The sequence below is a fragment of the Desulfitibacter alkalitolerans DSM 16504 genome (assembly GCF_000620305.1).
GTDB classification, from domain to species: Bacteria; Bacillota; DSM-16504; order Desulfitibacterales; family Desulfitibacteraceae; genus Desulfitibacter; species Desulfitibacter alkalitolerans.
Map to the genome: position 1 here is coordinate 142,175 of NZ_KK211102.1, position 57,671 is coordinate 199,845.

General features: G+C 38.7%; 54 protein-coding genes (2 of these 54 running past the window's edge). 9 read left to right on the forward strand and 45 right to left on the reverse strand.

Going from position 1 to position 57,671, the window contains the following annotated elements:
• The 17 genes from K364_RS0114930 to panC form a co-directional block, all read right to left on the reverse strand.
• A protein-coding gene (locus tag K364_RS0114930; protein ID WP_028308683.1) for a formate dehydrogenase subunit gamma crosses the window boundary here: on the reverse strand, positions 1-1,742 show its 5' portion. Its footprint begins 688 nt before the window's first position; only the first 1,742 of its 2,430 coding nucleotides appear in the window; the start codon lies at positions 1,740-1,742; its stop codon lies off the left edge, out of view.
• A gap of 524 nt (positions 1,743-2,266) precedes the next feature.
• The gene (locus K364_RS0114940; protein WP_028308685.1) at positions 2,267-3,013 is read right to left on the reverse strand and encodes a TRM11 family SAM-dependent methyltransferase; all 747 of its coding nucleotides are present in this window, start codon (positions 3,011-3,013) and stop codon (positions 2,267-2,269) included.
• Between the two features lie 86 nt (positions 3,014-3,099).
• A complete protein-coding gene (locus K364_RS0114945) occupies positions 3,100-4,392 on the reverse strand; it encodes a type II restriction enzyme (RefSeq protein WP_242841718.1) in 1,293 nt (430 codons plus the stop codon).
• Positions 4,385-5,221, reverse strand: a complete 837-nt coding sequence (locus K364_RS0114950; RefSeq protein ID WP_028308687.1) for a DNA adenine methylase — start codon at positions 5,219-5,221, stop codon at positions 4,385-4,387. The genes K364_RS0114945 and K364_RS0114950 overlap by 8 nt, the downstream gene beginning before the upstream one ends.
• Positions 5,222-5,398: 177 nt before the next feature.
• A complete protein-coding gene (locus K364_RS0114955; protein ID WP_028308688.1) occupies positions 5,399-6,085 on the reverse strand; it encodes a Crp/Fnr family transcriptional regulator in 687 nt (228 codons plus the stop codon).
• Positions 6,086-6,316: 231 nt separating this feature from the next.
• Positions 6,317-7,648 carry a hydroxylamine reductase gene (hcp, locus tag K364_RS0114960; RefSeq protein WP_028308689.1) on the reverse strand — a complete coding sequence of 444 codons (1,332 nt, stop codon included), beginning with the start codon at positions 7,646-7,648 and terminating at the stop codon, positions 6,317-6,319.
• A gap of 145 nt (positions 7,649-7,793) precedes the next feature.
• On the reverse strand, positions 7,794-8,285 hold the full coding sequence (locus K364_RS0114965) for a YajQ family cyclic di-GMP-binding protein (RefSeq protein WP_028308690.1): 492 nt from the start codon (positions 8,283-8,285) through the stop codon (positions 7,794-7,796).
• A 205-nt stretch (positions 8,286-8,490) separates the two neighbouring features.
• The gene (locus K364_RS0114970) at positions 8,491-8,868 is read right to left on the reverse strand and encodes a methylglyoxal synthase (protein WP_028308691.1); all 378 of its coding nucleotides are present in this window, start codon (positions 8,866-8,868) and stop codon (positions 8,491-8,493) included.
• 142 nt (positions 8,869-9,010) lie between these two features.
• Entirely contained in the window at positions 9,011-9,667 is a 657-nt protein-coding gene (gene phoU / locus K364_RS0114975) for a phosphate signaling complex protein PhoU (RefSeq protein ID WP_028308692.1), read from the reverse strand.
• 78 nt (positions 9,668-9,745) lie between these two features.
• Positions 9,746-10,492, reverse strand: coding sequence for a phosphate ABC transporter ATP-binding protein PstB (gene pstB, locus K364_RS0114980; protein WP_277995604.1), 747 nt, complete (start codon positions 10,490-10,492; stop codon positions 9,746-9,748).
• A gap of 36 nt (positions 10,493-10,528) precedes the next feature.
• Positions 10,529-11,284, reverse strand: coding sequence for a phosphate ABC transporter ATP-binding protein PstB (pstB, locus tag K364_RS0114985; protein WP_028308694.1), 756 nt, complete (start codon positions 11,282-11,284; stop codon positions 10,529-10,531).
• Between the two features lie 13 nt (positions 11,285-11,297).
• Positions 11,298-12,140 carry a phosphate ABC transporter permease PstA gene (pstA, locus tag K364_RS0114990; RefSeq protein ID WP_028308695.1) on the reverse strand — a complete coding sequence of 281 codons (843 nt, stop codon included), beginning with the start codon at positions 12,138-12,140 and terminating at the stop codon, positions 11,298-11,300.
• Positions 12,137-13,051: a phosphate ABC transporter permease subunit PstC gene (gene pstC / locus K364_RS0114995; RefSeq protein WP_028308696.1), complete on the reverse strand. Its 915-nt coding sequence runs from the start codon at positions 13,049-13,051 to the stop codon at positions 12,137-12,139. Before pstC ends, pstA begins: the two co-directional genes overlap by 4 nt.
• A 188-nt stretch (positions 13,052-13,239) precedes the next feature.
• A complete protein-coding gene (locus tag K364_RS0115000) occupies positions 13,240-14,118 on the reverse strand; it encodes a phosphate ABC transporter substrate-binding protein (protein ID WP_028308697.1) in 879 nt (292 codons plus the stop codon).
• Positions 14,119-14,248: 130 nt separating this feature from the next.
• Entirely contained in the window at positions 14,249-15,940 is a 1,692-nt protein-coding gene (locus tag K364_RS0115005) for a methyl-accepting chemotaxis protein (RefSeq protein WP_028308698.1), read from the reverse strand.
• A 212-nt stretch (positions 15,941-16,152) separates the two neighbouring features.
• Complete coding sequence (gene mnmL / locus K364_RS0115010) at positions 16,153-17,121, reverse strand: tRNA modification radical SAM protein MnmL/YtqA (protein WP_277995598.1); 969 nt, start codon at positions 17,119-17,121, stop codon at positions 16,153-16,155.
• Between the two features lie 18 nt (positions 17,122-17,139).
• On the reverse strand, positions 17,140-17,985 hold the full coding sequence (panC, locus tag K364_RS0115015; RefSeq protein WP_028308700.1) for a pantoate--beta-alanine ligase: 846 nt from the start codon (positions 17,983-17,985) through the stop codon (positions 17,140-17,142).
• Positions 17,986-18,414: 429 nt separating this feature from the next.
• On the opposite strand from panC, the gene K364_RS25775 reads away from it, so the two are divergent.
• The gene (locus K364_RS25775; protein ID WP_051534113.1) at positions 18,415-19,119 is read left to right on the forward strand and encodes a metal-dependent hydrolase; all 705 of its coding nucleotides are present in this window, start codon (positions 18,415-18,417) and stop codon (positions 19,117-19,119) included.
• Positions 19,120-19,182: 63 nt separating this feature from the next.
• Here the strand turns inward: K364_RS25775 and K364_RS0115030 are convergent, their stop codons facing one another.
• The 3 genes from K364_RS0115030 to K364_RS0115040 form a co-directional block, all read right to left on the reverse strand.
• A complete protein-coding gene (locus K364_RS0115030) occupies positions 19,183-20,286 on the reverse strand; it encodes a ParM/StbA family protein (protein WP_028308702.1) in 1,104 nt (367 codons plus the stop codon).
• A gap of 161 nt (positions 20,287-20,447) precedes the next feature.
• Positions 20,448-21,140, reverse strand: coding sequence for a CDP-diacylglycerol--serine O-phosphatidyltransferase (gene pssA, locus K364_RS0115035; protein ID WP_028308703.1), 693 nt, complete (start codon positions 21,138-21,140; stop codon positions 20,448-20,450).
• Complete coding sequence (locus tag K364_RS0115040; protein WP_028308704.1) at positions 21,137-21,772, reverse strand: phosphatidylserine decarboxylase family protein; 636 nt, start codon at positions 21,770-21,772, stop codon at positions 21,137-21,139. Before K364_RS0115040 ends, pssA begins: the two co-directional genes overlap by 4 nt.
• Before the next feature lie 177 nt (positions 21,773-21,949).
• Here K364_RS0115040 and K364_RS0115045 point away from each other — a divergent pair, with 177 nt between their 5' ends.
• Positions 21,950-23,314, forward strand: coding sequence for a M1 family aminopeptidase (locus K364_RS0115045; protein ID WP_028308705.1), 1,365 nt, complete (start codon positions 21,950-21,952; stop codon positions 23,312-23,314).
• 17 nt (positions 23,315-23,331) lie between these two features.
• On the opposite strand, the gene K364_RS0115050 is transcribed toward K364_RS0115045, so the two are convergent.
• Complete coding sequence (locus K364_RS0115050) at positions 23,332-24,696, reverse strand: MATE family efflux transporter (RefSeq protein ID WP_028308706.1); 1,365 nt, start codon at positions 24,694-24,696, stop codon at positions 23,332-23,334.
• A 278-nt stretch (positions 24,697-24,974) separates the two neighbouring features.
• Here K364_RS0115050 and K364_RS0115055 point away from each other — a divergent pair, with 278 nt between their 5' ends.
• The gene (locus K364_RS0115055; protein WP_028308707.1) at positions 24,975-26,162 is read left to right on the forward strand and encodes a pyridoxal phosphate-dependent aminotransferase; all 1,188 of its coding nucleotides are present in this window, start codon (positions 24,975-24,977) and stop codon (positions 26,160-26,162) included.
• 30 nt (positions 26,163-26,192) lie between these two features.
• On the opposite strand, the gene K364_RS24345 is transcribed toward K364_RS0115055, so the two are convergent.
• Positions 26,193-27,353, reverse strand: a complete 1,161-nt coding sequence (locus K364_RS24345; protein WP_207640871.1) for a YkvI family membrane protein — start codon at positions 27,351-27,353, stop codon at positions 26,193-26,195.
• A gap of 123 nt (positions 27,354-27,476) precedes the next feature.
• Positions 27,477-27,803 carry a YlbF/YmcA family competence regulator gene (locus K364_RS0115065; RefSeq protein ID WP_028308708.1) on the reverse strand — a complete coding sequence of 109 codons (327 nt, stop codon included), beginning with the start codon at positions 27,801-27,803 and terminating at the stop codon, positions 27,477-27,479.
• Positions 27,804-28,030: 227 nt separating this feature from the next.
• Here K364_RS0115065 and K364_RS0115070 point away from each other — a divergent pair, with 227 nt between their 5' ends.
• Positions 28,031-30,286 (forward strand): xanthine dehydrogenase family protein molybdopterin-binding subunit, encoded by a 2,256-nt coding sequence (locus tag K364_RS0115070; protein ID WP_028308709.1) that lies wholly within the window; start codon positions 28,031-28,033, stop codon positions 30,284-30,286.
• Between the two features lie 5 nt (positions 30,287-30,291).
• Here the strand turns inward: K364_RS0115070 and K364_RS0115075 are convergent, their stop codons facing one another.
• The 7 genes from K364_RS0115075 to K364_RS24355 form a co-directional block, all read right to left on the reverse strand.
• Positions 30,292-30,684, reverse strand: a complete 393-nt coding sequence (locus K364_RS0115075; protein WP_028308710.1) for a response regulator — start codon at positions 30,682-30,684, stop codon at positions 30,292-30,294.
• An 86-nt stretch (positions 30,685-30,770) separates the two neighbouring features.
• Positions 30,771-31,331, reverse strand: a complete 561-nt coding sequence (locus K364_RS0115080; protein ID WP_028308711.1) for a 2-oxoacid:ferredoxin oxidoreductase subunit gamma family protein — start codon at positions 31,329-31,331, stop codon at positions 30,771-30,773.
• A gap of 2 nt (positions 31,332-31,333) precedes the next feature.
• Positions 31,334-32,080 carry a thiamine pyrophosphate-dependent enzyme gene (locus K364_RS0115085; protein WP_028308712.1) on the reverse strand — a complete coding sequence of 249 codons (747 nt, stop codon included), beginning with the start codon at positions 32,078-32,080 and terminating at the stop codon, positions 31,334-31,336.
• Positions 32,073-33,203 (reverse strand): 3-methyl-2-oxobutanoate dehydrogenase subunit VorB, encoded by a 1,131-nt coding sequence (locus K364_RS24350; RefSeq protein WP_084295919.1) that lies wholly within the window; start codon positions 33,201-33,203, stop codon positions 32,073-32,075. The genes K364_RS0115085 and K364_RS24350 overlap by 8 nt, the downstream gene beginning before the upstream one ends.
• A complete protein-coding gene (locus K364_RS0115095) occupies positions 33,196-33,432 on the reverse strand; it encodes a 4Fe-4S binding protein (RefSeq protein WP_028308713.1) in 237 nt (78 codons plus the stop codon). Before K364_RS0115095 ends, K364_RS24350 begins: the two co-directional genes overlap by 8 nt.
• A gap of 72 nt (positions 33,433-33,504) precedes the next feature.
• Positions 33,505-34,575: a butyrate kinase gene (gene buk, locus K364_RS0115100; RefSeq protein ID WP_028308714.1), complete on the reverse strand. Its 1,071-nt coding sequence runs from the start codon at positions 34,573-34,575 to the stop codon at positions 33,505-33,507.
• A 219-nt stretch (positions 34,576-34,794) separates the two neighbouring features.
• Positions 34,795-36,525, reverse strand: coding sequence for a sigma-54 interaction domain-containing protein (locus K364_RS24355; RefSeq protein WP_051534114.1), 1,731 nt, complete (start codon positions 36,523-36,525; stop codon positions 34,795-34,797).
• Between the two features lie 305 nt (positions 36,526-36,830).
• Here K364_RS24355 and K364_RS0115115 point away from each other — a divergent pair, with 305 nt between their 5' ends.
• Positions 36,831-37,031, forward strand: a complete 201-nt coding sequence (locus tag K364_RS0115115) for a hypothetical protein (protein ID WP_028308715.1) — start codon at positions 36,831-36,833, stop codon at positions 37,029-37,031.
• A 109-nt stretch (positions 37,032-37,140) separates the two neighbouring features.
• Here the strand turns inward: K364_RS0115115 and K364_RS27350 are convergent, their stop codons facing one another.
• Positions 37,141-38,058 carry a stalk domain-containing protein gene (locus tag K364_RS27350; RefSeq protein ID WP_051534115.1) on the reverse strand — a complete coding sequence of 306 codons (918 nt, stop codon included), beginning with the start codon at positions 38,056-38,058 and terminating at the stop codon, positions 37,141-37,143.
• A 214-nt stretch (positions 38,059-38,272) separates the two neighbouring features.
• Here K364_RS27350 and K364_RS24370 point away from each other — a divergent pair, with 214 nt between their 5' ends.
• Positions 38,273-38,980 carry an MBL fold metallo-hydrolase gene (locus tag K364_RS24370; protein WP_051534116.1) on the forward strand — a complete coding sequence of 236 codons (708 nt, stop codon included), beginning with the start codon at positions 38,273-38,275 and terminating at the stop codon, positions 38,978-38,980.
• A gap of 60 nt (positions 38,981-39,040) precedes the next feature.
• On the opposite strand, the gene K364_RS0115130 is transcribed toward K364_RS24370, so the two are convergent.
• The 5 genes from K364_RS0115130 to K364_RS0115150 all read right to left on the reverse strand — a co-directional run bounded on the left by K364_RS0115130 (position 39,041) and on the right by K364_RS0115150 (position 43,248).
• On the reverse strand, positions 39,041-39,688 hold the full coding sequence (locus K364_RS0115130) for a formate dehydrogenase subunit gamma (protein ID WP_028308716.1): 648 nt from the start codon (positions 39,686-39,688) through the stop codon (positions 39,041-39,043).
• Complete coding sequence (locus K364_RS25785; protein ID WP_051534117.1) at positions 39,681-40,517, reverse strand: 4Fe-4S dicluster domain-containing protein; 837 nt, start codon at positions 40,515-40,517, stop codon at positions 39,681-39,683. The genes K364_RS0115130 and K364_RS25785 overlap by 8 nt, the downstream gene beginning before the upstream one ends.
• A gap of 276 nt (positions 40,518-40,793) precedes the next feature.
• The gene (locus K364_RS0115140; RefSeq protein WP_028308717.1) at positions 40,794-41,774 is read right to left on the reverse strand and encodes a rhodanese-like domain-containing protein; all 981 of its coding nucleotides are present in this window, start codon (positions 41,772-41,774) and stop codon (positions 40,794-40,796) included.
• A 154-nt stretch (positions 41,775-41,928) separates the two neighbouring features.
• Positions 41,929-42,900, reverse strand: a complete 972-nt coding sequence (locus tag K364_RS0115145; protein WP_028308718.1) for a hypothetical protein — start codon at positions 42,898-42,900, stop codon at positions 41,929-41,931.
• Positions 42,901-43,011: 111 nt separating this feature from the next.
• On the reverse strand, positions 43,012-43,248 hold the full coding sequence (locus K364_RS0115150) for a hypothetical protein (RefSeq protein WP_028308719.1): 237 nt from the start codon (positions 43,246-43,248) through the stop codon (positions 43,012-43,014).
• Positions 43,249-43,754: 506 nt separating this feature from the next.
• Between K364_RS0115150 and K364_RS0115155 the strand changes: the two genes are divergently transcribed.
• The 3 genes from K364_RS0115155 to K364_RS0115165 all read left to right on the forward strand — a co-directional run bounded on the left by K364_RS0115155 (position 43,755) and on the right by K364_RS0115165 (position 46,898).
• Entirely contained in the window at positions 43,755-44,531 is a 777-nt protein-coding gene (locus tag K364_RS0115155) for a helix-turn-helix transcriptional regulator (RefSeq protein ID WP_028308720.1), read from the forward strand.
• Positions 44,532-44,670: 139 nt separating this feature from the next.
• Positions 44,671-45,690 (forward strand): (Fe-S)-binding protein, encoded by a 1,020-nt coding sequence (locus K364_RS0115160; RefSeq protein WP_051534118.1) that lies wholly within the window; start codon positions 44,671-44,673, stop codon positions 45,688-45,690.
• Positions 45,690-46,898 carry an LUD domain-containing protein gene (locus K364_RS0115165; protein ID WP_028308722.1) on the forward strand — a complete coding sequence of 403 codons (1,209 nt, stop codon included), beginning with the start codon at positions 45,690-45,692 and terminating at the stop codon, positions 46,896-46,898. Before K364_RS0115160 ends, K364_RS0115165 begins: the two co-directional genes overlap by 1 nt.
• Positions 46,899-47,006: 108 nt before the next feature.
• Here K364_RS0115165 and K364_RS24380 read toward each other — a convergent pair whose 3' ends face one another.
• The 9 genes from K364_RS24380 to K364_RS0115210 all read right to left on the reverse strand — a co-directional run.
• Positions 47,007-48,686: a bifunctional diguanylate cyclase/phosphohydrolase gene (locus K364_RS24380; RefSeq protein ID WP_051534119.1), complete on the reverse strand. Its 1,680-nt coding sequence runs from the start codon at positions 48,684-48,686 to the stop codon at positions 47,007-47,009.
• A 60-nt stretch (positions 48,687-48,746) separates the two neighbouring features.
• Positions 48,747-48,881 (reverse strand): AgrD family cyclic lactone autoinducer peptide, encoded by a 135-nt coding sequence (locus K364_RS26320; RefSeq protein ID WP_084295924.1) that lies wholly within the window; start codon positions 48,879-48,881, stop codon positions 48,747-48,749.
• A 15-nt stretch (positions 48,882-48,896) separates the two neighbouring features.
• A complete protein-coding gene (locus K364_RS0115180; RefSeq protein WP_028308723.1) occupies positions 48,897-49,508 on the reverse strand; it encodes an accessory gene regulator ArgB-like protein in 612 nt (203 codons plus the stop codon).
• Positions 49,508-49,960 carry a hypothetical protein gene (locus tag K364_RS0115185; RefSeq protein WP_028308724.1) on the reverse strand — a complete coding sequence of 151 codons (453 nt, stop codon included), beginning with the start codon at positions 49,958-49,960 and terminating at the stop codon, positions 49,508-49,510. The genes K364_RS0115180 and K364_RS0115185 overlap by 1 nt, the downstream gene beginning before the upstream one ends.
• Before the next feature lie 236 nt (positions 49,961-50,196).
• Entirely contained in the window at positions 50,197-52,161 is a 1,965-nt protein-coding gene (locus K364_RS24385; protein WP_051534120.1) for a TRAP transporter permease, read from the reverse strand.
• 82 nt (positions 52,162-52,243) lie between these two features.
• Positions 52,244-53,251 carry a TAXI family TRAP transporter solute-binding subunit gene (locus K364_RS0115195; protein WP_028308725.1) on the reverse strand — a complete coding sequence of 336 codons (1,008 nt, stop codon included), beginning with the start codon at positions 53,249-53,251 and terminating at the stop codon, positions 52,244-52,246.
• A 29-nt stretch (positions 53,252-53,280) separates the two neighbouring features.
• The gene (locus tag K364_RS24390) at positions 53,281-54,402 is read right to left on the reverse strand and encodes a mandelate racemase/muconate lactonizing enzyme family protein (protein ID WP_051534121.1); all 1,122 of its coding nucleotides are present in this window, start codon (positions 54,400-54,402) and stop codon (positions 53,281-53,283) included.
• Between the two features lie 189 nt (positions 54,403-54,591).
• A complete protein-coding gene (locus K364_RS0115205) occupies positions 54,592-56,505 on the reverse strand; it encodes a sigma-54-dependent Fis family transcriptional regulator (protein ID WP_028308726.1) in 1,914 nt (637 codons plus the stop codon).
• A 95-nt stretch (positions 56,506-56,600) separates the two neighbouring features.
• On the reverse strand, positions 56,601-57,671 hold the 3' portion of the coding sequence (locus tag K364_RS0115210) for a hypothetical protein (RefSeq protein ID WP_028308727.1). It continues 354 nt past the right edge of the window; 1,071 of the gene's 1,425 nt are visible here — the last part of the coding sequence; the start codon falls outside the window, past its right edge; its stop codon occupies positions 56,601-56,603.

Here is a 57,671-nt window from a genome sequence, read left to right on the forward strand (position 1 = left end):
AAAAGTATGGTCCTGAAAAAGTTTTGATAGACGTAATAAAATGACATGATGGTTTTGTTTAAGCCTAATACACTAGCCTGGGTTGTATAAATAGCTTCCCCTGCCTCAGGTCCCCATGGATCCTGAAGAACCTGTCCGGCTATCCAATGGGAGTTAGGGCTATGACAGTCTGAACAGCCTCCCGCCCCATAAGCTTCATGAGCCAAAACAACATTGTGGGCAATTAAAAAAGTCTCATTACCCATATTGTTGTCAGAAACAGACAAATTGCCTCCAGTATCCAGCTCATAAACCTTTCCGCCCTTTATATATACTGGTTGAACCCTTTCAAACCTTTCATTATTGGCCAATACCTCCTGCAAAGAGTTTAACATTGAGACAATTTCTTCCTGGGTATTTACCTCTTTGTATCCGTTACCAGTACCATCATTAATGGTGTTTCTCGTGGTTCTAAAGGCTTTTTCAATCTCATCAAGGAATAAGGGGACTATGCTTCCATCCGGATTTTTATTACCCCACCATACTCCCTTGATAGTATTAACTGGGTATATTTTTCCATCCACCCACTGCAATTGTGGACGAATTCGCCCCGTACCCTCTAATGCAGCTAATGCAGCCTCTTCTATTTCTCTTGTAAAATCAACTACTGCTCCTGTAGTTACATCAACAACACTAGTTGCTTCAGCAGTTTGATAGGGAACATGACAGCCCTGGCAGGATATATATTCAAGATGGGAAAGCTTTATTGTGTTATGTACTGGCCTGGGTGCACCAAACTCCCCTCTTTCGTGGCATTCACCACAGCCTAGCATGGTTCCGGCAAATTCGGCAGCTGCTCCTTTACCTTTGCCTGTGGCTATCTGGTGGTTAATTCCTGGTATTTCTTCAGTATTTATTAAAGCATGACAATCAATACAATTCATACCTCCCTGGTTGTGTATATCAGAAAAGTCCTTATTATCCCAAACAAACCCCGCCTGTCTCAATCCCAGAGAACCATGACAGGACTGGCAGTTCTCATCTGTGGGAGATGTAATTTCTGCCCTCAGGGCTCCCCTAGCTGTAAAGGCCTCCGGATTGTAGGTAAGCTGAGGTTCCTCACCATCTAAAACACTTCCCTGTACAGAAGCCAGTCTGGCCCCAACTGTTGCTGCCCAACGCAGGTTCCCCTTTTCCATCTGTTCAATTCTTCCTTGATAATCATACCCAGGCATATGGCATAAGAGACAGTCAATTTCTACAACTCCACTTTTATCCCATTGGCTTTTATAGTAGTCACCGTCAAGAGCCCCAGCCAAATCCGGATTGTCACGCAGCGCATCATCATACCTTCTTAATCCCCTGTCAAATTCTAAAATTCCTCCCCCTGGGTGAAAGGCTCCAAAGGCCAGCTTGCCTTCCTTAAGCCTGACCTGGGTGGCAAACTGGTAAGCAGTCATGTCTATCTCATCTGGACTATGATTTTCTTTTTCTGCAAACTGCCTGTATTCTAAAACAGACCACCTGTCCCAGCTTTGTTGAAAATGATAGCCTTTGAGAATGGCATTATAGTCATGGCAGGTGCCGCAGCTTTGTTTTGGACTATAAGGCTGGTCAATGTTTTCTCCCCGCCTCAAGTTAATTGCCTCTCCATCTTCAGTATATAAGGTTACAGGCATATGGGCTAGAGCCGCATTAAACATGTTAGGTATTAAAAATAAAAATGCCCCTATTAATAAGGCTTTAAAGATTCGCATAAACATAGCAGCATCCTCCTTTTTTACATCCAGACAACAAATACAAATACCGGCACATATTTCCCCACGCTTGTATTTATTCTGATTTAACTCAGCTATTTTTATTCTTGATTTATAGTAAAAAGCAAGGAAAATAAGTCTCTTTTTCTGGAATTTCTCGTGGAAACACATATTGAGGAACTAAGAGATAGGTTAATAAGGGGGGATGCAACAGAGGACAAGCCTTAACGGTACTCCTTATGAATATGATGCCTTTGGCAGCACATCAAACTTCACGGCACAAAATTCATTGATTTGCTTTAAAAGCTCTAAGACCCAAACAATATGGCACGATATACAGGGGCGGCTTCAAAAACAGGACGGAGTTTTGATCTTATTTCACTGATTTGATATATTGTTTGTTCCATATTCTCACCACTTTGCGTTATTATATATTTATTATAGCCGCAATAAATAACTTTTACAAATTATACCAGCAAGTAAGTCTATCAGCCATATTTTGCAAAGTGAGATGTCTATTTTTAACCTCCCTATTTTTTAAACACAAATAAATATTCATGTGCTAATAATAAGAAATTGTATTTGGTACTTTTATTTCTCCAATAACATGTTGAAGTACAATTGTGTTGTTCCTTAATGATTATTTCTTTGATTTTTAATCCTATAGCTTCAAATACCTTCATAACTTCAAACCCTATTGGAACAATATGTCCCTTTTTACGAGTATCACCTATTAAAATGGCACAATATTTATCTTCTTTCAATATCCGATAACATTCAGCAGCTACCTTCTTCATTTCTTTTAAAAAATCTCCTACTTCGTAACATGAAAGATCCCCAATAATATCGTTGCTGTATTTGATTATATTTGCATAGGGTGGATGGGTACAAATGAAATCAATACTTTTATCGTTGATAAAGCTTAAATCCCTTGCATCACCTCGTTTGATAGTAACATGTCCGCAATTTTCACGTTCAAAGTCAGTATTTTCACGACATAATTCTATAGAAACAGCATTAATATCAACGCCTATGCAGTTACGATTAAGTAGTTTTGCTTCGATGAGGGTGGTACCGCTACCAGCAAATTGATCTAAGATTGTGTCACCTTCCTTAGAGTATCGCAAAATCAGATTTCTTGGTATATATGGTGACCAATTTCCACGGTATTTACTGTTATGTGTAGCCCAATTACCTCTATCGGGAAAACTCCAAACTGTATTTGTCTGCAACTCAAACTTATCAGGTTCCCATTTTAGCTTTTTATTACTTGTCATACTCTATAATCCTTTTCTTTTAATAAAGATATTATCAAATATGCCTTTTCCAATAATTGTAGTGTGAAAACTCATTTGCAACAGATTTAACGTTGCAAGTCTAAAATCCAATTTATCCAACTAGCAACAGTGGAAGCCCTTCTATAAAATGTACTTTCTGCCTCAACCTGAAAAAGATTACATTCCCTCATAATATTTACTATTTCGCTTCTTGCAGGCATCTCACTGTGTTGCAAGTAAAGTCTCAATGTTTCCGCAAATACTCTATGTTTTAAAATTGCTTCTACAAATTTTAGCTGCCTTATCTTGTATTTGGAACGGACGATTCTTTGTCCTTCATCAGTTAATGAAAATATAATTTCGGCTTTATCTCTATACTTATTTATTAAACCTAAGTAGCGACCTGCATCAGTATAGTAATTGGTTTGACGAGGGTCAAAGGCATAATTTAGAGTAATATCGTCCCTTTTCATGTCACCTTGGGATAGCAATTCACAAAGGTTTATTATTCTTTTAAAGCTATCAGCCTGCGGGAATGCTACCTCTGGCTCTTCAACATAATGCACTCGGTTCAAGACCATCACTATCTCATCTAATGTAAGATCTACTGCTTCGATGCTGTAATTCTTCTGTTTTACTAACACTAATGAGTTATAATTGTCGGGATCTTGAAATTCATACTCATAGAGATTAAAAATACCATTTGTATATACTAAAAACACTGGTGTTATTTTCTTTGAAACCTTATTGCGCCAAAGTCTATAAGGGTAATATAACTGTCTTATTATAAAATCGTCTGATATAAAATTCTTAGCTTCTATAAGAGCAAGCTGTTTTATACCTTCAAAACCGCCATCAATTTCCAACTGCGAATTGACTACATTGACCGTCATTTTAGAATTGGAAGTAATATTTCTTATGTTAAAGGAAAAACTGTCTGAGCTCATTCTTCCACTTACAGTTGGTAGGAGTTCTTCATCCTCCAAAAAGTCTGCTATTATGTTGGAAACAAAAGCGCAGTTTATGGCCATAGCCTCGCTAGTTATGTTTTCATAATCAATGCTTTCAATATATTCGGGAAATGTCGCTCTTATAACCTCATCATTCAGCTGATCAAATTCCTCGTATGCTTCAAACTTTGAAATAATATAGCTGCCACGTGTAACTGGTAAAATGGATAGATTATTGTCAGAAAACAACTTAGGAAGGTTTATGCGGTGGTCAAATTTAGTCATTAACCTTGCCTCTCTAAATTCATTGATTTGGTTGGCTGAGATTTCAAAATATCCGCTATGGTCTATTTGCTCTAATATATTATGTTTGCTAAACAGTTGAAGCCATGCTCTATCGTTTTTTGTTATCTCACTACTATTACTCAAAATTCATCACCAACACTTCATCAATTTCGCCCCGCTTGTCAGCCTTAGAATTAATAACCCTTTTGGCTTGTATTATCTCGATTTTATAGTCCTTATACAGGTCTTTAATAAAATCTGTAGCTGAATTTGAAAGCAAAAATTTTATGCCTTTTTCGTTTAATTTATCACATGCATTTTTAAGTCGTATTTGTTCACTTTGGTCAAACCCGCCCTTGTCATATCCAGTGAAACTAGCACTATCTGAAACCGGATCATACGGTGGGTCAAGATAGACAAATGCTCCTTTTCTCGCCCCTTTTAGGGCTTCATTAAAATCTTTACATGTGAAAGTAATCTGAGCTTTATTGAAATAGCTACTGACAGCCTTTAAGGTATATTCATTTACAATGTTGGGATTCTTGTAGTTACCAAAAGGTGTATTGAACTGTCCTGCCTTATTAACCCTAAACAGCCCATTATAGCATGTCTTATTCAGGTATATTAACCTAGAGGCTCTTTGAATTGGCGTAAGATGATTATAATATTCTTTATTCCGATCTAGTTCTCTTAATTCATAAAAGTAAGTCTCATCGTTTCTATGCTGCTTTAGATCATCTATTAATTCATTTACATTGTTTTTTATTACTTCATAAAGATTAATTAACTCAGCATTTATATCATTTACAACGGCTGTTTTTGGCTGCAGTTCAAATAAAACAGCACCACCGCCCAAAAATGGTTCATAGTAGGTTGAAAAGCTTTTAGGAATATATTTTACTATTTGATTTATAATCTGTCGTTTTCCACCTACCCATTTTACCACAGGTGTAACTAATTTATTAATTGCCATTTTAAATAATCCCTCTACTTTCAAGTAACAAATACTATTTTATAAAAAAGCAACTATAAAACGATTCAATGGCATTATATACCAAATCATTAATAAAATCAATAATAAATGCGAATATATGTTCGCATGCATTTGGTATAATTTTAAGTTTTGTAAACATGCTGATTTCACTATTTTCTAAATATAATACTCCTCCAGGGCATCAGCATTCTTTATAACAATTGTTCTGCCTTTTATTTCTACAAGACCTTCCTTGCTGAACTTTGATAAAATCCTGCTCATGGTTTCTCTTGTAGTACCTACTAAATTAGCCATATCCTGACGAGTAATGTTTTTACAGAGAACTATGCCATCCTTTGTTTTGCTGCCGTGGTTTTTTGCAAGGGCAGATAACACTCTAATGGTTCTTTCAATAGCATCATTGCTTCCGAGTTCCCTAACCCTTTGCTGTACTTCCTTAAGCTTTTTAGCCATGGCACGCAAAAGTTCCACAGCTAGCTGGGGATTTTCTGAAATAAGCCTCTCTAAATCTCTATTTCGAATAGAACCAATTTCACCTTCTTCTATTACCTCTACCGAGGCAGGATAGGGTATATTCTTTTGGAACAAAATAACCTCAGCAAATATATCTCCAGGATTAAGTATGTTTATTATAATTTCTTTGCCGCCCTCAGAGGTTTTAAAGATCTTTACCTTGCCAGATTTCACAAAATGGATTGCTTCCCCTGGGTCCCCTTCAAAGAAAATAATATCATTCTTGGCATATTTTTTGATAATTGTAAGCTCAGCAATTTTTTCAATTAAGTGCCCTTCTAATTCTGAGAAAACAGGAATTTTTCTTATAATATTGCTGTCAGGTTTCATATATCCTCCACCTTGTAATGGTAATTAAAGGTTCTATCGCTTATTGTATCATATAAATCTGCCATGTTAAAAACTTCTTCATTATTATTTTTTTCAGTGCATAAAACAAAATTGTAATAAAAATCCCCTTACAGCGGACAGATTTTATTATTTAACCTGTCTACCTTAAGGGGACATATCAGCTTATTACAAGGGAATTAACTCTTAAATTATTATCTAAGATTTTCAGGATTATCCAAGCATGGCTGCCAGGTCTTCCTGTGGGTTTCCTGTTAATTTAATGTTAAAATTATCCTGAAGGACTTTTACAACATTTGGAGTTAAGAATTCAGGTGGATTTGGTCCCAGGTAAATATTTTTCACCCCAAGACTTAGCAAACCTAACAGGATTGCAACTGCTTTTTGCTCGAACCATGACAATACTATACTTAGGGGCAGGTCATTTACAGAGCAGTCAAAGGCTTCAGCTAAGGCCACGGCAATTTTTACTGCCGAGCCAGAGTTGTTGCACTGGCCCAGGTCGATATATCTTGGAATTCCATCAATTGTTCCAAAGTCATGATCATTGAAGCGGTACTTTCCACAGGAAGTTGTGATGATTACACAATCATCTGGTACAGAAAGGGCAAGCTCTCTATAGTAGTCTCCGCCCTTGCCAGGCTTGTCGCAACCAGCAATTACAAAGAAGCGTTTTATTTTCCCTGCCTTTACAGCATCAATAATCTGTGGTGCAATTGAAAGTACTGTTTCGTGGTGGAAGCCGGTTGACAGGGTCTTATCTGATTGCATATTTGCTTCCGGCAGTGAAAGTGCCTTTTCAATTACTGGAGTAAAATCCTCACCTTTAATCTTTTGAACCCCTTCAAGTCCTGTAACTCCATAGGTGAAGAAACGGTCTGCATAGCTGCCCTTAATTGGCATTACACAGTTTGTTGTTGCAAGAATTGCACCAGGAAATTCTTCAAAAAGCCTTCTCTGGTCAAACCAGGCTTTACCAATATTGCCCTTTAGGTGCTTGTATTTCTTTAACTGGGGATAGCCGTGGGCAGGCAGCATTTCTGAGTGAGTATATACATTTACACCTTTTCCTTCAGACTGCTTAAGAAGATTTTCTAGAGCAGCCAGATTATGACCGGTTACAATAATGGCCTTGCCCTCTACCTTGTCATTTGTCACTGTTACAGGTTCTGGCACCCCAAGCCTTTCCACATGGGCCCTGTCAAGCAGGTCCATTACTTTTACTGTTGCTGATCCTACCTTTAAAACCATTTCCACATGTTCCCCAAGATTGAAGTTTGAGTTTGTAAGTGTAGCGTAAAGGGCCTCCTGGGTAATTGCATCAACCTCTGGATCAGTGTAGCCCATTTCTCTGGCGTGGGTTGCATAGGCTGCAATACCTTTTAATCCAAAGATTATTGTATCCTGCAGACTTGAAATATCTTCATTCTTGCCGCATACACCAATTTTTGTACAACCTCCCTTGGGGGTTTGTGAGCATTGATAGCAGAACATTTTCAGGTCCTCTTTTTGAACTTCCTTTTCATTCTTAAACAAACCAAACATTTAATGTACCTCCTTGATAATTGTTTTTAACTTTAGGTACATTGTAACTGTACTGCATGATTGTTTCTGTGATATATATCACCTATGTACAAAATCCTTGAAATAAAAAATAAACACCTTCTCCCCAGGTGTTTAAATCCTGCTCTTATCTGTAGTTGGTAAACTGCAGCTCTAATTTATAATCCTGTTCTTTTAAAAAACTTATCACTGCCTGCAGATCATCCCTGCTCTTGCCTGAAACACGAACCTGGTCATCCATTATTTGGCCCTGAACCTTGAGTTTAAGATTCTTAATGTCCTTAACTATCTGCTTGGCAGTTTCTGTTTCAATACCCTGCTTGAGTTTGATAAGCTGGCGGACTGTTCCGCCACTTGCTTCCTCAACCTTGCCGTATTCTAAATTCTTAATTGGGACCTGCCTGCGTATAAGCTTTGATTGGAGGATATCAATAACACTTCTAAGCTTAAAGTCATCATCTGCAATGACTTTAAGATTTCCATCCTCCAGACTCACCTGGGACTTGCTGTTTTTAAAGTCATACCTCTGGGAAATTTCTTTATTTGTTTGGTTAATAGCGTTGTCAACCTCCTGCATATTTATCCTTGAAACAACGTCGAAGGATTCGGCTTTAGCCATAATCACCACTCCTCATCATTAAAATGTACAATTTACAAAGGTTTAATGTAATAACATCCATATCTTATCTGAAGTCATCCTTATTGTAAAGCCTGGTGAGTCTATTTTATGTTTTGCAGTCTAATTAGGCCGGTTTCAAAAAGAAAAAAGACTTAGATCCATTAATCTAAGCTAATTTGCTGGCAGCTCAAGAATAAACATATTGTTAATTGTGTATATTAGCAGCCATGTAATAAATAAACATCTGGGCCGTCTTCAGATTAGTGGCTACAGGAAGGTTATGCACATCACAGACTCTCAAAAGGGCTGTAATGTCAGGTTCATGGGGCTGGGCCGTCAATGGATCTCTTAAGAAGATAATCATGTCAATTTTACCCTCAGCTACCATGGCTCCTATCTGCTGATCTCCCCCTAGTGGACCAGATAAGCATCTCTTAACCTTTAATCCAGTGGACCATTCTATCATTTGACCAGTAGTTCCGGTGGCTATTAGTTCACACTTTTCTAGTAGGCTCTTGTTGTCTCTTACAAATTGTATAAGTTCATCCTTTTTCTTATCATGGGCAATTAATCCAACTCTCATGTACATCACCCCACTTATATATTAATTCAACTGTTTTGATTTGTAAAATATTTAAAATATAGCAACCAATTTTAAAAGGGGACGTTTCTGTCCCCTTTGTTTACATTATCAGGAGTATAAGTTACGCAAGGCAAATTTCATTTTACGGATTTAAATCCTTTCTTTCCCCTGTCACTAAAAAGATGACACTTTCACAAATGTTTGTAGCATAATCACCTATTCTTTCCAGGGAACTGCTGATAAACAACAAATAGGTAGCCTGGGTAATAGTTTTTGGGTTTTCCATCATTATAACTAATAACTCTCTAAAAATCTGATTGTGCAGCTTATCAACCTGATCATCGTCCTGAGATATTTCTTCAGCCAGCTCTACATCCTGGGCTACATAACTATCCAGTGATTTTTTTACCATCCTTTTTGCAAACTCGGCCATCCTGGGAATATCTATAAGGGGCTTAATAAGGGGCTCTGTGCCAATCCTTTTCACCGTCTTGGCTATGTCGCAGGCATGATCAGCCATGCGCTCTAAGTCTTTAATGACATTAAAGGTAATGCCAATCAACCTTAAATCCTTGCCCATTGGCTGTTGAGTTGCTATAAGCTTCATACATCTGTCTTCAATTTCCAGATCTAGTTTATTAACTATTTTATCCTTTTGCAAAACAGCATCTGCAAGGTCTAAATCCTGTTTTACCAGTGACTTGATGGCTTCTGTAATCATTTCCTCAACCAAGCTGCCCATTTTACAAATTTCTTTTTGCAACTCCTCTAAGGACTGTTGAAAATTTGCTCTTATCACTCTTCTCACTCTCCCTAATGGATTCATAAAATAAACATATTCACACTCAAGCTTCAAAATTAGCTTTAGTAATAACCTCTAACTAAATCTACCGGTAATATAATCATTAGTTTTCTGTTCTTTAGGCCTTGTAAAAATGACTTCAGTCTCACCTTCTTCAATTACTTCACCACTTAAAAAAAATGCTGTTCTATCAGAAACACGGGCTGCTTGCTGCATATTATGAGTTACAATTATTATATTATAGTTTTCTTTTAATTTATGAATCAATTCTTCGATTTTAAGTGTTGATATTGGATCTAGAGCCGAGGTTGGTTCATCCATTAGTAAAACTTCTGGTTCCATGGCCAGTGCTCTCGCTATACATAATCTCTGCTGCTGCCCCCCAGATAAACTCAGCCCCGGAGCATGCAGCCTGTCTTTTACTTCATCCCACAAGGCAGCCTGCTTCAAACTTCTTTCTACCAGATGGTAAAGCTTGTCTTTTAACTTAAGCCCCTGCATCTTAGGCCCAAAGGCTACATTTTCAAAAATTGATTTGGGAAAAGGGTTGGGCTTTTGAAATACCATGCCTACTTTAGAACGCAAATCAATTAAACTTGTTTCACTGGAAAAAATATTCTTACCATCAATATATACGCTTCCACAAATTTTTACATCAGGAACTAGATCTATCATTCTGTTGAGAACCTTAATAAAAGTAGATTTTCCACAGCCTGATGGGCCAATTATTGCAGTTACATTTTTCCTTCGAATATTCATATTAATGTTCTTCAAAGCATGATTATTTCCATACCATAAATTTAATTCTTCTATAACATAAATGGGGCTGTTATTCTCCACTTTATTCACCTCGTCTTGTTAACCAAATCTTCCAGTAATATAATCTTCAGTTTTCTTTTGTTTTGGATTAGTAAAAATTAATTCAGTAGGCCCCGTTTCTATTACTTCACCATTTAAAAAGAAGGAGGTAGTGTCTGACACACGGGCTGCTTGCTCCATATTATGAGTTACTATAACTATTGTATAATCTTCTTTTAAATTAGTAACTAATTCTTCAATTTTAAGTGTAGCTATTGGATCAAGGGCTGATGTTGGTTCATCCATAAGGACTATGTCAGGCTCTACAGCCAGTACACGTGCAATACAAAGTCTTTGCTGCTGTCCCCCTGAAAGGCTCAGGGCCGAATCCTTCAAGCGGTCCTTTACTTCATCCCATAAAACAGCTTTTTTTAAGCTCTTCTCCATGATTTCATTTAATTTTTTTTTATCTTTAACACCATGGCATCTTGGTCCATAGATTACATTTTCATAAATACTCATGGGAAAAGGATTAGGCTTTTGGAATACCATTCCGATTCTTTTGCGAAGTTCAACAACATCAATTTCCTTGTCATATATATTAATATTATCAATTAAAACCTTGCCTTGTATAGTAACTCCCGAAATCAGGTCATTCATTCGGTTTAAAGTTCTTATAAAGGTTGATTTGCCACATCCCGATGGTCCAATTAAAGCAGACACCTGATTGCTGGGTAATTGGAGGGATACATTGCTTAATGCCTTTAGACTTCCATAGTATAAATTTAGTCCTTCTACTTCAATTTTGGTTTGCATCACTTATGCCCTCCTAAGAGATTTTTTTCATGAACCTCTTTAACAAAAATGTTGATGTGGCATTAATTATAATAACCACAAATATTAGCACAGCTCCCGTACCAAAAGCCATATCCATTGCACCAGTCTCCATGGCCACCATATATAAATGCAGCGATAATGTTCTGCTGCCATCAAATATGGAGTGGGGAAGAAGTAAGGTTCCGCCTAGAGTTAAAAGAAAAGCTGCAGTTTCGCCTATAACCCTTCCAATTGAAAGAATTAATCCTGTTAAAATACCGGGAAAGGCCGTTGGCAGAACAACCCTTTGTATGGTCTGCCATCTAGTTGTACCTAGTGCCAGACTTCCTTCCCTTAGAATAGCTGGTACAGCCTTCAAGGCTTCCTCTGAAGAGCGAACTATTGTGGGCAGTATCATGGTTACACCTGTTAGAGCCCCTGATATTATTGACCAGCCTCCCGTAATGGGTTTTAAAAGAATTACAAAAAAAGCAAAACCAAACAGCCCAAAAACTATTGATGGTATACCTGCAAGTGCTTCAGTGGCAAATCTAATACTGTTAGTTATTGGACCTTCCCTGGTATACTCGTTCAGGTAAATAGCAGCACCCACACCAATGGGAGTAGCAACAATCATTGTTGTAAAAACCAAATAAACGGTACCTATGATGGCAGGAAAAATACCCCCTTCAGAACCCATTTTTCTAGGATGAGCTGTTAGAAACTCTATGCTTATCATACTTAGTCCCCTGCTTAGTACATAAAAAATTATTAGACCAAGTATCAAAACAGTCATAAAAGCTGCAACACTTAAAATACCATAGGCAATGGCCTGCTGTTTTTCAACTTTCCTCATGCTCTATTAAACCCCCTTTTGGCAATAAGAGTAGTTATCACATTTAAAAACATAATAAAAACAAATAAGACAATGCCTGTTGCAAAAAGGGCTTGTTGATGCTCAGGGCCAGCATATCCCATTTCTAATGCTATATTGCCAGTTAGTGTCCTAACGGGAGCAAATAGTCCCTTCCAGCTTAATTCAGGTATTAGTGTAGTGTTGCCGGCAATCATAATAACCGCCATTGTTTCACCAAGAGCTCTGCCGGTACCCAATATTACTGATGTAACAATTCCAGATTTAGCCGCTGGCAGAATAACATTATAGATAGTCTGCCACTTGGATGCCCCTAAAGCTAAAGCCCCTTCTTTATACTCTTTGGGGACAGATCTAATAGCATCCTCTGAAATATTTATTACAGTAGGCAAAATCATAATTGCAAGGATAATTCCTGCACCCAGTACTGAGTAACCCGTTTGATAAGTTGCCGGCAAATACTCACCAAGAGGCCCCCTGGAAATATCAGCAATAATACTTCTTATGGCCACCATCCCAAAAAGACCATAGACCACAGATGGAATTCCAGCCAACAGCTCAACAGCAGGTCTTACTATTTTAGATATCTGCTGGGGTGATATTTCCGCTAAAAAAATAGCCACAGAAATACCCAATGGTGCACCAATAAATATAGCAAAAAAAGTCACAAAAATAGTTCCGACTACCATGGAAAATATCCCATATACTTGATTTGTAGGATTCCACTGTTTCCCGAATACTACTTCGGAAACACCATAATTCTTGAAAATAGGCAGTCCTTCCTTAAAAACAAAAAAAGCAATTAGCATTACACTTAACACTGCAGTAAAAGCGGCCAAAAATAAAAAAAACTTAACTACTTTTTCTCTTGTGGTATGTTTCATTCTGTTCATACACTCCCCATGCAGTTAATACAGCACACACTAATTGTATTGAGGCTTTGTTAATACAAAGTTATATTAAGGTTAATTTTAGGTTAATTTCAGATGAAGAAGTCAAGTCTATTTAAACAAGAAAAGGATGAATTAAAAGTATTCATCCTTTCCCCTCTATAAAGACTATTTTTAGTAATAATCTCTTATTATTTTACTGGCACTAAACCACTTTCTGTCACAACTTTTTGGCCTTCATCACTTAAAACAAAATCTACAAAGGCTTGGGCAACTTCACTTAATTGGGCATCTTTTTTAACTACATAGTTAAAGGGACGGGCAACTGGGTATTTTTGTGCCTTTACCATTTCTACTGTTGGTTCTACTCCATCTACCATTAAAGTTTTGATACTATTGTTAATGCCGCCTAATGATATATAGCCAATTGCATTTACATCATTTGAAACTGCTTCTCTAACAGCACCTGTTGAATTTTGAATTATAGCTGTACTCACAAACTCATTTTTATCTCCAACAACTATCTCATGAAAAGCACCACGTGTACCAGAGCCTTCTTCCCTGTTAACCACCACTATACTGGCATCTGCTCCGCCAACCTCGCTCCAGTTAGTTATTTCTCCTCTAAAAATCTTTTGTATGTCTTCAAAGGGCAAATCATTTACAGGGTTCTCTGGATGAACAATTACTGCTATGCCATCTATTGCAATTACTATTCCTGTCACACCAATCTCATCAGCTTTTAATTCTCTAGAAGCTGCTCCAATATCTGCTGCTCCAGATTCTGCTGCTCTAACACCAGCTCCTGATCCACCACCAGATACCTCTATTCTAACTCCAGAATTTATGGCCATAAAGGCATTTGCCAATTCTTCAGATATAGGCTGTACAGAAGTTGAACCTGCAATTTTAACAGTACCACTTAATGCTGGTGTTTCTGGTTTGGGATCTTCTTTAGGTGTTCCTGAATCCTGATTGCCTTGTCCGCATCCTGCTGCAAAAAGTGCTGCCATTAATAATACTGCTGCTACAAGTAATACTAAGCTTTTTGATCTAAAACCTGTTTTCATAATAAACCTCCTCGTATCATCTCTTCGTTTCAAATTCAGTTTAATTATATAAGGTTCTGGTTAACTAAAGATTATGTAAAAGTAAATTTTAGATTAAAATAGAGCTCCTGTACTTAGGTATACTATTTTGTCAAAGTCTAAATTGTTCTACACTTTTTTCCACATTTACTGCCAGACCCTTTAGATTCTCGGCAGCTTCATGAACTAACCCAATTACTCTAGTTTGCTCTGCCATTATATTGGCGGCACTATTGGACGCCATGGATACTTGTTCAGAATTATTAGAGGAGTTTTCCAGGTTGCTTACCATTGCATGGGACATGGTTTGCATTTCATTTGTGGCTGACACTACTTTTTCTAAATCATCATTGATATTATTAATGGATCCCCTAATCCTTTTAAACTTTTCATGGGTTTCTAAAACTATTTTCTTCCCTTTTTCAGTTTCATTTACTGTATTATTCATAAAAATTCCAGCTTTTTCTGTATAATTCCCAACATACTTGGCTAGCTCAGCAATTTCAAGGGAGGAACGATTGGTATCTTCAGTAAGCTTTCTAACTTCTTCTGCCACTACTGCAAAGCCCAGACCATGTTTGCCAGCCCTTGCAGCTTCTATAGCTGCATTTAAGGATAACAAAGCAGTAAACTCGGCTATTTCTTTAATCCCATCAGTAATTTCAGTGATTTTTTGAGAACGTTTTCCTAGCTCTTCAATTATAATAGAGGTTTCATTAACAATCTCTGAAATGTTGATTATTTGCTGGCCCATTGCATCCATGGAGCTTATGCCTAACTCTGCATCAGTATTTACTTGAGTGGTAGCCATTTTCATGCGCATAATGTCTTCAGACAATTTTTCTACTACCAGATTAAAGGTTTTAGCAGCATTTGCAATTTCGTTAGTATTAACAGTTTGCTGTTGATTAGCTGCGGCAACTTCTCCCACATTTACTAAGCACTGCCTACTATTTTCCAATACTTCATTTGTTGCAGCTGTGAGCGAGCTAGATGCATCTTTAACATCTGCCGCAACCACCTTGGTTTGTCCCACAACATGTGCCAATTTATTAACCATGCTTTCAAACTTGTTTGCTAGCTTGCCTACCTCATCTTTTCTATGTGACAGGCCAGTATTAGCTGTCAAATAGCCCTGCTCAACCTGCTCCATATTAGAAATTATTTTGTCAATAGGCCTAAAAATATGTCTGGCTAACATTAATATTACTAAAATGCTTATCAACAAGGCGACCATACCAGTATAAAGCAGCTTTTTACTTTGTTCTGCAAGCATCTGGTCTAATTGTTCCATGGGTATGCCTACTGACCACATGCCTATAATTTCCCCATTTTTTTCCCTGATTGGCCAAAACCCTGTCAAATACACCTGTTCATTAATGTGCACCATGCCTATATATTCTTTGCCTTGCTGCAAAACCTGCTCCTCTACATAAGCATCAGTAATATCTCCAATACCTCTCTCTCCACTTTCGTTGCGAGCAGTTGTAATAATACTTTTGTTCCCTTGATAGACTGTTACTAGATCTCCAGTCAAGATTGCCAGCCGGTCTACTATGTCAATGTTATTATTTATCTTAATGTTTGCCTTGTACATTTCTCCATCTTTGATATACCACTGCCCAGGAAATGTTCTGTCTAATATTTCTCTTGTAACAAAAATGTCATAATGCAGTTTCTTATATGTAGCCTCTATTACACCGTCTTTTATCACCTTGCCGGAAACCATACCGCTTGCTATTAAAACACATATAATTAAAATCATTGTTGCTGAGGTAAGCTTAGTTTTTAAAGAAATTGTCAAAGATTATCAACTCCCAATAAAATATAATGTTTTGAATTACGGCTTTATATTTTAAAATTTTACATAAAAAACTTTAAGTTTAGCTTAAATTCCTATTAAATAACAAAAAAGATCTAGAAGTTTTTTGCCAATACCAAACTCCTAGATCTTAAGAGTAATTACTGTCGTAAATATAAAGTCTACATGGTTCTAATTCTCCCATCAGCTTGTTCTTATACCTGCAAATCAAAACCTGCCTTCAGGTATCTCAATGCCTTCCCATTGAGGTAGTTGCATTTTTTGCCCTGGTAGGTATCATGTTCTTCCAGCCTTGACTCAATAAGCTCTTTAATTTTCCACCAGCTTGTATCCCAGTTGCTAAAAAGCAACTTGCCCTTTGGACCCTTACCTACCAGCCTTTGTACTACCGTATCAGGATGGAGGTGTTCTAAAAAAGTTACAACCCTGTCCACATATTCGTCCAGGGAAACAATGGTAAACTCCTTGTCCAGGTACTGACGTCCCAGCAGGGTTTTTTCAACTATGTACAAGGAATGGAGCTTAACATAGTCTATACCCAGGGCAGAAACGATCTTGGCATTTTCAACAACGTCTAGTTCAGTATCTCCTGGAAGGTTTAAAATAATATGGGTACATATCCTAATATTTCTTTTTTTTATTCTGATAACAGCATCTAAAAATTCCGCCAGGGTATGTCCCCTATTTAGTCTGCTTAGGGTATGATAATTGACTGACTGTAAGCCAAGCTCAATATCCACCTCCAGCTTTTTTTTAGTTTTTAACTGGTAGAGAAAGTCTAGATACCTGTCATTAATACAGTCCGGTCTTGTGGACAAAGAAATCCCTATAATGTCCTCTTCATTTGCTGCTGTTTCTACTTCCTCTACAAATTGGGCATAAGGTTTATAGGTGTTTGTAAAAGCTTGAAAATAAACAATAAACTTATCAGACCCAAATCTCTTGCGAAAAAAAGCCTGGTTTTTACGAATCTGCTCCTGTATGGATAAAGTGTTGGAAAGACACTCAAAACCAGCTCCCTCTTCATCGCAAAAGGTACATCCTCCGTGGCTGATTACACCATCTCTATTAGGGCAGGTTCCCGGAAGATTTACAGGTACCTTATATACTTTTTCTCCATACCTTTCTATCAGGTGCTTTGAATAAATCCTGTATCGATCCAATGGCAAAACTCCTTTGCTTTATACCCTTAAGACTATATTATCAATAAGACGTGCAGGCCCTACCTTTACTGCCGTGGCAATCATGAATTCTCCTCTAAGCTCTTCCAATGGAGAAAGGTCATCTGTACTTCTAATGTCTATGTATTGTAAATCAGCCAGGGGCTCTTTTAATATATTATTCTTGCCAGCTTCCAGGAGAAGCGAGACATTCCTTTCCCCCTCTAGAATCATTTCCTCAAGAAGCTTTAAGGTTTGGTAAAGTATTGGAGCTGCTTGCCTCTCAACTGGACTGAGATAAGCATTCCTTGAGCTCATTGCCACTCCATCCTCTTCCCTTACAGTGGGTATAACTTCTATGGGAATGTCTAGATCAAGGTCCTGCACCATTTTTTTTATGATAATTACCTGCTGTCCATCCTTTTGTCCAAAGAAGGCCTCATCAGGCTTAACAATGTTAAACAGCTTTAATACAACTGTAGCAACTCCCCGGAAGTGTCCAGGTCTATGCTCCCCACACAGGACATTGGACAAGCCTTCTACTTCAACGTAGGTTTTATAGCCTTTGGGATACATGTCATTAATAGTAGGCATAAAAACCGCCTTTACTCCTATCTCCTTTGCCAAATCCAAATCCCGCTGCAAATTCTTTGGATAACTATCAAAATCCTCTGCAGGTCCAAACTGGGCTGGATTTACAAAGAGACTCACTATAGTAGCATGCCCCTTTTCCAAAGAGCGCCTCATAAGTTCAAGATGCCCATCATGAAAGTATCCCATTGTGGGAACCAGACCTATAGTCTGTCCCTGCTTTTTTAGCTCACTAATGCAGCTTTTAGTATCCCTTATAGTTTTTAATATTTCCATTTAATCTCTATCCTCCCTTAATCATCTTTCTAAACCAAATAAAATAACTTCAGGAAAAACCTGAAGTTAAATACCTTAAAGTCTTTCCGTCTCCTACCATGTTGGCTTTAAGCGGATTTCTCTTACCTTTTATTATGCTGATTTAGCAAATTATTAGTAGTATGGTTCATTTAGATACCATCTAAATGTAATTTTATCATAAAATTACATGAATAAACAATTATCTTATTACTATTACTGTATAACTATTACAGAAATAAATAGTTGTCATCAAAAAGAGAATCTTTGATATATTTTACAGTATAAAAGAAAAAAATATAAGCCAAAGTAAAATACGGGTAAAAAATTAATAAATTTATTGTAAAAAAGGTGCAAATCTGGACAAAACATGGTAGGATATTAAACAGGTATGAAGGAGTGATGAAACCCATGGACATGATTACCCACTCCCTGGCTGGATTAGCCTTGGGAACACTTTCCGGTGAGCCAATATCTCTGACTAATCCAATTTATCTAAGTGCAATGCTTGGTGCAGTGGCACCCGATATAGATGTACTCTGGGGATACAGAAAATTTAAAAGAAGAAGAGATTTGCCTAAATGGCTGCAGCATCGGGCTATTACCCATTCTCTCGTTGGTATGCCTATCCTCGCCGGCAGTATTGCTTTAGGACTGCATCTTATATTTCCTCAAACTAGCTTTTGGCTGTTATTTCTTTTTTCACTAATTGGAGCCTTTTCCCACAGCCTTTTAGATCTGATGAACTGCTATGGCGTGAATATACTGTGGCCTATCAAGAAAAAAGCTTACTCATTGAACATAATACCCCTTATTGACCCAGTTCTAGTAACATTCTTCTTATTAATGATAGGCTCTGTTAATTTTATAAATAGCTTACCCCCTGCGCTGCTTTTAACCTCAGTTATGTACATTGGGTTAAGATGGGTTTTCTTTGCACGTGCAAGAAATGCAATGTCTCTGCATTATGCAGTAGCACCAGATGCCATCCAAATGATTCCTCCTCCTATCAGCTTAACTAAATGGGATTTTTCTATTGAGGAAGAAGAGGATATATCTGGTCAGGTTAAATGTTTTCCAAGGTTTAGTGTTATGGAGGAAAACAGGGAAAACTAAATGAAGCAAAAACATTAAGAGTCAGCCTATCTTGAAAAATAAGCTGACTCTTTTATATTATAACTAACTTCTAAATAAATTGTTTGCTAGCTTTTGATAACCCCTCACATTTGCGTGCTGGGGACCTTCCACCAGTTTCATGTTTGGGAAAGACTTGAGAATAAAGTTGTTTAAGGCTTTACCACCGCCTCCTGTTAGAAAAATAATGTCATAATCTCTATAGTTCCAATAGGAGTTAATGTCCATGACGATTTTATTGGCTATCTTTTCATAAACTTCATTCATGATATGAGAGATATCTTGATTTTTACCTGCTACCCTTAACCAACCACTCTCAAATATCTCGTCTAACTCAAATACCTCTTTGTCTACCCCATATTCCTTTCTAAAATAATTGGAAATCATTCTGTATGCACTTGATAAAGCAGTAGTATTTGAAAAGCTTAAGTGTTCCAGCAGCTCCATCTTGTTTATAGCAGCAAACCCCGTGGTTTTATAGCCAATATCTATAATTCCTACTGTCATATCTGCCAGGTCTTTATTTGCTATTCCACCTGAATTGTTTAGAAGCTGATCATAAAGGGTTCCAAAGGGCTGGGGTATTATATGAACCTTTTTTATATTGAACCTTCTAACCTTTTCTGACCTGTCCCCTACAAAGACTACATCATGATGCCCAACAAGCATATCAGCCCAGTCCTTTTGTTCAGCATATTGGTTAATTGGCAGTCCCGTAACTATGTTAAATGTTTCATTTTCCCATTTATTCAGCATCCCAACTGCAGTGAGCATTAAAATCCTTGCATTCCTGTCATTGACCTTTTGCATATCCAGAGAACGTGAGGCAACATCACTTTGCCTGAGGGCTAATTCTCCAACAAAGTAGGACTCTTTATTTAATTTGACTGCAATATTCTTGGTATCCCAGTTATCTCTAGCAAAACTAAGTGATGAAGTATATTGTAGCTCTCTACCTAAACCAACGATACTAGGAAACTTAATCTCTCCGCTAGAATCGATTAATTTAACATATCCATATCCCAGGTCAATTCCAATGTTTCTTTGGGAATGCTCAAAGCTCTTCTCGTTATTTGTTACTGGTTGCATCTTTTCAGCCTCTTCGACAATATCCCCGTTATTTTCGGTTTTATTTGGAAAATTAAACATTTTATACCCCCAAAACCTTTTGGCTAAAAAGTACCATATTATTGCATAATTTTATATAGGACCAAGGTCCTGTTTGTTATATCTTCCTAGGAATAAATAAAGGAACCCAAGGGTTCCTTTAATTTGCAAATTTAATATTTTAAACCTGCAGCATCTGTTCATCAAGAAGTGTAGAACAGTCTTGCCAGCTTGGGAATAGGTACAACATGCAGTCCTAAACCCAGGCACATATAGCCAACTAACATATTCATGAGCATGGCACTAGGATTGCTTAAGGCTAGCACCAGGCATGCCCCAATAAATCCTATGATAAACTTGGCTTGAAAGGGTGTAGCTCTCTTGAAATTGGGATACTTTACAGTACTGACCATAAGATATGCAACTAAAAGTACTATTGGAATATACACCAGGCTTGGAGTGCTTGCTCCAGCCAATACAAAGGAAATTAATGTTCCTCCCCCTGCAGTAATTGGAAGTCCTGTAAAGTAATTAGAGGGAACTTCGCTATCAAATGCATTAAAACGTGCCAGGCGTACAGCACCACAAACAGGGAAAATTGCTGCTACAACAACACCAAGAATACCATACTCAGTCAGATGCATCTGATAAATAAGCAGGGCTGGTGTTACTCCAAAGGAAATCAAATCAGCCAGCGAATCTAATTCCTTTCCCATGGGATTGTCTACTGCTATTTTCCTTGCCAGCCTACCGTCAACTCCATCTAAGATCATACCTAAAAATATTAAGAAAGCAGCAACAACAAATTGCTCTCGTATAATCAATATAATTGCGTAAAACCCTAGTATAAGATTTATAAGGGTTACCGAGTTTGGTAACCATGCTTTGTTTCTCAACCTCTCCACCTCCCAATAATTGTTTCTCCCCCCTTAACCCTATCACCCTCCTTTACCATAATTTCTGCTTCCAAAGGTACATACAGTTCGGTGCATGAGCCAAATCTAATAAGCCCCAGCTTATGACCTTTTCCCACAGACATTCCTGGCTGTACCCTGCAGACTATTCTACGAGCAATAAGTCCGGCTATCTGTACCACTAATACAGATAGGTTCTTGCCTTCAATAAAAATCTTGTTTCTTTCATTTAATTTACCTGCCTCAGGCTTGTTTGCAGGTATAAACTTCCCAGCAGTATAGCGCACATCCTTAATCTCACCTGCTATAGGTGACCTATTAATATGCACATCAAACACTGACAAAAAAATGGTAACCTTTTTAACCTCAGAGTTAAAAAACTCTTTTTCCTCAACAATATCCACTCCCATTACCTTACCATCAGCAGGCGAAACTATGGCACTTTCCTCTCCAGGTATATCCCTGTGGGGGTCTCTAAAGAACAGGGCTGCTCCAACAGTTAGTATTCCTAGAAGAACAGCTAAAACAGGCTCCCAAAAATATGCTATAATAGTTGCTGCAAAAAAAATTAAAGTTGGTACTATAAATTCCCTATCAAAAGACATTTTTTTCATGTGTAAATAAACTCCTAAAACTATTGCGTTTTTATTTTTTTTATTATTAATATCTATTATAGAAGAAATCAACTCATAATGCCAGCAATAATGCCTAAATATTTTTATCTAGCTTTTATTATTAAAAAATGCAAAAATAAGGTTAAGTAAGTTTAAATAAAATTACAGGTGAAACTTATGAAAAAGCTCAGTATTATAATATTTATCTTAATGATACTCTCCCTTGGGTTTTCTTATATCATACCACAAGCCCAAACGGATTTCAGCAGCATCTTTTCCCTTCAGTTTAATTCAGAAGCAGGAATAAAGACGCCACCCCAACGCAGCTCATTTCCTATATATTATATGGAAATTAGAGATGAGAATGCCTATTTGGCAGGTAATATGGATATATTCTTTATCAACCAATGGGGTGAACCCCTTGACAATATCCAGCTTAATCTCCCAGCAAACATGACAGGTGAAAACAATATTATTGTCTCTTCATTAAAGATGAACAATAAAAATGTATCCTTTAAGAATTATGACGACAAGATTATTATTTCCCTACCACAAGCACTTATGCCAGAAGATACTGTTATCATATCACTTGTTTTCGAGACACATTTCAAGGGTAACTTTACAAGATTTGGGAAGTATGATGATATCTATCTCTTGACCTTATGGCATCCAGTTATAGCTCCAAGGGTAGATGGGAATTGGGCAAGCTTCTCATGGGTTCCCCATGCAGATCCCTATTTTTTTGAGGCTTCAATATTCCATGTGGATTTTTACTCTGACAAATATATTATTTCTCCCCATCCCCATGTGCAAACAGGCAATCATTATAAATTTAAAACCAAACCTGTAAGGGATTTTTCTTTGATAATGGGAGATTTGTCAAGGACAAGTCAAAGGGTCCCCAGGGGTCCAGAGATAATATACTATTCCAGAGAGCACAGGGCCGACCTGCTTGAAAATGCTGTGGATATATTTAGCTTCTATACTAAAAAGCTTGGTCCCTATCCTTATCCCACTCTAGCTTTGGTGGATGTTCCCATGGAATATTTTAAAGGCATGGAGTTTTCTGGAATGATATTTTTCAACGACCAACAAGTGATAGATGTATTTACCCTTGCCCACGAGCTGGCCCATCAGTGGTGGTATGGTTTGGTGGGAAATGACCAGATTAGAGAAAGTTGGATTGATGAGGGTCTTGCAAACTACTGGGCATATAAATACTGCCAGGCACAGGGATTGCCTGCTGCTGATGTCTTTGGGATATATTTTTCTATAATAGAAAAGAACTATCGAGGCTTTCCAATAGTGAGAAAAATCCATGATTTCCCCTCTGACACCATTTACAGACAGGCTGTCTATTTAAAAGGGGCTAACTTTTGGATAAGGGTAGAAGAAATGATAGGCGAAAAGGAAACCTTTAAATTTTTAAGAGGTATCCAGGAGGATTATCAGTATGGAATTATAACTACTGATATTATAATACAGGCTTTATCCAGGGAGCATGATATTGAGGCTTCTGATTTGTATAAACTGTTAAATTAGGAATAGTAAAACTATTCCTAATTGCTTTCTATATCGTGTTTTACTACTCCCTTTTCATACCATTTGCCCTTTAAAAAGTATGCTAAACTTACAACAGCTCCCAGTATCCAGCTCAAGCTGACGGCCCACCAGATGCCTGAAGGACCTTGATTTAAATTTATACCAAGAAAAACTGCCAGGGGCACCCTTACCACCCACAGGGAACCAATTGAAATGACCATGGCAGCCATGGCCGCTCCCGCCCCCCTGAATGCACCCCCCAGAACCATTATTACAGCCATGAAGGGATATGATACTGCAAGTATTCTTATATATTCAATCCCCGGCTGCCATATAGCTGGGTCATTGGAAAAGACCCTTACTGCATAAAAGGGAAATACAGCCAGAAGGCCGGCCATTACAACCAGGACACATCCCAGCATGAGCATTCCAGCCACAGCAGTTTTTTTGGCCCTGTCAATTTGGTTTGCACCAATGTTTTGTCCCACCATTGCTGCGGCTGCTATGGACATGGACATTGCAGGCATCATTATTAAGGAATCCACCTTGGTACCCACACCATATACCGCCAAGGGGACTGGACCAAAGTAGGTAACTACTCTAACTACTACTGTAGAGCCCAGGGCATTTATTGTCTGACCTACGCCAGCTGGAAGCCCTAGCCTCAAGAGGTGCTTAATGATTTCACTGTCAAATTTAAAATCCTTAAAGGACAAGTCAAAGTACTCCTGCTTTTTATTCAGATACCACAAGCCATAAAAAGCAGCACAGGCCATTGCTATAACAGTAGCTAAAGCGGCCCCGGCCACTTCAAGGCGTGGAATAGGCCCAAGGCCAAAAATAAGAATAGGATCTAGAATAATGTTAACTGTAGTAGATACAGCCATGAATTTAAGAGGAGTTTTAGAATCACCCAGTCCCCTTAAGATTGCACTTATTAAAAAGAAAAAATACATAAAAATAATACCGGCGCTAAAGATTCTCATGTATATTAAAGCATCTGCCTCTATTTCCTTGGGAGCACCCATTAATTTAATTAATGGTCCGCTTAAGATGACTGCGCCAATTGAAAAAAATACTCCCAGCAATAATGAGAAGGCAATGGAATTTTTTACGGCCTTATTCAATAGAACCTTATCCTTTGCTCCTGCATATTGGGCCACCAGGGTTGTACTTCCCATGGAGAGACCCATGCTTAATGAAAATAAAACAAATAGCAAAGCAAAGCTAAGGGACACAGCTGCTATGGCATCGGCCCCTACCCTTCCTAGAAAAATAGTATCCACAATGCTGTATCCAGTTTGTAATAGATTGCCAAGCAATAAAGGAATGGTAAAGATTATGTAATTTTTAAATATACTTCCCCGATTAAAATCCTGCATATTTTCTGAAGCCTTTCTAGATTTATAGAAAAATAATACCTAAATTAATACGAACAATATTAAATCTATACCAATTAGACTGAAATCTCAAGCCACCAGACAGATTCTTAAGCAAATTATTTTTCCTTTTTTGATTATTATTATTGACAAAACCCCTAACTGTCACTAAAATATGTTTAATCAGAATGGGTGTCCTTCCAGGGAGGACAATAGGATATCCAAGGAGAACATGTTGAATATTATGATAATTATCACTACCAAGGATGGTGTTATATAGAATGAAAAGATTTTTAGCTGATAGATTATCTGGCCTGGGAACCGAATCTGCCTTTGAAGTACTGGCTAAAGCCAGAAAACTTGAAAGCCAGGGTGTTAAAGTAATACATATGGAGATTGGCGAGCCTGATTTTTCATCCCCTTCCCGTGTAGTAGGAGCTGCTGCCAGAGCAATGCACCAGGGACAGACAAAATACTGTCCGGCAGGAGGCCTGGCTTCTGTACAGGAAGTAATAGCAGACTACAGCGGAAAGCTTAGAAACATTAATTACGATGCTGGTGAAGTGGTTATTGTACCCGGTGCCAAGCCTATTTTATCCTTTACCATGATGGCTTGCGTCAATCCAGGTGATGAGGTTATTTATCCTAACCCAGGCTTTCCAATATATGAATCTCTCATTCGATTTTGTGGCGGAATTCCTGTTCCTATTCAAATAGAGGAAATAGGAGATAATTTTAGCCTGGATGTAAATAAGCTTCGCAGCTTGATAACATCCAAAACTAAAATGTTAATTCTTAATTCGCCACATAATCCTACAGGGGGTATCTTAACAGATAAGGAGCTTGAGGAAATAGCTAACTTATGTGTTGAGCATGACCTGCTTGTATTATCTGACGAGGTCTATAGTAAAATTTACTACGAAGAGGTTCCCAAATCTATTGCTTCCTATCCTGGGATGAAGGAAAGAACAGTTGTTGTAGATGGATTTTCAAAAACCTTTTCCATGACTGGCTGGAGACTAGGTTATGGCTTAATGCCCCAGGAATTGGCCCAGCATATAACTCGTCTGGTTATTAACTCCAACAGCTGCACTCCACCCTTTGTGCAAATTGCAGGTGCTGAAGCTTTACAAAACTGTCAGGATGAAACAGAAAAAATGGTAAAAGAATTTGCTAAAAGGCGCGAAATTCTTATTAATGGGCTTAATTCCATACCTGGCTTTTACTGTCATAAGCCTAAGGGTGCCTTCTATGCATTCCCAAATATTAGCAGCACGGGAAGAACAAGTTCAGAGCTGTCCCATGAACTATTGGAGAAAGCTGGGGTTGCTGTCTTAGATGGTGGTTCCTTTGGCATATATGGCAGGAACTATATAAGGCTGTCCTATGCTACCTCCATAGATAACATTTATGCAGCTCTTAATAGGATAGATTCCTTTCTAAATAATAAAAAAGTATCCATGATGTAATACTAAAAGGGTGGAGCAATCCACCCTTTATTACTTTTTATCTTCTTTCTTATCTTTCTTGCTAGTCCTGGTTTCCTTCCCCTTGTTCATGTCTCTTTTATATGCTGGTTGTAATATAATACGTTGAAATATTCCATGTATATTTATTTCTTTAACATATACCCAGGCTATAGCTCCAAGCATGAGCATGCCCATAACACCAACTGTTGGAAAAAGGTATCTTACCAGATTGGTAAAGCCTATCTGGCTGAATCCAAGTGCCGCTGTACTGGTGCCAACTATGTACTTCCAGCTGGCAGGATGCTTTGGATGTATTATTCTGGCAGAAAACCCGTACAAGCTGCCTACTGCAGTAGTATATACTTCAGCCAATAAAACTAGCGCAAAAACTAATTGTACCAGGGGAGAAATTTGCGCCACGACAAAAATCATGGGTATTGACAGTTCTCCCGCTTGGGGCATATTCACCAGAACAGCCAGATATATTGCACCTGCCCCTAAGGTTAATCCAAAACCGCCAACCACAGCACCCTTTTTAAGGGTTTTTTCATTTTCTGTCTCCTTTCCAAGGGGTGCCAGGATAGCGACTGCCATAACCAGATTATATGAAACGTAGAGGATGGCTGCCAGGGGCCAGTAGGGAACTGGCGGCGCACCTAAATTGGTGCTGGCAATGCTGGTGAAGTCATATCCTGTATTGGCCACTGCTAAAAGAACTATCATAAATACAGAGCCTAATAAAAAGGGAGTAACAAAGCTGATTGCATTAATAACCCCAGATATGCCAAGGAGCACTGTTAGAAGAGCAGCAACCACTATTAAGCCACTGCCAATCAATCTGGGAAGACCAAATTGCTCCTGAAACAAAGCCCCTGCACCGGCTGCCATGACTGTCAGGGCACCAAAAAGAAAAAAAGTTATTACATAATCCATAAAGGTTCCCAAGTATTTACCGCCAATATGTCTTATCACTGGTAAATGGGACTCTGCTTTTAGCTTCCTGCCAAGATCCAGAATAAGGTATCCAAAAAGTGAAAACAGAATACCGGAGACCAGTAAGCCAATGATTCCAAGTCCCCCAAAAAAACCAAAGAACTGTAATATTTCTTGTCCGGAAGCAAACCCTGCACCTACCACAGTACCAATATACGCTGCGGCTACCTTTATTGTACTTATCTTAGGCTTAGACATACTTCATCTCCCCAATAATACATGGCCGTCTAAACCTATTTTTTCTTTAAAAGAGTTTTCTATAACAAGATTTCTTTTCCAGTGTTTGTCTAGAGATTTTCTGTTCCTTTTATGCCTTTATGCCTACTTATATAATTCCTGACTTATTTTTTCACTAATGGACTGCATTAGATTATTAAATGTCTCCTGGCTTTTGAACAGCCTGCTGATGGTTTCATTTTGACCTGCGGAAACATGGAGTGCCTTCATCTCATCAACCTTAGCATTGTCAACAGGCTGGCCTTCCATCTGGGCCCTATGGACATCTTCTTGCAGTTTTTGTATCTTACTTATTAAATCCTGTGCAGCTACATCTAGCTTGAGTCTAGCATGAGCTGAATTTAGGTTTTTATACTCTTCAGTCTCTTTTACTGCTTCAGCTAGTTCTTTAGCTTTTTGCTCAATACTCATAACTTCACCTCCTGGTATAATCTATTACACACTTTTAATCTCTTCTATATAAATAATGAATATCCTTTAATTTTTTCCGTGTATTAATTCTATCATGCACCTTTCTAGATTGTTCTATTCTAAAAGCAGATTTTATAAAAGTAGTAAAGTAGTATTGAACAAATCTATTGAAGATTACCTGTGTTATGGGTTAATATATTCATAATAAACAGGAGGTGCTATACAATATGTGTAATGGTTTAAAATATATTGGAAAGCCATTTCCCCTTAAAGAAGCTGCCCAAAAGGTAACAGGTCAACTCCTGTACAATAGTGATAAAAAAGTCCACAAAATGCTCCATGCAAAGCTCCTACTAAGTCCTATTCCCCATGGAATCATAAAAAAAATTGATACAAGTAAGGCCGTAAAGCTTTCTGGGGTCAGGGGGATTTTTACACACTTAAATTCTCCTAATATTTTCTATAACAGCTCTATTATTGAATATGATGATAACTATTCTCCCCGAAATGAAATTATTTTTTCTAATGTGGTAAAGCATGTTGGGGATTGGGTTGCAGCTGTTGTAGCAGATGATATAAATACAGCACAAAAAGCATTAGAGTTAATAGACGTAGATTATGAAGAATTGCCTGCAGTGATAGATATGGAAGAGGCATTGAATAATAAAGAACATCATGTGCAGGAGCCTGTTCCAGAGTACAACTATATTATAGGGGATCCGTCTCAGGGCTTTAAAGAGGCAGAGCACACCTTTACTCACAGCTTTGAATCTCCAAAGGCACACCACTGTACAATGGAAACCAACTGCGTAATTGCCAGTTGGGATTCCAGTGATAAGATTACAATTCAAACAAATACTCAAAACTGCTGGATGGTTCGTTATACTGTCTCCCATGCTTTAAACCTTCCTTTAAATAGTATTAGGGTGATAAAGGTTGATGGGGGAGGGTCCTTTGGCCTGCATTTGGAAGCTATTCTAGAACCTCTGGTTGCCTTTCTTGCCAGGGAAACCAAGGGAACAGTGAAGCTCCATTTAGATAGATACGAAACCATGATTGGCTCCAGGTGTCGTACAAGGGTAAAAACCAAAATAAAAACTGGAGTAAAGGCTGATGGCACCATTACTGCCATGGATGTCCAGGTAATAGCTGATGCAGGTGCTTATACCAGCATCTCCGCATGGATTCCCAAGTCAATGGGCAACAAGCTTAAAAAGCTTTACAAAATCCCCAACCTTAGCTACACAGGTAATTTGGTTCATACTAATACTGCCGTATCAGGAAGCTTTAGGGGCTTTGGGACAGCAGAGATTTTTGCTGCCATAGACACTCACATGGCAAACATTGCAAGGTCTTTAGACATTGATCAGGTTGAATTTAGGCTCAAGCATGTAATGAAGCCCCATGATAATGACCCTCTTACAGGCCAAACTTTAGGTAATATAGGAATAAGTGAATGCCTGACTGAAGGTGCAAAAGCTTTTGGTTGGGAAGAATACAAAAACATTAAATCTAAAAACGATTCGCGATTCAAGTATGGATTTGGTGTAGGCTGCTGCGCACATACCAATGGCTGCTTTGGATACCACCAGGATTTTGCAGCCATGACCTTAAGAATTAATGAACAGGGGGAGGCCCTTTTAAACACAGGACTCCATGACCTTGGAGGAGTAGGAACAAAAACAATGCTTACCCAGATTGCAGCCGAAGTATTGGATATTGACATGTCCAAGGTGATTGCCCTGGAATGTGACACCGAGAGAAGCTCATATGATGTGGGTACCCAGGCAACACGAACTGCTTATATTGGCGGCAGTGCTGCCAAGGGTGTGGCAGAAAAGATGAGGCTCATGCTTTTGGAAGAAGCCTCCAATATGTTAAATGAGCCTGTAAATAATTTAGAAGTGGAGAAAGGCACTATCAAGTCATTCAAAAGCCAAGAGAAGTCTGTCACCTATGGTGAGGTGGTCATGCATTGTCTTAAGAAAAACAAGGAATTGGTTGCCTACTACAGCCATGCAGCCCAGGCAAACCCAACCTCTTATGCCGTAAACTTTGCAGAGGTTAGGGTGGATACAAAGACGGGCCATGTGGATGTCCTTAGATTAGTGTCTGCCAATGATGTAGGCAGGGCCATTAATACAATGCTGGTTGAAGGACAGATTCAAGGTGGAGTGGGCATGGGACTTGGCTTTGCCCTTAGCGAGGAACTGGAATACACCCCAGATGGCAGATGTAAAAATCCTAATTTCAGCAATTACTTTCCCTTTAGAGCTTCTGAAATGCCTGAAATAATAAAGGTTTTAGTTGAAAAGGGAGAAATACACGGTCCCTGGGGTGCCAAGGGAATAGCTGAAATAGCAGCAGGTGCGGCGGCCCCTGCTGTGGTAAATGCAATTAATGATGCCCTGGGAACAAACTTTAACACTCTGCCTTTAAATACTGAGAGAATATTACTGGCAATCTCCTGCAGCAATAGTTAAAGAAATTAAAGATGAACAATTCCCTTTTGATGGTTAAAATCAGTAAGTTTCTGAACTATTTCTAACACATCAGACAATTCAAAGGGCTTGGCAATATATGCATCATAGATATCTTTAGATGGAAAATCTAATGAAGCAGGTGATGACCCTGATACAATAACAACTGGCACCTTTGCTAATCTGTCATCCAAATAAAGCCTTTCTGCTACAGCACGACCGCTCATGCCTGGCATATTAAGGTCTAATAAAATAATGTCCGGCAAGAGGCCGGTCTGCAAAAGCTTTAGTCCCTTGATTCCATCCTCTGCAACTATTACATCATACCCTACTTCTGTCAAAAATGTCTTGAGTACAAATGCTATATTAATTTCATCTTCCATTATTAATACCTTGACCAAATTAATACCACCTTATATTGCATGTTAATTGCTTCATTGCTAAAGTAATTATAATACAAAGGTCTTAAAATAATTGTCGTTTTTGGTCAAATGAAAGAGTTTTTTTTTGCTTTTTGTATTTCACTAGCACCTAGCTCTAAAGCCTTACGATTTAGTGGAATTAAACCATGGTGTCTCTGAGGCAATACTTTTTTTAATGATTCTATTACAGCATCTACTGAAACAGCTTCCGTTGCCTCCAGGTATGCGCCAAGCATGACCATGTTGGCTACTTTAGTATTGCCAATACCATCTGCAATTTCCACAGCTGGAATTTCATATCCATTTATGTCTTTTCTTGTATATGTTTGGTCTGCCTTAAGGGTACTTAATAGCAATAGTCCTCCAGGGATGAGAACCGGTTCAAACTTCTTTAGTGACGGTAAATTTAATACAATTATTGTATTTGGTTCACTTACAATGGGAGAACCTATTTCGGTATCGGAAATAATAACCGAACAGTTGGCAGTTCCGCCCCTCATTTCTGGTCCATAGGAGGGTATCCAGGATACATTCTTTCCTTCCAACATTCCTGCATATGCCAGTAATTGTCCCATGGACATAACTCCCTGACCGCCAAAACCAGCTATAATGATTTCTTGAAGCATTCTTATACCACCTCCGCAGGCGACTTGAATTCTCCAAGTGGATAATAGGGGAGCATCTTTTCTTCAAGCCACTTTAAAGAATCTACCGGATTCATGCCCCAATTGGTTGGACAGGTTGAGAGAATCTCTACCAATGAAAAACCCTCACCTTTAATTTGGGTTTCGAAGGCCTTCCTAATAGCCCTTTTGGTCTTGTTTACATGGCCAGGTGTGTGAACCGAAACCCTGGAAATATAGGCTGCACCCTCTATAGTGCTAAGCAGCTCGGCAATTTTTACTGGGTATCCATAATCCTTTGCTTCCCTGCCATATGGGGCTGTAGTTCCCTTTTGCCCAATCAAAGTAGTTGGAGCCATTTGTCCTCCCGTCATGCCATAGGTAGTATTATTTACAAATATAGTTGTAATTTTTTCACCCCTGATAGCCGCATGGACTATCTCAGACATGCCAATGGCTGCTAGATCCCCATCACCTTGATAGGTAAAGACAACGTTAGTAGGATGAACCCTTTTCACTCCTGTCCCAACGGCAGGAGCTCTTCCATGGGCAGCCTGAACCACATCAACATTAAAATAATCATAGGCCGTTACAGAGCATCCTACTGAAGCTATGCCCACAGTACAATCAATTACATCCAATTCCTCCAGGACTTCTGCTACAAGGCGATGGATCACACCATGGCTGCATCCAGGACAATAATGAAATTTTTTATCAGTAAGTGCTTTGGACTTTTTGAATTGTTTAGCCATTTATACGAATACCCCCTTCAATGGAGTACCTGATTCCCCTTGTCATTTGCTCCGGCAGCTCATTTGTTTTACCAGCAATCCGGCAAATCTCATGATACACAGACTTTACATCAGGAACCATTCCGCCAACCCTGCCATAAAAGTGAATGGGAACTCTACCGTTAACTGCTAGCTGTACATCTTCTACCAGTTGGCCCATGCTCATTTCTACTGTCAGCACGGCTTTTGTACTTTCTGAAAGGGACTCTCTTATATAATCATCAGGAAAGGGCCATAAGGTATGGGGTCTTACCATACCAGCTTTAATACCCTTATCTCTGGCCAGATTTATGGCGGCCTTAGCTACCCTTGCGGTAGTACCATAGGCTGCAAGGATTATTTCAGCATCAGCTGTCATATAAGTTTCTGCTGCCTTTTCATTTCTTGAAATGGTGTTATACTTATTAAAAAGGGCAAAGTTATGCTTTTCCAGAACCTCAGCATTTAGATAAAGCGAATTAATAATATTTTGAGGTCTATATTTTTTTCTTCCTGTACAGGCCCATGGTTTCATGGACAAATTTGGAGCTGGAACCTCTCTAAATTCAACTGGTTCCATCATCTGACCTAAAACTCCATCACCAAGTATCATTACAGGATTTCTATATTTATCAGCAGCATCAAAAGCTTTCATGGTCATGTCAACCAATTCTTGTATAGAGGCGGGTACATAAACTATAAGCCTGTAGTCTCCATTTCCCCCTCCCTTTGTTGCTTGAAAATAATCAGATTGAGCAGCCTGGATGCCTCCCAGGCCTGGTCCGCCACGCATAATATTGACAATTACACAGGGTAATTCTGCTGCTGCAAGATAGGATATGCCTTCCTGTTTTAAGCTGATTCCTGGACTAGATGAAGAAGTCATAACCCTGGCACCTGCACTACTGGCGCCGTAAACCATATTTATGGCTGCAATTTCACTTTCTGCCTGGAGAAAGACTCCTCCAACCTCTGGCATTCTCCTGGCAAGATATTCCGGCACTTCATTTTGAGGGGTGATAGGATAGCCAAAGAAATGGCGGCATCCAGCTTTAATGGCTGCTTCACCTAGAGCTTCGTTGCCTTTCATTAAAACCTTATGCATTTACTGCCGCTCCCCTTTCAAATGGTATTTCCTCTATTTCAATTGCCACATCTGGACACATACGGGCACAAATGGCACAACCAACGCACTTATCTGTATTTTCCACAGTAGCTGGATGAAAGCCCTTGTCATTGAATCTGCTTGCTAAAGTAATTAGATTTTTTGGGCAGAACTCAATGCACAATTCACAGCCTTTACAAGCATCCTCATGAAACATTATTTTTGTCATGGGTTAAACCTCCTTTCCTTTCATTTTTTTATAATTGTTCGTTACAATTGCCACACTACAAGGAAACGTTATTTAATATACAAGTGCTTCTTCTGTTCCGTTAAAGACCCTTAGTACCCCTTCTACCAGAGCTGTCATTTCATCTTCCCCTGGGTATAAAACTACTGGAGCTATAAAATCCACCCTTTCTTTTATCCAGGTTGTTAATCTACTGCTAAATGCCAGGCCTCCAGTGACAATGATCCCATCTATTTTTCCTGATAGGACTGCAGCATATGCTCCAATTTCCTTTGCAATTTGATAGGCCATTGCTTCATAAACAAGAGCCGCTTCTCCATTTCCCTTTTCAATCATGTCTTCCACTTCTCTAGCATCATTAGTATTTAGATATGCCACCAGCCCACCCTGGCCAATTAATCTTTTTCTAATACCATCTAAATCTTTACCATGCTCAATAAAATATTTTAATAGCTCTACTACAGGTATGCCGCCAGCCCTTTCAGGGGAAAAGGGACCCTCTCCATCTAAAGCATTAGTAACATCAATTACTCGACCTTTTTTGTGTGCTCCCACGGAAATCCCGCCGCCCAGATGAACCACCAGGAGGTTTACATCTTCATATCTTTGGTTATTTTCCCTGCAGTATCTTCTTGCCATGGCCTTTTGATTTAATGCATGGAAAATGCTGCGTCTTGGAACTTCTGGTATTCCTGATAATCTAGCAAGGGGTTCGAGCTCATCAACAACCACAGGGTCTACAATATAGGCATTTATCCCCAATGGCCCTGCAATCTCCTTTGCTATTAGTGCACCCAGATTACAGGCATGTTCTCCATAGGTGCCATTTCTCAAGTCCTGCAGCATGGCATCATTTACAATATAGGTTCCGCCAGAAATTGGCTTTAACAGACCACCCCTGGCAACAACAGCTTTAAACTCTTCCAGGGCATAGCCTTTATTAAGAACAGCCCTCTCTATAGTCTTTTTGCGAAATTGAAATTGCTCTATAATATTATTAAATTCCTTTAATGCTCCAGTTGAATGGGTAAGGGTTCCTGTCCACAAGAGTAATTCGTCTTTGAAAACAGCCACCTTTGTGGAAGTTGATCCAGGATTTATAACTAGTAATTTATCTTTGTTCAATACATCAACTCCTTTATTAATGCAGAAAAAGCCATGCTTATTTCTATATCGCAAGAAATATGCCAAAAAACACACCAGACCCTTAATGGTTAAAGGGCCTGGTGTGTAAGGAATTTCTCCATATATGCAGTTGACGGGTCAATCTTTAAATAATGTTTTGCAATATTTTGCAAGATATAGCCCTGCAATAAATTGCAGGTCTTGCAATATTTTGCAGGTTTATATTTTAATGCCATGCTTTTCCAGTTTATAATACAAGCTGCGAATTGATATACCCAACATTCTGGCAGCCTTGTTCTTGTTCCCGCCAGTTTCTTCTAAGACTTTTTCAAGCAAATCTCTTTCCCAATTCGCAAAAAGCTGTTCATAGCTTTCCACTGAATAGTCGGGATTAGTTTCTTCCTGTCTGCTAGAACCGTTTGAGTTGGTTGACCCTGCACTAGTCAATGGAAGATGGAATGCCTCCAAAACTGTTTCTTTGTATTTCATATTAATAATACCCCGGGCCAGGATATTTTCCAGCTCACGAATATTGCCTGGCCAGTCATATTCCTGCAGAACCTCTAGAGCTTGGGCTGATACCTCCTCAACATTACGTCCATATTCCTGGTTATATTTGGGAAGCAGGTGACGAACTAGTACGGGTATGTCTTCCTTGCGATGTCTTAATGGCGGTATAATAATAGGCAGGACATTTATACGATAATATAAATCCTCTCTAAAAGCACCCTTTTGGATTAATTCTTCTAGATTTGCATTTGTGGCTGCAATAATCCTTACATCAATCTTTGTGGGCTTTGAAGCCCCAACTCGAATAATTTCCTTTTCCTGTAAAGCGCGTAAAAGCTTGGACTGGAGGGACAGGCTTATTTCTCCTATTTCATCAAGAAAAATTGTACCTCCACTTGCTTCCTCAAATAAACCCTTGTGGCCGCCCTTTTTTGCTCCAGTAAAGGCACCTTCCACATAACCAAACAACTCACTTTCCAGAAGTGTATCTGTAAGCGCTGCACAGTTTACCCTAATAAATTGCCCTTCACACCTGTCGCTGGCATTATGAATAGCATGGGCAAATAATTCTTTGCCTGTACCGCTTTCTCCGCGAAGCAAAACTGTTGCAGGAGTTTTGGCCGCACGTCTGGCCTGCTCTATTGCTCCAGTAATCTCTTCACTCCTGCCTATAATATCTTCAAAGGCATGCCTTGCCTCCAGGTGTCTGATTAAGCGTTTTGCCAGTTTTAGCTCATGGGTCAGCTTTCTGATCTCTGAAATGTCCTGAATTACCGCCACACTACCCTTTAACTTGTCGTTTACTATCATTGGTGCAACGTTAACAACAACGTCCTTTTTCTGGGGACCCACCTTCATTCTGATACCTCGAACAGGTTCCCTTGTCCTAAGGACCTTGAAATGCATGCTCTCCCCCTCAACTATGTCTACATCAGCCGGCCTATTAAGGAGCTCTTCCTTTTTCATGCCAATGATCCTGGTATAAGCTGGGTTTATCAAAATATGGATGCCCTTCTCATCAACCACAGAAATGGCATCCTGGGTTGAATTTATTATGGCTTCTAACAGGGTCTGGATATCCCGCAGATTACTTATTTCTTCTGTCATGGCAATTCTTTCTGCAATATCCCTGAATACTGCCGCTGCACCTATTATGCTGCCATTTTCATCTCTAACTGGAACCCTGTTGGTAATAATAGTCACGTCTTTTAATTCTAATTGCTGATTTAATTCAGGCTTGCCCCTTTGAATAACCTCAAGAAGCCGGGTATTAGGAATTATTTCAGTTATATGCTTTCCAAGTGCTGCATCAAGCGAGGTTCTTGTAAGCCGCTGGGCTTCTTTATTAAATAAGGTAATTAACCCTTCTTTATTTACAACAATTATGGCATCATTGGTATAGTCCAAAATACTTTTTATACTTTCCAAATATCCCAGCATCAGTACTACCCTCCTTGATGAGAATTATTTACTCTTTCACCTTGACTTCAACGCCACCCATAACGGCAAGACAGCAGGCATATGGAACTTAATTAATATCTTGGTTACGCTTGTTACTTTACTATTATTATTATAGATGTTTATATATACTTTTACCATACCTTCACTTTATATCATTTTATATCATTTGATAAACACTTCATGTCCAGACAAAAGCGCATTAGAAATCATTGGACCAATTAGTAACATAATGGATTGCTTTTTCATATCATATTATTGAAATACATGCACAAGGAGGATTTACCATGAGTCACCATAAACCAAAGCCACCTTCACCAATACTAGATGATGAGCTTCTTATAATTCTGCTCATTCTCTGTCTATGTATGGGCGGCGGATCAGTACTGCCTATTTTTGATGATCCAATAATACTAATCATCATAGTACTTTGTTTCTTAATGCCCAAAAAACCATGCAAGCCCTGGGAAGCTCAAGTTGAAGAATAAAAGTAATACCAAAAAGGGAAAAGGGCTGCTCAATCTAATCCATGAGACAGCCCTTTATTGTTATATTTTATGGTTTTAGCTTGCTTCTGCTGCTAGTGATGCCCGACACTTATTCTTCATCTTCATCCTGGTCATCGTCGTCTTCATCGTCTTCATCTTCCTGGTCATCATCTTCATCATCTTCTTCATCTTCTTCATCGTCTATTTCATCTTCGGTTTCTTCTTCAGTACCTTCCTCATCATCTACTATGATTATGATGCCTGTTTCCTGATCAAAATTCACCTGGGTTTTTAATGCCTCACTAATAAACCTTAAAGGCAGTACGGTTCTAGCATTAACAGATTTAGCCGGTACATCCAATTCATATTCTTCTCCGTTTATAAGAGCCGTTTTACTATCAAGCTGCAAAATGATTACTGTTTCTCCCTTGACAATGGTAATTTCCTTATTCTCAGCATCCCATTTCACATCTGCACCAAGGGCCATAACAATTGCCCTTACAGGCACCAGAGTTCTGCCATCTTTGATTACAGGCGGGGTGTCAAAAACAGGCTTTTTCCCATTAACAAAAACATTAATTCCTGGTTTCCCTGCTTCTTTATACAGCTTGCCTATCTCCTTGTAGGCCTCTGGATTCTTCCTGTCAATTGCTATGGCTTTTTCAAGCTCTTCCATGGCCTGTTCAAAATGATTCAATTTCGCCAGAATCTGGGCTCTGGTTTTATGCATTTTTACAAGTTGGGCCTGCAAAGCTTCTTGTTCTAAATCCTTCATTTCCTTTTCCAACTCATCCATTTCCTCAGACAATTCCTCTATTTCGGCCATAAGCTCCTCACCATTTTCCCCAGCATCCACTGCAGTTTTAACCAAAGGTTGGCCAATACCCTTCTCTTTTAGCATCTCCTGCACAAATGAAGGCATGCCTTTCTTTTTACCCTTGTCAGCTGAGGCCAGGGCACTTGAGCTAAAGACCAGGGCAAATACTAGTGCTATTCCAATAACAAACAATACTTTTTTCCTATCCATTTACATATCCCTCCTGTTATTATGTTTTTCTTTCGTATTATTATTATCGTACAGATTATTAAAATATAGAGGGTGGTTTTCAAAAATGAGTCTTTAGTCCTACATTTGTTTTAACAGCGCTAAACTGTTATTATAGATACAAGCTTAGCAATAGACTGCAATAGGCTGCATCTTTTTAAGGTAAAATAATACACCAAAGGAGGCTTGATGGATTATGAACAAACCATCTATTTCTGTGACTTTCTTTTATCACAGTTGTGTGGCAGTTGAAAGCGCCGGAGCTTATTTGCTTTTTGATTATTTTTCGAGAAAACCTCCTGTCAAGATACCCTTTCCTGCCAACAAAAAGATCTACATATTTTCCTCTCATGGACATGGCGATCATTATTCTCCCTATATTTTTCGTGACGGTTTCACACCTGGCCCAGCTTTTTATATATTAAGCCATGATATTGAGGATGTCCCTAAAGACAAACCCATTCTCTGGGTAGAGCCTTACCAAACCTATACCTTGGACAACCTGACCATTAAAACCTTTGGCACTACTGATGTGGGTGTGTCGTTTTTGGTAAGTATTGATGGATTCCAGTTATTCCACAGCGGAGACTTAAACTGGTGGCATTGGGAGCATTTTAACAAAGAAGATCAGGAATTGGAAAGAGTTAATTATCAAAATGAAGCAGCCCGACTTTCAAAGCATTCAATTGATCTAGCCTTTGTCCCGGTAGATCCCCGGTTAGGAGACGCTTCTTACCTGGCTGCCCATTATTTCATTGATAAGCTTAAGCCCAGGTATCTTGTCCCTATCCATTTGCAGACAGATTTTCAAGTAATGAAGGACTTTGCCCAAACTGCGGACCCTGTCCATACTCATGTCTTGACCTTTGGGAGAATAGGTGAAACAAAGAAACTGCAGCCCTAACCCTGGGATGCAGTTTATGGAGGAGGTTTATGAAGAAGAGGTAATTTATGTATAATTTTACTATATGGATTGATTAGTCTCATTACGTTGAAGCTTACGCAACCACTTGATATGTTTCTTGGCATAACTTTCAGTAGTATAACCTGAAAGCATATGGGGCAGTGCATCATATACAAAAGTAAAATATATATGACCAACTGTTAAACACAGCATTATGAACATGGATATATTATGCAGCCAGATCATTACTAAAAAAATCGTTGTGTTCATTATTGCTGAACCAAACCACAGGAATAAACCTGAAATTGTGATAGTTACAAAAGCTACAATAATTGCCCCATGGTGTAGTTTTTCACCGCCGTTTATCCTTCCTGAAGGCGGCATGGCCCTTGTTTTTCCAAGAAAATAGTCAAACACCTTTAAAATCCAATCAATATCATCCTTATCATAAGTAAAAGAATCTTTGATTAATTCCTTGAATCGCTGCCTCTCTACAAGAAAATATATAATGGGAGCCAAAATAAACATTACTGCAGCTGCCCTGTGAATAATACCACTTAAACCTCCTGCTGCAAGAAATGATAAGCCTGGAATAACCATGATCAGACCTGTTAATGCCAGAACGAAAAAGGACCCGGCAAAAAGCCAATGAATAAATATTTGCTTTTTAGTAAACCGCAGGTACATTTTCTCTTTCCCATTATTCATCTTTGGCGCCTCCATCTCCACTAAACTTCTCATTTTTATAGTTTTTTCTGGCTATCCCAAAGGTTGCAATGCCAATTGCAGCTACAGCAGCTGTAACAAATAGCCCTCCAGTATGTAAATAATCCTTCCATCCCCTTAAGAGTAGATTTAATGTTGGTTCCTCTGGGTAACCATAAGCTTCAGGATTATCACCCAAAATTAGCAGGACACCTAATCCTCCCAGGGTACTGCCCCCATAAAGATTTGCCCTGGGATATTTGGTTGTTAAACTGTCTGTACTAGCTGCTCCTGCAGCAATGATTTTTTCCCTGGCACCAAATTGAAGGGCCCTTACTGGACAGGCACTAACACATCTAGGAAGCATCCCCCTGCTGGTGAGTTCTCTACAGCCAACACATTTGTTGACCCTGTTTTTATATAGAGAGATGATATTATAAGGACACACCTTCATACAGTAGCCACAGCCAATGCAGGTATTCCTGTTAACATATGTAAAGCCATTATCTCCCTTATAGAGGGTACGAGTTGGACATGCTTTAACACAGGGAGCATCATGGCAGTGCATACATGAAATCCTTTTTTTATAGAGCATGCCGTCCTTCTTATGCTGTTCAACAATTAAATATGGATGGTTAGGATCAACCTCGTAAAGGTCACTACAGGCCTTTACACATCTTTGACAGTTGACACATTTAACATTATCCATGAGAATTGCCTCTTTGTTATTATCCGCTAATACTGATGCAGCGCTTAGAGGATTTATTGCAACAGCAAACCCGGCAGTTAAAGATGTTTTGATAAATCTCCTGCGTTCCATGTTAATAACCATGGTAAGTTCACCCCTCCTGCAGGTGGTTTTTTTTGCCTTAAAAAATTCTTTTTATATCATGTCGGCTTTTGATACCGTTATTTTCCTTATTGTAAACTAACTAAAGTGCATATGGCTTGTATTCTAGTTTTTACTTTAATAGCGTATTAGTATATTAGTACCTTTAGGGATTTTTAATGGATTTATTTATAAGGATAAACAGGAAAAAATCCTGCCTTTTCCTGTTTATCCCTGCATCTTTTTTAAAGCCACCTATTTAAATTTCTACTCTCCCTATTACGGTTTCACTACAGGCAGCTCGCTCTTTGCAACCCAACCATCACGAACACCGTATAGTATACTTCTAGCATTGTCAAAGCCTAACATGCGAAGCACTCCCAGGGTTTGAGCAGCAGTCTGGCCAGAGTAGCAGCCAATAACTACAGGTACATTCGTAGGCAGCTCCTCTAAAACATCACCAAATTGACCCCAGGGTACATGTTTTGAGTGTTCTATATGATATGTGTCATAGTCATGGGCTTCACCCTTTGCAGCTCTAATATCATAAACCACTGCAGACATGGGGTTAGCCTGAAGCTCCTCATAAAATGCTTTCTGGGGATCGCCAACACCTATAAACCCAATTTGGCCAGCAGCAATTTCAGCAGCGTATTCCCCGGCCCTATTCCAGATAATTTCTTCCTCAGGGGTACGAGGCGAGGATACTGGAGGAAGATCAAAGGCAGATACCATTCCAGTTTCATCTAGTGTGAATTTACCCCTTTCTACCCATCCCAAATCGATTCCATAAAACATAGATGTAACATTTTCAAAACCGGCCATTCTCAGGTAGGCAACAGTATATCCTGCATTTTGACCAGTATAGCATGTGACAAATACAGGTTTATTTCTGGGAATACGGTCCATTATCTCTGCAACCTTGCCCCTGTCAACATGAACAGCTCCTGGTATATGTCCCTTTTCAAAATCCTCGCCACTGCGAATGTCAATTATTAAGGCTGAATCAGGATTATCGTCCAACATTTCTTTAATCTTAACAAAATCTGTTATGTTATTGTTACCGGCAGCAATATGGGCAAAGTAGTCCTTTGCAGCCTGCTTTAACACTTCCTGTGGATCTAAAGCTGGCTCTTGTGGTGCAGGCTGCTCCTGGGTTGGTGGTGGGCTGGTTTGTTGTTGACCACCACATCCCGCTAAACTAAATATGAACATCCCTGCTATTAATAACAAAACTATCCATCTCATTCTTTTTGCCACAGTAAACTCCTCCCCTTTAATTTTTTCATTTTACAAGACTTTAACTGCAATATGTATTTCCTGCAACCACCTCCTGTGTCATTTATGGATTTTATATTTTAAGCTTTAAGCTTTAAGTTTTAAGTTTTAAGTTTTAAGTTTTAAGTTTTAAGTCTTAAGGCAGTTCCTGGATCAACAGTTTTTTATTTGCCTTGCTGTCATTTTCCCTTAAATCCCTCTCTTGAAGAAATATATAGGGATTGCCGTGACAGGCATCGCAGCTGGCATTTTGAATAGTCTGCCGTTGAATATTATGGGTTGGGGAATACTTCCAGTTAGGTATTGTGTCATAATTGGGTAGTTCTCCCCCTAAACTTTTAAAGCTATCTGGTGTAGTAGGAATGTGGCGAAGCGTCATATATTTATATGGTCTTTCTTCGGTCCTTTCTGGATTAAGACCAATTTTAAACATTAGCCTGCTGGTACTCATACCCTCCACCTTTCCATCATCCTTCAGTTTTGTATGGCAGTCAAAGCAGTTGTTGTTGGCCGAAGCATGACAGACTTGACAGTTCATTAAATCCTCTCCATGAACCATGTGAGCCTCAATGTCAGACTGGGCATATACATTTCCATGACAATCTGTACAGGCCGGCAGAGGAACATCATACATGTTTTGCTCCAACCTGCCCGTGCCGTGAAAGTTTTCTATTAAATGGCAGTCCATGCAGTCCATACCTGCTTCATAATGCACATCCTTTACATAACCAACCTGACCCATAAACTCACCGGCATTTCGAGCCCCATGGCAGCCATAACAGGATTCCTCCATTGGAGGACGGCCGGTGAATTCATGCTGGGAGTGGAGTCCACCACCAAAGGCTACAGGACGACTAACGTGACAGGATCCACAAGTTGCGTGGCATTTAAAGCAGTTGTTATCAAAGGCTATCTGGAGCCCTCCCCCTTCATTAAGAACACCTTCATGGGCAAAGCTTTCCAGAGAATTAGCCATGCCTTGAACCGTGTAATGTATAGAAGTAACAAATGTTTCTGCCACCTCATAATGGCAGACCCCACAAATATTGTCCGGATTGCCAGAGGGCCTAACAACTAGATCAACGTGGGCTTTATCCTTTTCCGGCACATTTTCACCACCATGACATGACCTGCATCCTATTTGCCCATGCACCGTAAACAAAAAATCATTATTAATAAGATATTTCTTGTCTCCCTCTAACTGAGGGGCAGCAACGCCTCAGCCCCCGCCTCCTCCTTCTATGACAGGAGGTATATACATGGTGGTTATAATATCGCAGTTCGTGTGACAGGCTATACAGGAATCACTATCTTTAACTTCTATGTAAGGAGTAATCTCTTCTCGGTACTCGGCTAATTTTTTGCTTGTTTTATCCACGAATTGTTCATTATTCTGACAGCCCAATATGCCTGCTGTCAAAATCCCTATAATAAAAACCACTATAGTTCTTTTCACATGGTTATCCTCCCTTCTATTCCTTTTATTTTCGTTATTTCTTTTAGTCATTCTTTCTTGCCGCATTTTACTTAAATATTAAGTTTTTTATTAACAATGCATATTTTCTCTTTTTCCAAATCCTATTTCGTCGCCATTGCCATTATTCCTCTTTTATTAAGTTTTATTATTTTAATTATTTAATTTTTAAATTAATGATTCTTGTCATGTTTTTTATAAGTTCTTATATTGCAAATGTCTTAGCTTCATTATCCTTACTATCAAGGTGCATGCAGTTTCTCTTTTATATATATTAAGCTTTTTTATTAGGAGAAACCTTTTGTGTTTTGTCAAATAAATAAGTAAATATAATAAACTATTTACGCTTATATTATTTTTTGCTCTTTCTGCAAATCCCTGAATGCATAATCTTGACACTGACTAAAGGACTTTAAAGCAATTAAGACTCGATTATGTTATAATCTATCTAACCAGTAGTTAACTTTACATTAGGCAGGTGAGCAAGTTTGATAAATGGTGGCGAATTACGTAAATTTAGAGAAAAACAAGGTTTATCATCCCAGGAATTTGCTGATTTATTGAGGGTTCCAGAGCCTTATATACAGGATATAGAAAATAACATTAAAACAGTAAACCCCAAGGTTATATCACGAATTACTGAAACCTTTGAAATAGACAAGGATGACTTTAATATGGAAGAATGTCAATCGGAGCTGACACTATACCTAGGAGACCAGATCAGGGCTTTACGGGAGGAAAAACAGCTGAGTCTTGAAAGACTTGGTTCATTAACAGGCTTATCTGTTACTTATCTAAGTGAAATAGAAAGAAAGCAGGCAGTACCATCATTGAGCACCTTAAAAAGAATTGCAAATGTATTTAATGTGCCAGTAAGCCTTTTTATTGGAAATACCAGAAAATGCTCCCTTGTTGTCGAGAAGTTAAAAAGGGCCAGAAAGAACAGGGGCATGTCCCAGAAGCAGCTTGCCGAAAAAGCCGGGGTTTCACCAGGATTAATAGGACAGCTTGAAACAGGAAAAGCCCAGGCTTCAATCAGAACCTTAGAGAAAATCACAAAAGCCCTGGGCGTTTCTGTTTGCTCTGTCATCTTAGAACAAGAGGATATAGAAGAAGTGATAGGAGCTTTAAGCCCTGAGCTAAGGTCTTTATTATACCAACCCAACGTTCAGGCTATTTTAGGTTCCACCTGCACCATGGAGCCTGACAAGTTAAAATTAGTCTTAAACTTCATTGACATGCTAAATAGCCCTAAGGTTGAGTAAATCTAAATATACATTTCTAATGTCTTATACTGTATACTTACCTGTTGCCTTTAAATGCCTTATTGACAATTGACATATTCTTACGTTTTAATTGTCTTAACATTAGGAATACAATTAAATAATTAGGATGTGAGGGTCTATGATAAACCATAATATTAACCCAAAGGATTTTACGCTTCCCCAGTCCGTGGAAGTAATCAGGGGTAACATCAACAAATACGGAAATCCCCTGGCATTAAAAGGCTCTGAGATAGCCTCCTGGGCCAGGGAATTGAACTTACCCCTCCAGGGCGAGGACTATTTATTTTATACCGGCGGGGAGTACCAGCTCATTCCATATATAGATAGCCTGGTGCAAACCATGACCATGATGGATCAGGGAAGTAAAGTATTTTCTCTAATGATGGGTGTGCGTAATTTAATAGACAAAACTGGCATTAGTGCAGAAAAGCTTTATGCCAGTGTATTGTCCAAGGACCGGGACCGCTATAATATGATATCATACAAGGCTGCATCAATCCTCAAGGAGTTAGGGCTGAATTTCTGTTATCTAGGGGAAAGGGAGCTTTATAGTGGCGCTCTCCTTTATGAGCTTGGTTTTTGGGACGACTTAAAAGTACATGCGCAAAAGGTAGCTTCCTTGATTAATGAAACCGGTGCAAAAACTATAATTTGCCTTTCCCCCCACTCAGCTGAGGTTTTTAAATTGGTATATCCAAAGCTGATAGATGACTTTAACGTGGAGGTAAGAACCTTTGTTGACATGGTTTCTGAATTGTTAACCGCAGAAAAGAAGCTCAATCTCTCAGGCTTCTCTGGCAAAGTAGTAATCCATGATTCATGCAGGATGGCCAGGGAGCTTGGTATTACCGAGGAAATACGCAGCATCCTCAGCAGCCTTGAAGGACTCACTCTGGTAGAAGCAGAGCAAAATGGTAAATGGACTACTTGCTGTGGCGGGCCATGCAAAATATTGTTCCCAGATATATCTGGAAGAATTGCCTGTTATAGAGTAAAAGAGTTGGAAGAAACAGGAGCTGAAGTAATCTTAACCTTTTGTCCCTATTGTATGGCTGCCATAGATAAGGGTATTGACAACAAAAAAAGTAATATTCAAGTGGAGGATTTTATTGAATTTCTTTATAGGGGGATTGCTTAATGTCTTTAGAAAAAAAGTTCCAAAAATATACTGCTGAGCTTCACAAGGCAGCAAATGACAAAAACATTGAAGTAGCCCTTTCCCGCGCAGTTAAGTCATACAGAAGCAATACAAAGGCTGCCCTTGAAAGATATCCCCATACAGTGCAGATGGCGGAGGAAGTAATTGAGCTAAAAAAAGAATCTATCAAAAGGATGAAGGAGTTAGTTGACCAGGCCAGAGAATCCATTGAACTAAACAAGGGAAAGACTTATTTTGCAAAGACCAGGGAAGATGCCCTCCAGCTAGCTTATGATATTATTGGTACTAAAAAAATTGTAGTAAAGGGCAAGAGCATTCTGGCAGAAGAGTTGGAAGTTAGAGAATATCTCATTGAAAAGGGGAATGAGGTTTGGGAAACAGATCTGGGTGAATTCATCCTCCAACTAAGAAATGAAAGGCCCATGCACATTGTGTCTCCCTCCATCCATGTGCCCAGGGAGCAGGTGGCGGAAGTATTTACTGAGTTTTTCGGCCGCCCCATTGAACCAGATATTGCCAAGGAAGTTGCAGCCGTTAAGGAATTCCTTAGAGATAAGTATTTTAACGCAGATATAGGCATGAGCGGCTCTAATGTTGTAGCCGCAGACACAGGTGCAATGGTAATAATTGAGAATGAAGGAAACGCCAGAATTTGCACAGCAGTTCCTCCGGTACATGTTGTCATGGTAGGCATTGAAAAGGTGGTCCCCACATTCCAGGATGCCATGAAGGTTTCTGAAGTAACCTGGCGTTATGCTAATTACACCGTTCCGGGTTATGTGAATATAATTAGCGGCCCCAGCAAAACAGGTGACATTGAAAAGGTTACAACCTATGGAGCCCATGGGCCAGCAGAAATTCATGTGATTTTTGTTGATAATGGACGTTCTAATATGGCTGAAGAAGACCTCTTCAAACAAGGCTTGCATTGCCTGAGATGCGGCGGCTGTATGTACGAATGCCCGGTTTTTCAGCAGGTAGCAGGTCATTTTGGTTTCAGGTATCTAGGAGGAATTGGAGCAATCTGGACAGCATTCGTCGCCGGAGGCTTGGATAATGCAGCCCCACTAATCTATAATTGCCTGCGCTGCGGACGATGCATGGAGCGCTGTCCCGTAAAAATTGATGTCCCTTCAATGATAACCGAGCTGCGCAAAAGAATAGTATCCCTTGGATATTCAGGCTAGATCAAATTATTAATTAAAACAGGGTAAATAGTACCCTGTTTTTTTGTGGTTCCAGCCTAGTAACACATATTGTTTAAACGTTAACTAGAGCACATGCATCTCAAATTGTTAAGAGACCTGATTGTTATATCTTGTATTAATTACTCTGGAAAATATAGTAACCAGGTATGGATCATAATATGTCCCAGCATATTTTTTAAGCTCTTCCAGGGCCTCAAACCAGGATATGCCATTGCGATAGGGCCTGTCTGTCACCATGGCATCATAGCTATCTATAATACGCAGGATCCTTGCCCCCACAGGGATATATCTGCCACTTAGCTTGTCAGGATAACCGCTCCCATCAAAGTTTTCATGGTGATATTTAATTATATCCGCACATTTATAAAGGAGTTTGATAGGTCGTATTATATCAGCACCATTAGTGGTGTGTTTTTTCATAACTTCCATTTCCTCACAAGTCAATGTTGTTTGTTTGCTTAATATGTATCTATCAACTTCAATCTTTCCTATATCATGCAAAAAAGCACTGTATTTTAAAATATCGGCTTCCTCTTTTGTAAAGTTCAATGTTCCAGCCATCTCTACTGCATACTCCATTACTCTTTCAGAATGCCCATAGGTATATCTATCCTTGGCATTTATAATGCTTAAGAAGGTTCGTAACGAGCTGATAATTTCAGTTTCATCGTCTTTAAGCTTTGATTTTAGCTCATCTAGGACTGAAAAATAAAGCTTCACTTTATTTCTGTGCATGTATTTTGCACTATAAAGGGCTTCATCAGCTACACTTAACAACTCTTTGGGAGTTTTTGCATTTTCGGGGAAGGTTGCAACACCCAGGGAAAGGGTAATGTTTTCATGAGGAAGGTGCTCTTGTCCAAAAAAGTGGATTTCTTCTACTTTTTTTCTTAACCTTTCTGCAACTTCAACTGCTTCACCCTGAGAATAACAGGGCAGTATGATGGCAAACTCATCCCCACCATAACGGGCTGCAATACAGTTTGGCGGCAAATTTTCAGCTAATATTTTTCCTATTGTTTGTAAAACTTTATCCCCCTCTTGATGCCCAAATATATCATTGTAATACTTGAAATAATCAACATCTCCAAAAATTAGAGACAGCTGCTCTTTTTTTCGGTCAGCCGCTGATATTTTATCATGAAGGGCCTCCTGAAAATGGCGATGATTGCTAAGTTCAGTTAAGGCATCTATATTAACAAGATCTTCTAACTTTCTTCTTGTTTTATGCTCCAGTTCAGTAAAGCTGCCAATAAGCCAGGCTGCTAGAAAAAGAATGCTTATATACATAATGCTTGTGTCTAGTGTTAAGCTATGTGAGGCCATGGCTGCAGGATAATGGTAGGAAAAAATATATGCACTTTCAACTCCAGCAAAAAACAAGCCTCCCCTTACACCATGGGTAATGGCCGTGGTAATCACCGGCAAAATGAACAATATTTCAAAGGGGCTTTGCTCCTTACCAGTTAGGTTAATAACAAAAACCACAATTAAAAGCAAGGAAATGTTAAAAAAATAGCTGTACCAGGTTATCTTTTTATCAGACCGTTTTATAAAATTCTTTTCAAGATACAACAAACCTATAATTAAAAAAAGTGTAAAAACCATAGCAAAGTAGAAAAAATTAAGCATATTATCACTAAAACTTTGAAAACTTTTAATTTGAAAATGGTTAACTACAGCTACGGAAACGATAATTATAGAAAAAAATTGAGCTACTATAATAATTTCATTAACTTTTTTTGAATGTTTTCTCTTAAGATTCAATTTTATCAATCCCTTTATAGAACAAGGGTGATTTTTATCACCCTTGCTTCTACTACATTATTATTTTCTTAAAGACTTTGGAAGATTGGGCTGATAATGCGCGAAAATACTTGCTGAGGCTGCACTTGCAAAAGCCACTAAACTAAGTACTGCAAATAAACCGCTCAAAACCGCTAACTTTACTTTACTAAACATACATCTTCGCTCCTTTCAATTTTTTGCTAAAAGCTGGTCATACCTTTGGGTTATTTTTATGCTCAAGGGCCAGAGCGTAAGGCTCTGCCACAGGATGCCCAATTGACCCGCTAATACTATTTCATAATACCTGTACTGGAAAACAATTGACAAAAACAGAAAAATGGTTATGAGTGAAAATGATACGAGCCTCAGCTGTTTTTTCTGCAGGGGACATGTTATGGGCTTGTTTGCACAATCTACAGGGGCAAATTTGTAAAAACTCAGTAGGGCAAAAAGAAAGATTATGCCTGCAGTGTAATAGGAATAAGCTGCAGCAGAAGCTGAAATATTTACTGAAATAACCCCCAGAAGAGGAAATACCATGCATGTTATGCTCATACATTTAAGGGGTCCCTTGCAGTGGGCTCCCCCGGAAAAAGTCCTCAGCAAGGCAGCCGTAATAAAAGCAGCAAAAACAGCCTTTACAGCCCCAAGTAAGCTAGCTATAAAAAATATGAGTATAACTCCAATTGTAGAGTAAACAATTATCTGCAGGCCATAGTTGGCTACAGCTATTTTTTCCTCATCCATTTTCAGCTTTGAACCCTGGGAGGTAATAAATTTATTTAATAATTGTTCTAGCATTAAACAACCTCTCTCCCGCCTTTTTTAAACAGAAAATACGCAACTATAAAAATTATTATAATGTGAACCCACCCTGAAATAATCCATAAGAAGGCGCTGCTGGTTAGCTCCTCAAAAGTAAATCCCATGACTTTAACAATTATTAAAAAAGACAAGGCTTCGCCAACAACTACAAGCAATGTTCCTAGCAAAACAGCTTTTACAACTGTAGTAAAGTTGATTTTTAATACCAGGTTATAAGTAATAATTGCCAGGCCTATGAAAATCAGGGTATGTATGCCAAAGGAAAGGGGAAGCATTCTGATAAAATGCAATATCAATGCTAATATAACTCCCACTAGAACTACCTCTTTCCAGTTTTTCATATCCCTGTTCATGGCCAGGACCAGCACAGAAAAAGCAATGCCCTCAGGAATTGCCTGCAGAAATAGGGCCAATACAGAATTCTCCAATTTACCAACCTCCCTAGATTTAAAATTTTTCGACAAATTTATGAAAAATCCTGCTAAATCTTGCTAAATAAGCTTATTTTTTTAGCCACAAGCTATAAGTTACCAATAAATCCTACATAAAAAAAAGAAGCTGCAGTGGAATTAAGACAATGGTAAATAAAAGAGGCTATTAAGTATGATAATAGCCCCTTAGAATAGAGGAGGTTATGAAGAATTATTTTCAGATTTAAAAGTTATTAACCGCCAACCGGAGCATTCTGCTGTGAATATTTCTTTTTACGTATTATCTGGCTTAATATTGCAACAGCAAGTAAGGTGGCCCCAATAATATCTGTCATTAATCCTGGCTTGATCATTACTAGTGACACTATTAAAAACAGGAGTTGTTCAAACCGATTAAGGTTGAGTAAAAAATATTTTTCCATTGCTGCTCCCAGGCAAATAACTCCCACAACTGCTGTCACAATTACTAGTGCTAAATCAAAAATCGGCAGTGGATCCACCTGAAGCAATAATATAGGCGAGTAAACAAACATCATAGGAACAATAAAGCCTGCCAACCCGAGCTTTAATCCTGTCATGGCCACTTTATTAGGCGGCGCATTGGCAATGCCCGCTGCAGTAAAGGATGCCAAAGCTACTGGTGGGGTTAAATTGGACAGTACAGCATAGTATAATACAAACAAATGAGCAGCTATAGGCAGAACATCCATACGTATCAATGCAGGAGCAGCCACAGTTGCAGCAGTTATATAGCAAGCTGCAGTAGGCAGCCCCATGCCCAGCACAATGGAAGCAACCATTGTCATTACTAATGCAATCATAAGATTACCACCAGAAATATTTATTATATTGGTAGCCATCATGGTTCCCACACCTGTCATGGAGGATATGCCTACTATAATTCCAACAGTAGCACATGCAATTGCCGGCGCCATGGATGCAACAGCCCCATTTCTTAGGGCAACTATAATTCTGTCCGGCGACATCCTGGTATCACTTCTCAGTGAGCTGATAGCTACGGTGGATACAATGCCCCAGAAACCGGCAAATAATGGTGTTCTACCTGATATTAATAAATAGATAACAATTGCTAACGGTATGGCTAGATGCCCTCTATTAATGATTACCTGCTTTAGTTTAGGTAATTGCTCTTTTGGTAAACCTTTAAGTCCCATTTTTCTTGCTTCTAAATCCAGCATTACCCACAAAGCCAGGTAATATAGCAATGCCGGAATTAAAGCAGCAGTAATAACCTTTAAATAGGGCACACCAAGAATCTCTGACATAATAAAGGCTGATGAAGCCATTATTGGAGGCATCAAGGAGCCACCACTAGAAGCTACAGACTCCACTGCTGCACCAAAGTGAGGCTTGTAACCAACTCTTTTCATTAATGGAATGGTTATGGTTCCTGTAGTTGCCACATTTGCAACTGCACTACCGCTTATGGTACCCATGACACCACTTGCTAGAATAGCTACTTTACCTGGTCCACCAGATCGATGTCCTGCTAATGCAAGAGAGATATCATTAAAAAATTCCGATGATTTGTTGACTCCTAAAAATGCTCCAAATAATATAAACATAAAAATGAATGTAGCCGAAACCCCAAGGACTATCCCAAAAATACCAGTTTCTGTATAATACATCTGGTAGATTATTCTGTTTGTTGAAAATGGAACTATTTTAAAACCACCAGGAGCTAAATTCCCATACTTGGCGTAGATTAAAAAAACAGCTGATAAGATCACTAGCGGCCATCCCACAGCCCTGCGACAGGCCTCGAATAAAAGTAAAATGCCTATTACAGCTACTGTGAGATCAATGGGATCTGGAAGTCTACCGGTAACTGCAAAGTTGTTGTACATGAAATACATATACATTGCCACAAATACACCTGATACGGCTAGTATCATATCTGCAATAGAAGGCTTTGTTTTAGCAATTCCTCTTCTAACAGGAAATATTAAAAAAATAAGAAGAAATACAAAGGCTAAGTGAGCTGCTCTCAATTGAATCGCCATCATGAGGCCATAGCTATTATAGTATAGATGAAATGCAGCCATGCTAACGGTAATCAAAGTGATAATAATTGCCCAATGTCCCTTGAACTTTGCCATTGTAAAGTTGACTTCTGTCATTACTGCAATAATTGGAGTAAAGATATTCCTTAATTTATCTTTTAAGTAATCTAGCATAATATCCCTCCTCTGAAACTCATATAAGCCAAAATACAGGTGGAGAATGGCATAATTCACCACCTGTAACAATTACTAGATGCTATTTATTCCAGGCCCCATGTTCTTTTAGATATCTTATAGCTCCATCATGAAATGGTATTTGTACACCCTTTGTTGCAGTGTCTACCTGAATGAACTTAGTTGCCTGATGTGCAGTTTCCAAGAAATCCAGGTTTTCAAATATAGCTTTGGTCATGTCATATACTGTCTCTTCTGGAACTTGCGCTGAAGTTGCTAGAATATTTGGATAGCCGCATACTCTCACATCCTCAGGTTGATTGGGATATGTTCCTGCTGGTATGGTGTACCCAGTATATAAAGGATGTGCTTCTGAAAGCATGGCTACCTGTTCATCAGTTAGAGATAATATATGGACATCTCCTGTGGCCATTAAATCAGCTACTGCTGAACCAGGCGGAAAAGTGTTAAACATTCCTCCTGCTACTTGTCTGTTCTTCATTGCTTCAACAGCTTCAGCATAATTTACCCATACCGGTTCTACGTTCTTCTTGTCTCCATCTTCATCTCTATAATATAGTCCCATTGTTGATAATATTGCGTATGAATCAGTCTCAGTTCCACTGCGTGCAGCCCCAACAACAAATCTCTTGCCTTTTAAATCATCAAAGCTTTTAATATCCTTTAAAACTACTATATGATTTAGGTTGGGCCACAGACTTGTTATAGCACGAATGTCATCATATTGGTTATCTGCAAATTCCCCTTCACCAAAGAATGCCCAATTGCAAACTGTAGCCATCATTGTAGCTACCTGGGCTTCATTAGAGCGCAATAAACCTATATTGTCTACACTGCCTCCAGTGGACATGGCCGAAGATGTAACGTAGGAAATTTCCTGATTAAATAACTGTCCCATTGCTACTCCAACTGGATAGTATGTTCCACCTGTATTTCCTGTGGCAATCTTAATAAACTCTTGAGGTCTTCCATTTTCATCTGCTTTTTTATCTCCACCACAACCAACTGCAAAGAAACCTATTACCAAAATACTAACCAAAATTAATAAAATATTTTTCTTTAGCCTCACTTTTACTCCTCCTCCATTTTAATTAATTTTTAAACCTTAAACTTATTTGCTAACTCCCAGTCAACTTCTAAACCTAAGCCTGGTTTTTGGGGAGCTTTAACATAGCCATCAGTAATTTCATTTAATGAAGGCTCAATAAACAAATCTGATAGGAATGTTTGTAAATAGTGTTCCCTGGTGAAATATTCCATCATGGGGGCATTTGAAATAGCTGTTACAAGGGAAATATGCACTTCTTGAACTGCATGGGTTACACATGGCATATTCCATGCACTAGCCATGGAGGCAACCTTCATCCATTCCGAGATACCGCCCACTCTGGTCACATCTGGCTGGACTACGCTAACTGCACTTCTTGAAATCAAATCCTTAAAACCATATCTTGTATATTCATTTTCACCAGCTGCAATTGGAATGCTGCTGCGTTGTGTTAGCTGTACAAGTCCATCAATATCATCAGGTGCAAGGGGCTCTTCTAACCAAAATATGTTATAATCTTCTACACCTTTGATGAACTTTAATGATGTTCCAACATCCCATGCTTCATTAGCATCTACCAATAGATCAATGTCTGAACCAACGGCTTCTCTTACAATTTTCACACGTTGTATGTCCTTTTTTAGATCTCTGCCAACCTTCATTTTTACAGCGTTAAATCCCCTATTTAAGTATGACAGCATTTCTTCAACTAATTCTGCCGGGTCGTTACGGTCTGTATAAAAACCTCCACTAGCATAAACCTTTATTTTATCTGCATACCCACCCAAAAGCTTGTACACTGGAGTATTTGTCGTCTTTCCTACCAGATCCCATAGTGCCATATCTATTCCGCTTATTGCTCTAACAGCTGCACCCTTGCGGCCGTATCTTGTAGTACCCAGGTACATTTTCTGCCACAACTTCTCAATGGTAAATGGATCCTGATCCAATACCATTGGCTTAAGACCCTTATGAATTATTGTATTAATTACCGGTATTTCACTTCCATGGGCTACTCCTAAACCAGTAAGAAAGCCTATTCCATTCACACCTTCGTCAGTTATAATTTCTACTAAAAGCACATCTCTTCCAGAGATTTGTCTTGCAGCATCATGAACATTTTCTCTGAAGGGATAAAAAAGCTCTGTTGTTCTTACGTCTACTATTTTCATGATAACTACCTCCATTCATGCTGATTAACTATGCTAAGCCTCTGCCCCCCTTTATACATCTAATTACACTAAATTATTATTTAACACGTTAATTAAGCAAAAGTTGTGCCACGGTAGTTTTCATTATCTAGGAACCCTGAAAAGCTTGAACTTTACAAATAAAACACAAAAAGTAGTTTCATTGTGAAACTACTTTTCAATATTATAGGTTTCATTTTGAAATGCTTTTAGTCTTCTCCATAGAGTTGCTTTACTGATACCCAGCCTTCTGCAGGCCTCAGCTTTATTGCCCCCTGCTTCCTCCAGCACTTTTAATATTATGTTGTATTCTTCCTGTTTTAAAATTAATCTTTCTTGCTGTGGAGCATTCCTGTTAGCTTCAGGGCTATCCCAAGCCTCATCCAGGGCTTCTTCAATTTGCGGGCAGCAGATAGTTGACTCGTTAGTTACAATTAAACGTTCTATAGTATTTCTTAACTGCCTAATGTTTCCAGGCCAAGGATAACTTGCAATCATTTCTAGGGCCTTTTTTGTTAATAATAACGAATTCTTATTGAGTTGGGTGCTAAGCCTCTCATTGAAATGTTCAACTAAAGCGGGAATATCTTCTCTGCGCTCTCGTAATGAAGGAATATCCAATTTAAGTATATTAATACGATAATACAAGTCTTCCCTGAACTTGCCTTTCTTGACTTCGGCACGCAGGTCTTTGTTAGTAGCACAGTATATACGAACATCAATGGGTATAATTCTATCATCTCCTATTCGCATCACCTGCTTTTCTTCAATGACCCTTAGTAGCCTTGCCTGTACAGAAAGAGATATTTCACCTATTTCATCTAAGAATAAGGTGCCTTTATGAGCCAGTTCAAAAAGACCAGTCTTCCCTCCCTTTCTTGCACCTGTAAAAGCCCCATCTACATAACCAAATAGCTCACTTTCCAATAAATGCTCTGGCAGGGCAGCGCAATTAATGGCCACAAAAGGTCCGCCACTTCGCCTGCTGTAATTGTGTAGGCTTTGGGCAAAAATTTCTTTTCCAGTTCCACTTTCTCCTTGTATTAACACCGTTGAATCAACAGATGCATATTGCTTTGCTTTAGATATTATTTTTTCTAATTTACTTTCTCTTCTAATTATGTCATTAAAAGAGTGCTTGGCTATATGCCCTTTTTTATAAAGATTGCGCCTAACATTATACTCTATTCTTTGCAGATCACTTAAATCTTGAAAACTTATAATAGAACCTAATAATTGATCGTTAACTATTATAGGATTTAAGCCGCATGCATATTTGGTACCGTTAACTTCTCTTACTTCGCCAATCCATTTTTCACCACTTTCAACAGCCCTGATTAAACTAGCGTCTTTAAATATATCTTTAATATGATAGTTTACAATTGGATCTTGATTAAATTTCATAATTTCAACTGCAATTTGATTAAAGTGAGTTACTCTTCCGTCTCTATCTACAGAAATTATCCCTTCTCTAATTGAATCTAAAATGCTATTAAGCCTTTGGCCCCATTCACGTTCATTATGTAGAGCATTAAGAACCTTTTCCGCTTCATTCAAAGCTGATAAAACTACTGATTTTTGAGACTTAATTAAAATACCTTTCATTCCCAGTTTGTTGGCCCACTCTACAGCTAGCTTGCTTCCAATTATCACAGAAATTCCCTGTCTATTTAATTCTTTTAGCCTGGAACGAACTTCAGATTCATTTTGCACCAGGAAAGATTGAACCTGCACACCTAAAATTGGGGCTATATCCTGTGCAGCCTTGGCAAGAGAATCATATCCTATTACACCAATTTTTCTAGAAATGTGCTTTGCCTGGTTTAAAAGTTTTATTACGTCATATTCAGTTATGGGTATATCTATAATAGGTACATGAATCCCTGCCTCGCGCAGCCTTGTTGTAGTTCCGCCCCTTGAAACAATTACCTTGACCCCTTTATTTATCAGATCTTGAGCCACAAGGATTGCTTCTTCTAAAAATCCAACTTCAACTATTAACGATTCTTTCACTTCTTTCTGAAGCTCTTTAACTAAAATATATAAGTCTTTATCTGGGGCAATAACTCCTATTTCGAATTTCACTGCTCCATCCCCCTAAAGCCCTTACCATCATATAATACTATTTAATTCTCCAGTGAAACATTAATATCCTCTATTATGGGGTGGCAGCTTGGAAGCTATAACTTAACAAAACCATTTACATATAGCATATTTACCAGTGTGATATAAACACCTGAAAAAATTAATACTATAAGGCCAAGCACCCTGTTCCATTTAAAACCTAATAAAAAAGGACTTTCCTTCACCAAACCACTAACCACAATATTTGTTACTACAAAAGGAGAAAGGAGCATGCTATTTAACCAACCGGCGATTAAAGACAATGCATACGCAATAGTCGAAATACCAAGAACAGCCGGATTGAGTGAAAGTCCAAGGGTAGTTATGGTTATTCCAGGATGAATACCAGCTATGGAAAGAACCAATATAGTCAAAATAATTATCTCAACAAGAAAGAATATGGATAAGCCTGAGACCTGCCCAAAAAAACCTTCGATGCTGTTTTGAAAAGGAGTATGAGTCATGATTACCCCAAAAAATCCCACACACAGGAAAAATACAAGCTCATTTTTTACCTCTAAAACAGTCTTGTAATAATTTTTAAGGGCCTGAAAAAATTGCCTTAACCTTTTAATACACAAGGCCCACAATACGGCATAAAAAGCTGCTGTCAAACTTACTAGATACATGGTGCTGCTAAGGGTACTGAAATATTCAAAAACAACCACTGTCAAAATAAGCCCAGCCAATATTAAAAGCAATTTTTTCAGCTTTAAATTATGGAATAAATCATCGGCCCTATTGTTGTCAGATGCTATAAATTGACCATCAATTTCCTTGAGATCACTCACATTCGGTAAATTATTAGCTTTAAGCAAAGACCATATTCTGAAAAACAAGTTGCCGATAATTAAAATGCTTAAGCCATAAATAAATCCAAATATAAAATATTTCCCCAAAGATAGACCCGTGTAGTGAAGCACCAAATTTACTGAAGCAAAATATGGTGACCAGGCAACACATCCCACAAAACCAACTGAATATGCCAGGGCCAGAAATCTTGATGGAAACTTAACCCCTTCCAGTAATGAATGTGCTATCCTAACTGCTCCCAGGTTAGTTATGGAGCCAAAGGCAAAAATAAAACTGCTAATAACAGAAAACAGAGGTCCTGTATCTCTAATATG

Bases quoted from the DNA above. Each gene is read 5' to 3' on its own strand.
- K364_RS0115130 (WP_028308716.1), bottom strand. From the start codon at position 39,688: ATGAATAATGGGAAAGAGAAAATGTACCTGCGGTTTACTAAAAAGCAA.
- K364_RS0115030 (WP_028308702.1), bottom strand. From the start codon at position 20,286: ATGTTTAATTTTCCAAATAAAACCGAAAATAACGGGGATATTGTCGAA.
- K364_RS0115065 (WP_028308708.1), bottom strand. From the start codon at position 27,803: ATGAGTATTGAGCAAAAAGCTAAAGAACTAGCTGAAGCAGTAAAAGAG.
- pstC (WP_028308696.1), bottom strand. From the start codon at position 13,051: ATGAACAGAATGAAACATACCACAAGAGAAAAAGTAGTTAAGTTTTTT.
- pstA (WP_028308695.1), bottom strand. From the start codon at position 12,140: ATGAGGAAAGTTGAAAAACAGCAGGCCATTGCCTATGGTATTTTAAGT.
- K364_RS25785 (WP_051534117.1), bottom strand. From the start codon at position 40,517: ATGGTTATTAACATGGAACGCAGGAGATTTATCAAAACATCTTTAACT.
- K364_RS24345 (WP_207640871.1), bottom strand. From the start codon at position 27,353: ATGTCTAAGCCTAAGATAAGTACAATAAAGGTAGCCGCAGCGTATATT.
- K364_RS24385 (WP_051534120.1), bottom strand. From the start codon at position 52,161: ATGCTAGATTACTTAAAAGATAAATTAAGGAATATCTTTACTCCAATT.
- K364_RS27350 (WP_051534115.1), bottom strand. From the start codon at position 38,058: ATGGATAGGAAAAAAGTATTGTTTGTTATTGGAATAGCACTAGTATTT.
- K364_RS0115040 (WP_028308704.1), bottom strand. From the start codon at position 21,772: ATGAAAAAAATGTCTTTTGATAGGGAATTTATAGTACCAACTTTAATT.
- K364_RS0115115 (WP_028308715.1), top strand. From the start codon at position 36,831: ATGAGTCACCATAAACCAAAGCCACCTTCACCAATACTAGATGATGAG.
- K364_RS0115045 (WP_028308705.1), top strand. From the start codon at position 21,950: ATGAAAAAGCTCAGTATTATAATATTTATCTTAATGATACTCTCCCTT.
- K364_RS0115160 (WP_051534118.1), top strand. From the start codon at position 44,671: ATGATAAACCATAATATTAACCCAAAGGATTTTACGCTTCCCCAGTCC.
- K364_RS0114955 (WP_028308688.1), bottom strand. From the start codon at position 6,085: ATGAAACCTGACAGCAATATTATAAGAAAAATTCCTGTTTTCTCAGAA.
- K364_RS0114950 (WP_028308687.1), bottom strand. From the start codon at position 5,221: ATGGCAATTAATAAATTAGTTACACCTGTGGTAAAATGGGTAGGTGGA.
- K364_RS24390 (WP_051534121.1), bottom strand. From the start codon at position 54,402: ATGAAAATAGTAGACGTAAGAACAACAGAGCTTTTTTATCCCTTCAGA.
- hcp (WP_028308689.1), bottom strand. From the start codon at position 7,648: ATGTTTGGTTTGTTTAAGAATGAAAAGGAAGTTCAAAAAGAGGACCTG.
- K364_RS0115165 (WP_028308722.1), top strand. From the start codon at position 45,690: ATGTCTTTAGAAAAAAAGTTCCAAAAATATACTGCTGAGCTTCACAAG.
- K364_RS0115085 (WP_028308712.1), bottom strand. From the start codon at position 32,080: ATGGCTAAACAATTCAAAAAGTCCAAAGCACTTACTGATAAAAAATTT.
- K364_RS24350 (WP_084295919.1), bottom strand. From the start codon at position 33,203: ATGCATAAGGTTTTAATGAAAGGCAACGAAGCTCTAGGTGAAGCAGCC.
- K364_RS0114965 (WP_028308690.1), bottom strand. From the start codon at position 8,285: ATGGCTAAAGCCGAATCCTTCGACGTTGTTTCAAGGATAAATATGCAG.
- K364_RS25775 (WP_051534113.1), top strand. From the start codon at position 18,415: ATGGACATGATTACCCACTCCCTGGCTGGATTAGCCTTGGGAACACTT.
- K364_RS0115000 (WP_028308697.1), bottom strand. From the start codon at position 14,118: ATGAAAACAGGTTTTAGATCAAAAAGCTTAGTATTACTTGTAGCAGCA.
- K364_RS24370 (WP_051534116.1), top strand. From the start codon at position 38,273: ATGAACAAACCATCTATTTCTGTGACTTTCTTTTATCACAGTTGTGTG.
- K364_RS0115080 (WP_028308711.1), bottom strand. From the start codon at position 31,331: ATGCTTCAAGAAATCATTATAGCTGGTTTTGGCGGTCAGGGAGTTATG.
- pstB (WP_028308694.1), bottom strand. From the start codon at position 11,284: ATGCAAACCAAAATTGAAGTAGAAGGACTAAATTTATACTATGGAAGT.
- K364_RS0115050 (WP_028308706.1), bottom strand. From the start codon at position 24,696: ATGCAGGATTTTAATCGGGGAAGTATATTTAAAAATTACATAATCTTT.
- K364_RS26320 (WP_084295924.1), bottom strand. From the start codon at position 48,881: ATGTTTAGTAAAGTAAAGTTAGCGGTTTTGAGCGGTTTATTTGCAGTA.
- K364_RS0115095 (WP_028308713.1), bottom strand. From the start codon at position 33,432: ATGACAAAAATAATGTTTCATGAGGATGCTTGTAAAGGCTGTGAATTG.
- K364_RS0114970 (WP_028308691.1), bottom strand. From the start codon at position 8,868: ATGAGAGTTGGATTAATTGCCCATGATAAGAAAAAGGATGAACTTATA.
- K364_RS0115180 (WP_028308723.1), bottom strand. From the start codon at position 49,508: ATGCTAGAACAATTATTAAATAAATTTATTACCTCCCAGGGTTCAAAG.
- K364_RS0115055 (WP_028308707.1), top strand. From the start codon at position 24,975: ATGAAAAGATTTTTAGCTGATAGATTATCTGGCCTGGGAACCGAATCT.
- K364_RS24355 (WP_051534114.1), bottom strand. From the start codon at position 36,525: ATGCTGGGATATTTGGAAAGTATAAAAAGTATTTTGGACTATACCAAT.
- panC (WP_028308700.1), bottom strand. From the start codon at position 17,985: ATGGAAATATTAAAAACTATAAGGGATACTAAAAGCTGCATTAGTGAG.
- K364_RS0114940 (WP_028308685.1), bottom strand. From the start codon at position 3,013: ATGACAAGTAATAAAAAGCTAAAATGGGAACCTGATAAGTTTGAGTTG.
- K364_RS0115070 (WP_028308709.1), top strand. From the start codon at position 28,031: ATGTGTAATGGTTTAAAATATATTGGAAAGCCATTTCCCCTTAAAGAA.